Raw genomic sequence first — 56,430 nt, forward strand, 5'->3', positions numbered from 1 at the left:
GGAGCGTCCATAACGAAAGGCCTATTCCTGGTCCATCACCTCTTGCTGGAGGCCGCACATGGACCGCACTTCCCCTGACCTGTCCCGGCTGATGGACGCCCACCTGGCGCTCATCGCCACGGACGTCGAGCGCTGGCTGGCGCTCTTCTCGGACGACGCCGTCGTCGAGTTCCCCTACGCCCCCTCGCTCGGCAGGCCTTCGCGGCTGGAGGGCATCGCAGCCATCCGCGCCTACTTCGCGCCCATCACCACGCACTTCCAGGGGCTCACCTTCACGAACGTCCGGCGCTACCCGGGCGAGGACCCGACGACGGGCTGGCTGGAGGTCCACGGCACGGCGACGCTGCAGCCCGGGAACATCCCCTACGAGCAGGACTACGTGATGCGGGTGCAGGTGCGTGACGGCCGCATCGTGCACTACCGCGAGTACTGGAACCCGCTGGCCGCGCCCCGCGGCACCTTCGAGTCCTTCACCCGGGAGCAGGCATGACACGCGTCCTCGTCATTGGAGCCGCTGGCAACACGGGCCGTCCCATCGCGCAAGGGCTCACGGCGGAGGGCTTCACGGTGCGCACCGCCACGCGCGACACCCAGCCGCCCGCCGCCACCGCCGAGCACGTGCGCTTCGACTGGGCGGATCCATCCACGCACGGGGCCGCGTTCGAAGGCGTGGACCGGATGTATGCCCTGGCGCCCGCACTGGTGGAGGACCCTTCCGTCCTCATGACCTCCGTCCTGAAGCACGCGCTGGCCGGCGGCGTGCGGCGGGTCGTCCTGCTCTCCTCGTCCGTCGTACCGGAGGGGGGCCCGGGGCTGGGACAGGTGCACCACTTCCTGCGCACGCACGCGCCGGAGTGGGCCGTGCTCCAGCCGTCCTGGTTCATGCAGAACTTCATCAGCCCCGGCCACCACCACGCGGCCAGCCTCCAGCGCGACGGCACGCTGGTGACGGCCACCGGCCAGGGCCGGGTGGGCTTCGTGGACGCGGCGGACATCGCGGCGGTGGGCGTCCGGGCGCTGGCGGATGCGAAGTCGCATGACACCGCGCACGTCATCACCGGGCCCCAGGCGTTGGGCTACGACGACCTCGCGGCCATCCTGTCCCGGGTGTCGGGCCGTTCCATCCGGCATGTGCACGCGACGCCGGAGGAGGCACAGCGGCACCTCCAGGACTCCGGCATGCCAGAAGTCTACGCGCGCTTCCTCACACAGCTCGACATGCTCATCCGCGACGGCGCGGAGGACCGCGTGACGGACACCGTACAGCGGGTCACCGGCCGGCCGCCTCGGGACTTCGAATCCTTCGTCCGGGCCCACCCGAACGTCTGGCGTTGAGCCCATGCCCCCAAGGAGACGCGCCACCGCCCGGGCGACGGGCGGCGGCGCGGACGGCTCAGGTGCAGTACTTCGGATAGCTGGTGTTCGGCAGGCAGACCATCACCTGACCACCGTTGCAGCCGCACCAGTTGGACGTGCACTGCGAATCGCTGGTGCACGCCGTCCAGTTGCCACACTGCTTCGGATACGTCGAGTTCGGCAGACACACGCGGGTCGTGCCCCCGTTGCAACCACAGCGATTGGAGATGCAGTCCGAGTCTCCGCTGCACGACGCCCAGTTGGGCTGCAGCTCTGACTCCACACTGCCCACCTCCACGTCGGACGTCGTCTCCTCCGACGCCATGTCCATGCCGCCGCACGCCAGCAACGGCAACACCAACAAGGCCAGGAACAGGCTTTGACGCTTCATCACATCGCCTCCATGCAGGGGTGACGTCCCAGCCCGCTTGGGATTGCGATTGCCGGGACGCCTGATCCCTACCAAGGCCAGAAATACGCGTCAAAGCCGCTTAATTTGATTCAATTGCATTAACCGGAGAAAATTCCATCTCCCCGGGCCGGAAGTGTTGGCCAGGCCCCGAGCCCATCACCCTCCAGGCCCATTGCCTTCGGGATGCTTGCGCCCGAGGTGCTCGCCGCCTTGTCGCTCCATGCAGAGTGCGCCGGACGGCCTGGCCCGCCGTGATGCTGTCTGGAGGCAACCTGCTGACGGACGGCGCCGCGCTGACCGCCCGCTCGCGTCGAATCATTCGCCCGGCGCCACGCCGACGTCCGGCGTCGGGTCCGTGGCGGAGCGCAGCGTCTCCTCGCCCATGACCGCGACGAAAAAGAACGCCGCCAGCGCCAGCACGGAGCCGACGATCATCATCGGCAACTTCATCCAGAAGGGCGTGCGGTCCCACGGGCGCCCCGTCAGGAGGCCCAGGAGCCCCGCGATGAAGTAGGCCGCCCCGGCGAAGAGCGTGGGCACCAGGAGGAACTGGGCCCACTCCGCATGGCCGCGGATGCCCAGCCACCCCAGCCCGCCGACGAGGAGTGCGCCCAGCAGGACCAGCCCCACCCCCTTCGCCAGCGAGCGCAGCGCGCGCAGGCGCACCTGGCCCGGCGTCAGGGCGCCCCCCGCGCTGCCGGTGTCGGCGGCCAGCCGCTTCACGCTGCCCACCAACGGGTGTTCTTCCGCCTCGGGGGCGGGCGGAGGGGAGTGCGTCGGGAGGGACATGGCCCCGGAACCTAATGGAAGGCGGAAGTCCGGCTCCAGCGCCTGCCTCGCGGATGACACGGCGCGTCCGCTCCGGGGGACACCTGGAGGAGTCCGCTGGACAGCCCCTTCACCCTTCCGTTGCCCCGGGCAGGGCAATGCGCCTATGGGAGGGGCATGGCTGACGTGCCTCTTACCGCAGCGGACTTCCCGCCCCCTTCCGTCGAGGAGTGGCGCCGGCTGGTGGACAAGGACCTCAAGGGCAAGCCCTTCACGGTGCTCCAGTCGCCCCTGGAGGGCGGCCTGTCCCTCCAGCCCCTCTACACGCCCCAGGACGCCCCGGCGCCCTCGGAGCCGCCCGGCGTCGCACCCTACGTGCGCGGCACCCAGCCCCTGGGCCACACCGAGGGCGGATGGCTCCTGTGCCAGGAGTACGCGGGCCCGGACGTGGCCGCGACCGCCGACGCGCTCCGCGATGACCTGGAGCGCGGCACGCAGGGCGTGTGGCTGCTCCTGGACGCGCCCCACGGCCTGGACGTGAAGGACGAGTCCACGCTCGCGCGGCTGCTCCGGCACGTGCCGCTGGAGCGCACGCCGGTGCACCTGGAGCCGACCGCGGACGTGCTGCGGCCTGCCTCCCTGCTGCTGGAGGTGCTGGCGAAGAAGGCCGGCGCCGCGAAGCAGTCCCTGCGCGGCAGCCTGGGCATCGACCCCATCGCGGCGCTCGCGCGGCATGGCGCTTCGAAGGTGGACGTGGCCCGCACGCTGACGGAGGCCGCGCCCCTCGTCACGTCGCTGCTCAAGGACGCGCCGGGCCTGCGCGCGCTGCTCGTGTCGTCACGCCCCTGGGCGGACGCGGGCGCCACGTCCGTGCATGAGCTGGCCTGGAGCATCGCCACCGGCGTGGAGTACCTGCGCGAATTGGAGCGCGCGGGCGTGTCGCCGGGTGACGCCGCTCGGTCCATGCAGTTCGCCCTCTCCGTGGGCGGGCAGTTCTTCCCGGAGATTGCAAAGCTGCGCGCGGCGCGGCTGCTCTGGTCCAAGGTCGTCGCCGCTTCGGGTGGCGCGCCGGAGTCCCAGGCCATGGCGCTGCACGCGCGCACGGCCAGCGCCACCAAGACGCGGCGGGACCCGTGGGTGAACATCCTGCGCGGCACCGCGGAGTCCTTCGCCGCCGTCGTCGCGGGCGCGGACAGCGTGAGCACCGCCCCCTTCGACGAGCCCCTGGGCACGCCCGACGAACAGAGCCGGCGGCTCGCGCGCAACACGCAGCTCATCCTGCGTGACGAGTCCAGCCTCAACCGCGTCGCGGACCCCGCGGGCGGCAGCTACTACCTGGAGCAGCTCACCGGCGAGTTCGCCCGCGCGGCCTGGACGGAGCTCCAGCGCATCGAAGCGCTGGGCGGCATCTCCCGCGCCATCGCGCAGGGCGACGTGGCCCGCGTGCTCACGGAGACGCGCACCGCGCGCGACAAGGCCGTGCGCACGCGCAAGCTCCCCATCGTGGGCGTCAGCGAGTTCCCCCACCTCCACGAGGCCCCCGTGCAGCGCGAGGCCCGCGCCGCGGCGCCCGCGCAGGGTGAAGGCATCACCCCGCCCCAGCCCGTCCGCGTGGCGGAGGCCTTCGAGTCCCTGCGCGACGCGAGCGACCGCTACCACGCGGCGCACGGCGTGCGTCCCCGCGCCTTCATGGCCAACCTGGGCACCGTGGCGGAGCACACCGCGCGCGCCACGTGGATCGCCAACGTGCTCGCCGTGGGCGGCATCGAGCCCAGCGAGCACCACGGCTTCGCGGACGCGAACGCCGCCGCGGAGCTGTTCGCGAAGGCGGGCACGACGCTCGCCGTCATCTCCGGCCCGGATGCCCTCTACCCGGAGGCCGTGCCCGCCTACGTCGCCGCCCTCAAGGCGAAGGGCGCCCGCACGGTCGCCGTCGCGGGCCGCCCCGGTGAACACGAGGCCGCCTTCCGCGCGGCCGGCGTGGACCTGTTCCTCTACGCGGGAGCGGACCTGTTCCAGCTCCTGAAGACGCTGCACACGCAGCTGGGAGTGGCCTGATGCGCCCCACCGTTCCGGACTTCTCCCGCGTCGCCTTCGACGCCCCTGAAACCCAGACGCCCGCGTCCGTGCTGGAGCAGCAGCGCGCGAAGGCGGGCCAGGCCACGGCCGCCGCCGAGCGCTGGGACACGCCCGAGGGCATCCCGGTGAAGCCGCTCTACACCCGCGAGGACCTGGAGGGCGTGGCGCACCTGGGCTCGCTGCCGGGCCTGCCTCCGTTCGTGCGCGGCCCGTACTCCACCATGTACGTGCAGCAGCCGTGGACGGTGCGCCAGTACGCGGGCTTCTCCACGGCGGAGGCGTCCAACGCCTTCTACCGCCGCAACCTCGCGGCCGGGCAGAAGGGCCTGTCCATCGCGTTCGACCTGGCCACGCACCGGGGCTACGACAGCGACCACCCGCGCGTCGCGGGTGACGTGGGCATGGCGGGCGTCGCCATCGACTCCATCAAGGACATGCGCATCCTGTTCGACCGCATCCCGCTCGACCAGATGAGCGTGTCGATGACGATGAACGGCGCCGTCCTCCCCGTGCTCGCGCTCTACGTGGTCGCGGCCGAGGAGCAGGGCGTGAAGCCCGAGCAGCTCAGCGGGACCATCCAGAACGACATCCTCAAGGAGTTCATGGTCCGCAACACGTACATCTATCCGCCCGGCCCCTCGATGCGGATCATCGGGGACATCTTCAAGTTCACGGCGGAGCGGATGCCGCGCTTCAACAGCATCAGCATCAGCGGCTACCACATGCAGGAGGCCGGCGCGACGCAGGACCTGGAGCTGGGCTACACGCTCGCGGACGGCGTGGAGTACGTGCGCGCGGGCCTCGCCGCCGGCCTGGGCGTGGATGCGTTCGCCCCGCGCCTGTCGTTCTTCTGGGCCATCGGGATGAACTTCTTCATGGAGGTGGCCAAGATGCGCGCGGCCCGCCTCCTCTGGGCCCGCCTCATCAAGGGCTTCAACCCCAAGAGCGACAAGAGCCTGGCGCTGCGCACCCACTGCCAGACGTCCGGCTGGAGCCTCACCGCGCAGGACGTCTACAACAACGTCGTGCGCACCTGCGTGGAGGCCATGGCCGCGACGCAGGGCCACACCCAGAGCCTGCACACCAACTCGCTGGACGAGGCCATCGCGCTGCCCACGGACTTCAGCGCGCGCATCGCCCGCAACACGCAGCTGTACCTCCAGCTGGAGAGCGGCACCACGCGCGTCATCGACCCGTGGGGCGGCAGCTACTACGTGGAGCGCCTCACCCACGAGCTGGCCCAGAAGGCGTGGGGCCACATCCAGGAAGTGGAGGCGCTGGGCGGCATGACCAAGGCCATTGAAGCGGGCCTGCCCAAGCTGCGCATCGAGGAGGCCGCCGCGCGCACGCAGGCGCGCATCGACTCCGGACGCCAGGCCATCATCGGAGTGAACAAGTACCCGCCGGAGCGCCCGGACAACATTGAAATCCTCAAGGTGGACAACTCCGCCGTGCGCGAGGCGCAGATTGCCCGCCTGCGGGAGCTGCGCGCGGAGCGCAACGCGGAGGAGGTCCGCCGCCGCCTGGACGCGCTCACCGAGGCGGGCCGCCGCAACGAGGGCAACCTGCTGGCGCTGGCCATCGACGCGGCGCGGGCGAAGGCCACCGTGGGTGAGATCAGCGATGCCCTGGAGAAGGTCTTCGGGCGCTACGAGGCCACCGTGCGCGGGGTGACGGGCGTGTACTCAGCGGAAGCAGGACAGGCGCAGGGCATCTCCGAAGCGCGGGCGAAGGCGGATGACTTCCTGGCGCGCTTCGGCCGCCGGCCGCGCATCCTCATCGCGAAGATGGGCCAGGACGGCCACGACCGCGGGCAGAAGGTCATCGCCACCGCGTTCGCGGACCTGGGCTTCGACGTGGACATCGGCCCGCTGTTCCAGACGCCCGAGGAGTCCGCGCGCCAGGCGGTGGAGAACGACGTGCACGTGGTGGGCGCGTCGTCGCTGGCCGCGGGCCACCTCACGCTGGTGCCGCAGCTCAAGCACGCCCTCAAGGCCCTGGGCCGCGAGGACATCATGGTCGTGGTGGGCGGCGTCATCCCGCCCCAGGACTACGACGCGCTCCGCGCCGCCGGCGCCGCCGCCATCTTCGGCCCGGGCACCGTCATCGCGAAGGCCGCCATCGAGCTGCTCGACAAGCTGGCCGCCGAGCAGGAGGCGGCGTGAAGCCGCTTTCCGCGGACACCTACGTGGACGGCGTGCGCGCGGGCGACAGGGCGGTGCTCGCGCGCGCCATCACCCTGGTGGAGAGCGAGCATCCGAAGCACGCCGCGCTCGCGCAGGAGGTCCTCACGCGGCTGTTGCCCCACACCGGCAAGAGCCGCCGCGTGGGCATCAGCGGCGTGCCCGGCGTGGGCAAGAGCACCTTCATCGACGCGCTGGGCATGCACCTGGTGGGCAGCGGCCAGAAGGTGGCGGTGCTCGCCATCGACCCGTCCAGCACCGTGACGGGCGGCAGCATCCTGGGCGACAAGACGCGCATGTACCGGCTGGCGCGCGAGATGGCCGCGTACATCCGCCCCAGCCCCTCCAGCGGCACGCTGGGCGGCGTCGCGCGCAAGACGCGGGAGACGCTGCTGCTCTGCGAGGCCGCGGGCTTCGACGTGGTGCTGGTGGAGACGGTGGGCGTGGGCCAGTCCGAGACCGTGGTCGCGGACCTGGTGGACTTCTACCTGGTGCTGATGCTCGCCGGCGCCGGTGACGAGTTGCAGGGCATCAAGCGCGGCATCCTGGAAGTCGCGGACATGGTGGCCATCAACAAGGCGGACGGCGACAACCTGCCGCGCGCCACGCGGGCCCGCGCGGAGTACCGCGCCGCCCTGCACCTGATGCGCCCCGGCGCGGAGCCGGTGGTCACCACGTGCAGCGCCATGGAGGGCACCGGCATCGACACGCTGTGGGCCTCCGTGGTGGACGTCATCGCGAAGCGCGAGGCTTCCGGGGAGCTTTCGCACCGGCGCACCCAGCAGCAGGTGGGCTGGATGTGGGCCATGGTGAACGACGGCCTGCGAGCAGCCCTGCGGGCGCACCCCGAGGTGGCCGCCCTGGTGCCGGTCCTGGAGCAGGCCGTACGCGAAGGACGCGCGACGCCCACCTCCGCCGCACTGCGTGTGTTGGGCGCATTCCTGCCGCAATCGCAGGCCTGACCAAGCGCGTCGTCCAACGGGCAACGCCTGTCTCAATCGCTTGCCGGGCCTGCACCGCACTCCTAGTGTACGCCCGTGCGACACCCCCAACCGAACACCGCTCCCCAGCCGTACCGGCCCCGCCACCACGTCCGCATCGTCACGGCCGCCAGCCTCTTCGACGGACACGACGCGGCCATCAACGTGATGCGCCGCCTGATGCAGTCCTCCGGCGCGGAGATCATCCACCTGGGCCACAACCGGTCCGTGGCGGAGATCGTCGACTGCGCCATCCAGGAGGATGCCCAGGGCATCGCCCTCACGTCCTACCAGGGCGGCCACGTCGAGTACTTCAAGTACATGATCGACCTGCTGCGCGAGCGCGGTGCGAACATCAAGGTGTTCGGCGGCGGCGGCGGCACCATCCTCCCCACCGAAATCGACGAGCTGCACAAGTACGGCGTCGCGCGCATCTATTCCCCGGACGACGGCCGCGCCATGGGCCTGCAGGGGATGATCGACGACCTCATCTCCCAATGTGACTTCGAGAAGCGCCCCTCCGACTTCAAGGGCCTGCTCAAGGCTCCCCTGCCCCGCGAGCCGGAGCGCATCGCGTCGCTCATCACCATCGCGGAGAACTTCGCGGACGCGGGCGAGGAGCTGCGCGCCGCGCTGAAGACCGCGGGCACGGACGCGCCCCGGGTGCCCGTGCTGGGCATCACCGGCACGGGCGGCGCCGGCAAGTCCAGCCTGGTGGACGAGCTGGTGCGCCGCTTCCTGGCGGACTTCCCGGACAAGACGCTGGCGGTGCTCTCCGTGGACCCGTCCAAGCGCAAGTCCGGCGGCGCGCTCCTGGGCGACCGCATCCGCATGAACGCCATCGACAACCCGCGCGTCTACATGCGCTCGATGGCCACCCGCCAGAGCAACCTGGCCCTGTCCCGGCACGTCGCCCACTCCATCGAGGTCTGCAAGGCGGCGGGCTTCGACCTGATCGTCGTGGAGACCTCCGGCATCGGGCAGTCGGACACCGAAATCACCGAGCACTCGGATGTGGCGCTCTACGTGATGACGGCCGAGTACGGCGCGGCGACGCAGCTCGAGAAGATCGACATGCTCGACTTCGCGGACGTCATCGCCATCAACAAGTTCGACAAGCGCGGGTCGCTGGACGCGCTGCGCGACGTGAAGAAGCAGTGGAAGCGCAACCACAACGCCTTCACCCTGGCCGATGACGCGGTGCCCGTGTACGGCACCATCGCGTCGCAGTTCAACGACCCGGGCATGAACACGCTGTACCGGGCCATCATCGACGCGCTGGTGAAGAAGACGGGCGCGAAGCTGGACAGCCGCTTCCAGCTCACGCCCGGCATGAGCGAGAAGAAGTGGATCATCCCCCCGGAGCGCACGCGCTACCTGGCCGAAATCGTGGAGGCCTGCGAGGGCTACGACGGCTTCGCGCGCGAGCAGGCCGCCATCGCCCGGCGCATGTACCAGTTGCACGGCACCATCCAGGCCCTGCGCCAGAACGTGGGGAAGAAGAAGCTGGAGATCGTCGAGCCGAAGAGCGCGGACGACGTGGTGCAGGTGACCGAGCGCGTGGAGGGCGAGCCCGCGTACCTGGGCGACCTGGTGGCGCTGTACCAGGACCTGGAGAGCCGCCTGCACGCGGACTGCCGGCGCCTCTTGGCCGAGTGGCCCGCGACGAAGAAGCGCTACGCCGCGTCCAAGTACCAGTTCCAGGTGCGCGACAAGGTCATCGAGCTGGACCTCATCAGCGAGACGCTGTCGCACCTGCGCGTGCCCAAGATTGCCCTGCCCAAGTATGAGGACTGGGGCGACATCCTGACGTGGCTGCTGCGGGAGAACGCGCCGGGCGCCTTCCCGTTCACCGCGGGCGTCTTCCCGCTCAAGCGCGAGGGCGAGGACCCCGCGCGCATGTTCGCGGGCGAGGGCGGCCCGGAGCGCACCAACAAGCGCTTCCACTACGTGTCGCGCGGCCTGCCGGCGAAGCGCCTGTCCACGGCGTTCGACTCGGTGACGCTGTACGGCGAGGACCCGGACCACCGGCCGGATATCTACGGCAAGGTGGGCAACTCGGGCGTGTCCATCGCGAACGTGGACGACGCGAAGAAGCTCTACTCCGGCTTCGACCTGGCGGACCCGTCCACGTCCGTGTCCATGACCATCAACGGCCCGGCGCCCATGCTGCTGGGCTTCTTCCTCAACGCCGCGGTGGATCAGCAGTGCGAGAAGTGGATCCGCGCCAACGGCAAGGTGGAGGAGGTCGAGAAGAAGATTGAAGCGCTCTACCAGGAGCGGGGCCTGCCGCGTCCGCGCTACCAGGGCGAACTGCCCCAGGGCAACGACGGGCTGGGCCTGCTGCTGCTGGGCGTGTCCGGTGACGAGGTGCTGCCGGCGGACGTCTACGCGAAGATCCGCGCGTCCACGCTCCAGGCGGTGCGCGGCACGGTGCAGGCGGACATCCTCAAGGAGGACCAGGCGCAGAACACCTGCATCTTCTCCACGGAGTTCGCCCTGCGCGTGATGGGCGACATCCAGCAGTACTTCATCGACCAGAAGGTGCGGAACTTCTACTCGGTGTCGATTTCCGGGTACCACATCGCGGAGGCCGGGGCGAACCCCATCTCCCAGCTGGCCTTCACGCTGGCCAACGGCTTCACCTTCGTCGAGTACTACCTGTCGCGCGGGATGCACATCGACGACTTCGCGCCCAACCTGTCGTTCTTCTTCTCCAACGGCATGGACCCCGAGTACGCGGTGCTGGGGCGCGTGGCCCGCCGCATCTGGGCCAAGGCCATCCGGGACAAGTACGGCGGCAACGACCGGTCGCAGAAGCTGAAGTATCACATCCAGACGTCCGGCCGTTCCCTGCACGCGCAGGAGATTGCCTTCAACGACATCCGCACCACGCTGCAGGCGTTGCTGGCGCTCAACGACAACTGCAATTCGTTGCACACGAACGCCTACGACGAGGCCATCACCACGCCCACGGAGGAGAGCGTGCGGCGCGCGCTGGCCATCCAACTGGTCATCAACAAGGAGTTCGGCCTGTCGAAGAACGAGAACCCCAACCAGGGCTCGTTCATCATCGAGGAGCTGACGGACCTGGTGGAGGCCGCGGTGCTCAACGAGTTCCGCGCCATCTCCGAGCGCGGCGGCGTGCTGGGCGCAATGGAGCGCATGTACCAGCGCTCCAAGATTCAAGAGGAGTCGCTCTACTACGAGACGCTCAAGCACGACGGGACGCTGCCCATCATCGGGGTGAATACCTTCCTGGACCCGAAGGGTTCCCCCACGGTGACGCCGCCGGAGGTCATCCGCGCGACGAAGGAGGAGAAGGACTACGCCATCACCGCGCGTGACGCCTTCTGGAAGCGCAACGCGAAGACGGCGCCCGCGGCCCTGGAGGCGGTGCGCCGCGCGGCCCTGGACAACGGCAACGTGTTCGGCGCGCTGATGGACGCCTGCAAGGTCTGCACGCTGGGCCAGCTGTCCCGCGCGCTGTACGAGGTGGGCGGACAGTACCGGCGCAACATGTGATGCGTGCGCCACGGTCCCGGGCGGATGTCCCGGGACCGCGGCGTGGGTTCATCAAGGGACGTTCACGCCCAGGTCTTCAATCTGGAGGGTGTAGTTCCCCTCCACCCAACGCGCGGGCACGCCGGGATTGCTGGACACGCTCACGAAGTGCGTGGCCTGTGACGCCGTGAAGGTGGTCTTCGTGCGGTCACCCGGCTCGCTGGTGAACGCGCCGCCCGGGACGGCATGGCGCACCTCGCAGGGCTTGCCCCCATCGATGGTGCACGACGCCCGGTAGGAGTGACCGGCCACGACGCCCAGGGCGAAGACATCCGTGTCCCCAAGCATCTCAATCTTCGCCTGCACGGACGTGGTGCCCGCCGCGAGCACGGTGGCGGTCTGCATGGTGTCGCCGTGGTCCTCCGCGCCCTTGTCGTTCAAGACGCAGGTGTACGGCTGGGGGTGGGTGCTGTCCTGCTGGTCCTTGATGGACGCGTAGAACATGCCTCCCTGCGACTTGAAGGCCGTGGCGGCCTGGGTCTCCGTGAAGGTGGAGTTGTCGGTGACGCCGTAGCGCTGCCCGCGCGAGTTGATGATGGAGAGGTCCCAGTAGGGCGTGGGGAAGGTGCAGTCGAGCGCGTAGACGTTGCCCGCCACGGACTGGAAGGAGAGCAGATCCCGTTCTCCCCAGTGCTCACCGCGCCCCACCAGGGCCTGCGCCGAAGGCGCATAGGGCGTCGCCGTGGCGAACAGGTCCCCGTGGTCATCCGGCCCCATGTCCACGAAGCGGAAGGAGAAGGGCGCCACGGGGGCCTCGGAGTACTCGGAGAACCATGAGACCTCCACCGTATGGACGGCGCCCGCCGTGAGCCCGGACCAATGCCACGCATAAGGGGTGGAGCTGACGCCCCGGTTCGGGATGCCGTAGTCGAGCGTCTTCCCTGCCCCGTCCCGCATCTCCATGACGTAGCCATCGGAGCCGGTCTCGACGATGAGGTCGTAGTGGCGCCCGGCCTGGGGCACGAAGGCGAACCGGAGCGGCGTCTCCACGCCTGCCCAGGTCATGGAGTGGACCTCCGTCGCGGACGGCGTCAGGAGCGTATGGCCCTCTGGAATGACAGGCGGCGGCTGCTCCGAGCCGCCGTCGGTCCCGGCGTCCGAACCGGCGTCGACGGTGGTGCCCGCGTCAGGGGTGGGCTCGTCGTTGGAATCACAGGCGCCCAGCGTGAACAGACAGGCGCCGAGCATGAAGGCAGACAGGGAACGTTTCAGGATGGGCATACCTCGGAAGGGACGCCCACCCTATGCGACGCCTGACGCCCCGCCAATCCACTCTCAGTAGGGGCTCGACGTGGGGCGGATGATGATCTCACTCACGTCCACGTCCGCCGGCTGGCTGATGGCGTAGCCGATGGCGCGCGCGATGGCGTCCGCCGGAATGGCATCCTTGCGGAACTCGCGCATGTACTCGCGCGACGCCGGGTCGCTGATGCTGTCCGCCAGCTCCGACTGGGTGACTCCGGGCGAAATCACCGTCACCCGGATGTCCGCGCCCACCTCCTGGCGCAGCCCCTCGGAGATGGCCATCACCGCGAACTTCGTGGCGCAGTACACCGCCGCCGTCGGGCTCACCGCGTGCCCGCCAATGGAGGACAGGTTGATGAACTGCCCCGACTTCTGGCGCTTCATCACCGGCAGCCCCGCCGCGATGCCGTGCAGCACGCCCCGGATGTTCACGTCGATCATCCGGTTCCACTCGTCCAGCTTCAGCTCCTCCAGCTTGGACAGCGGCATCACCCCCGCGTTGTTGATGAGCACGTCCAGCCGCCCGAACTCCTTCAGCGTGAAGTCCACGAAGCCCTCCACGTCCTCGCGCTTCGTCACGTCCAGCGGGCGGTAGCGCACCTCGCCGCCCTTGCCTCGCAGCTCGCCCGTCAGCGCCTCCAGCCGGTCCGCCCGGCGCGCGCCCAGCACCACCTTCGCCCCCTGGCTGGCGAGCAGGCGGGCTGTCGCCTCGCCAATGCCGCTGCTCGCGCCCGTGATGGCCACCACCTTGCCCTGGATGTCCGTCGTCATCGCTTGCGTCCTCGCTCTTGGGCCCGGCGCGAAGAGGGCGCCGGGGATGAGGGCACCCTCTCAAGAAGCGCGGCGATGGCGGTATCCGGATGCTCGCGGACTCTTGCCCATTCCTGCACGGACACCGCGGCCCCACAGGAGTTATGACTGACGCGCATGCCGACCGACCTGAGCCCGCACCTGTCCGAGCTGGCGACACTCCTGGAGCGCCACACGCCCATGGACGGCATCCACGCCACCGCCATCCCCCGCATGGTGCTCATCCGCGCCTCCCAGCCCTCCACGCCCCTGCACGCGCTGCAGGAGCCGGCGCTGTGCATCGTGGCGCGAGGCCGCAAGCAGGTGCTCCTGGGCGACGAGCTGTATGTCTATGGCCCGGACCAGTGCCTCGTCGCGTCCGTGGACCTGCCCGTCACGGGGCAGGTGGTGGAGGCCTCTCCGGACGCGCCCTACCTCTGCTTCCGGTTGGACCTGGAGCCCGGGCAATTGGGCAGCCTGATGATGGAGGCGGCGCTGGACGCGCCCGGCCCCACGGACATGGTCCGGGGCCTGGCCCTGGGGCCGGTGGGCGCGCCGCTGCTGGACGCGACGGCGCGGCTGGTGCGGCTCTTGGACACGCCGCGAGACATCCCCGTGCTCGCGCCGCTCGTCATCCGCGAAATCCTCTACCGCCTGCTGACCGGCGAGAACTCCGAACGGCTGCGGCGCATCGCCGTGGCGGACAGCCGCCGCGAGTCCGTCACCCGCGCCATCCACTGGCTCAAGGAACACTACGCCGCGCCGCTGCGCATCGAACGGCTGGCGCGCGCCGTCCACATGAGCCCGTCCGCGCTCCACCACCACTTCAAGTCCGTCACCGCGATGAGCCCGCTGCAGTACCAGAAGCAGCTGCGGCTCCAGGAGGCCCGCCGCCTGATGCTGGCCCAGGCCATGGACGCGGCCATGGCCGGCCACTCCGTGGGCTACGAGAGCCCGTCCCAGTTCAGCCGCGAGTACAGCAGGATGTTCGGTGCACCACCTTCGCGTGACATCGCGAGGCTGCGGGAGTCCCTCGCCTCCGCCCCAACGGCGATGCGCTAGTCCCTGGGGCCGATGGCCGACCCGGCGCATCGTTTCCACTTTGTGCCCCCCTTCCGGGGCCATCGCACCGGAAGGCATCCCTGGTGGGAGGGGCGCGATGTCATCTGGTGAAGGCGGAGACTGGGGACTGAAGCACACAGCGGCACAACTCACCGCCGAGGAGCTGGAGCAGGTGGCCCGCGAGGAGCCGCTCCGGGACTCCGCCCTGCCGCCCTCGGGCAGCGCCGTGCGGTTCCTGCGGGTGAACCTCATGCGCATCGCGGGACACCTGGGCGAGCTGCACCTGCCGGACTTCCAGGAGATGGTGGGCCCCGCGCTCCAGGCCGTGGAGGGCCCCACGCCCCTGCTCTTCGTCGCCCAGCTGCGGGAGCGGCTCGCCTTCGAGCGGACCAGCTCACGGCTCTACGCGGGCCTGCTGGTGAAGACGCATGCCCTGGGCAGCTACCCGGGAGGTCCCACGCCGGAGCGGCTGGTGGAGCTGCACAACCAGGAGCTGGACCACCTGAACCTCATCCGCGAGTGCATCTACCGGCTCGGCTTGGACGCGCCCCAGCTGATGGCGCACGGGGACAGCGCGGATCCGCGGCCCCATGGGCTGCTGCGGGCCGTGGACGACCCGTGCGCCACGCTTCCGGACGCGCTGCGCGCGGTCCTCATCTCCGAAATCCTCAACAACGCCGGCTGGGCGATGCTCGTGGACCTGGCCCAGGAGCTGGGACCGCCCGACCTGGTGGACGCCTTCCGCGAAGTGCTTCGCGAGGAGACGCTCCACCTGGAAGAGGTCACCACCTGGGTCGCCAACCTGCCGGAAGACGCCCGCATCGCCGACGCGCGGGCCTCCGCCAGCTGAGGCGCTTCAGCGAGCCACGGGCCGCCTGCGGGCGACGACCTCCCGCACGGTGGCGATGAAGGCTGGCTTGTCCGCGCTGCCCTTCACCCCGTCGAAGTCCAGGTCCAGGTTCTCGGAGATGGCCCGGAGGTACTCCAGACAGGGCTCGTCCTCGGGCGTCTTGCCTTCCGCGAACAGCGGATGGCAGACGGGGCAGTAATTGACCACCCAGACGCGCTCGCCCTCTGGAATCTCCAGCGAGACGGGGCTGCCGTCGCTCATGTCCTCTTCGTACGGCTCGATGCGCCAGACGCCCGTGGCGTCATCGGCGCCCATGAGCAGCTCCCGGTAGTTGAGGCTGGGGACGAACTCCCACTCGCCCCAGTCATAGCCGTAGGCCTGCGTCCGCGTGCGGCGGGCGCGGCCCCGGGCCTTCTCGAAGTCCTCCGCGTCCTCCGGCGCCTCGTCGGCGGCGAAGAAGAACAGGTCCAGGAGGGCCTCGTCGTTGCCAAAGCCCTCCTCCTCGCACTCCTCGCCGGTCTTCTCACCGCACACGAAGGACGAGGGGGGACCGCAGACACTGCATCGGTAGTCGTGGACGCCCATGGATGGAGGTTACCAGCCCCGGCGTCGAGGCTCAGTCGTCGTCATCGTCGTCACCGTCGCCGACCCCGTCCAGCCAATCGCCGTCGTCGGTGTAATACCGGTCGGTGATGTTGAAGGTGCACGTCAGCTCGCCGCCGTCCTCGTAGTGGTAGACGAAGCGGCCCTGGGCCTGGCCATCCCCGTGCACCAGCCGCTCCAGCGTCAGGGTTCCCTCCACCGGGACGCCGGTGACGGAGGGATAGCCCGGATGCCCCGGGCCGAGGAATGCGTACCACTCGAGGAGCCGCGATGGATCCTCGGGCACCAGGGCTTCCCCCTCCCGCCGGAGCTCCGCGGTCCAGGTCCCGGCGGTCACCGTGGGCTCCCCCGCGATCAGCACGTTCACCCCGAAGTGCGTCAGCTCCGGGGCGCCGTCCGGCGAGTACTCCAGGTGGAGCTGCGTGCCCTGGGCCCCGTCCTGGAGGGAGTACGCGGACATCACGGCGTTGACGTGGATGGGCCACACCACGCTCCGGTCGCCGTACGGGCCCCGGCATTCGCCCTCGGGTCTGGGAACGGAGTCACAGGCGGTGATGGACCATGCGCAGGCCAGCCATGGCAGCGCGGTGCGGAACAAGGGTCGGAGCATCCGCCCATCCTAACCAGGACCCCCACCCGTCCCGTCAGTCCCACCGCGTCATTCCCCGGAAGCCTCCAGGACGTCGAAGGTGCACGTCAGCTCGCCGCCATCCGCGTAGCGGTAGACGAAGCGCCCCTGCGCGGCCCACGGCGACACCTCGTCCAGCGTCACCGAGCCCTCCAACGGAACGCCGGGCACGGAGAGGTACCCGGTCTCCTCTCCGATGTTGCCCACCCACGCCGTCACCAGCGACGGCTCCGCGGGCACCAGCCGGCCCTGCCGGGAGAAGAGGTTCACGGTCCGGTCCGCTTCCACCCGGGCGTCCTCCACCAGGTGGATGTCCACGCCGAAGCCCTCCAGGACCGGCTCGTCCTCCGGCGTGTAGTCCAGGTCGATGAAGGTGTCCGGCAGCTCGCCCTGGACGGCGCGGTGCACCAGCGAGGACTGCTCCTCGATGGGCCAGCGCACGCGCCGCCCCTGATGCGTTCCCCGGCACTCTCCCGTGGCCCTGGGGAACTCGTCGTCCAGCCAGAGGCAGGAGGAGAGGCAGAGGGCGCAGGCCAACAGCGGCGGCACGACGCGCGGCGGAAGGGACATGGCCTGCATCCTATCCGGAGGACCGTGGACATGTCGGAGCCCGGGCTCCCTGCAATTCCTGTCATCCCCTACCGGCACGGAGGGTGGGATGACGCGCCACGGGTGAGCATGCTATGAGCCTGCCGCCGTCTGGCTTTGCCCTTCGCGGTCCGCTCCCGTCAGACGTTGTCTCCCCGGTCGTTCCACCATCCACATCCATCATTTCCCGCCCGGGGGGAGGCGTGGGGCCGTGGGCCCTTCGTGGGCTGCCTCCGGGTTCGTGCCTGGAGTCGTATGTCTTTCCTGTCGGGTTCCGTCCGCGCCTCGCGCCTGGCCGTGGCCGCGCTGACCTCCCTGTCCCTGACCCTGGGAGGGTGCGCCACGCTTCCTCCGCGAGGGCAGGTCGTCATGCGCGACGTGTCCTTCCCCCTGCGTGACTTCCGCATGCCGTCCGGCCTGCGCGTGGTGGTGGAGCGCGACGCGCGCGCGCCGGTGGTGGCGGTGGTCGCTGTGGTGGGCGCGGGAGGCTCCAGCGACCCGGGCGGCAAGGAGGGGCTGGCGCACCTGGTGGAGCACCTGGCCTTCCGCGCGCGTCCCGCCAACGGCCCCTCCGTGCAGGCGCGGCTCAATGCCTCCGGCGCGGGGCACTCCAACGCCAGCACCAGCCTGGACTACACCGCCTACGAGGAGCTCGCGCCCAAGGAGTCGCTGGGCACGCTGGTGAAGCTGGAGGGGGAGCGGCTGTCGTCGCCGCTCTCCAACGTCAGCCCGGAGGTCTTCGCGGTGGAGCGCGAGGTGGTGCGCAACGAGCTGCGCCAGCGCAACGAGACAGGCTACGTGGGCCAGGTGTTCAGCTGGGTGCACGCGGCGTCGTTCCCGGCGGGAGACCCGTACGCGCGGCCCGTGGTGGGTTCGCACGAGTCGCTGTCCGCCATCACCCTGGCGGACGCGCACCGCTTCGCGCGCGCCCACTACCGCCCGGACAACGTCACCCTGGTCATCTCCGGGGACGTGGACCTGGCGGAGGTGGAGGCCACGCTCCTGCAGAACCTGCCGCAAGCGTGGGTGGGCACGGGCGCCCCGCTGGCGCTGGACACGCGCATGCCCGCGAAGCGCCCGGAGCCCGCGGCCGCGCCGGTCAGCAAGACGATGCCGGTGTACGCGGCGGCGGTGCCGTCGCCGGAGCTGTACCTGTCCTGGGTGCTGCCGCGCGCCTTCGACGAGGCCAGTGCCCTGCATGACTTCGTGGGCGTCAGCCTGGACAACAACCTCTGGGAGGCGGTGCGCAGCGATGGCGACATCGCGGGCATCTCCACGGGGCTGGTGCCCGGCACGCGCGCGTCGCTGCTCATCGTGCGCGTGCACCTGTCGCGCGGGGACCACCCGGAGCGCTCGGCGGAGAAGGTGCTGGACCAGGTGCACAAGACCTGGAGCGGGGAGATCGAGGCCAGCGGCGTGCTGGGACAGGAGTTCAACTTCCAGGCCCTGCGCCGCCAGGTGGTGACGAACATGGTGCTGGAGTCGGAGCGGCTCCTGGCGCGGACCCGGAGCCGCGCGCTGCTCACCCACTTCACCACGGACGTGCGCTCGTACACGCGCTCGCAGATGGCGCTGATGGGGCTGGGCGGCAGCAAGGTCACGGACTTCGCGTACCAGTGGCTCCAGCGCGACCGGGCGCACGCCATCCTCGTGCGGCCGGGAGAGAGCGGCACGCCGACGGCGCTCCCCACGCTGGCGAAGCTGCCCGGCGGCGAGCCCGCGGTGGAGGGCGGCGAGCGCGTCACGCCGTCCATGCTGGCGGCCACCACGGCGCCGGTGCAGGTGCTGAAGCTGGACAACGGCATGGAGGTCCTGCTGGTGCCCCGGCCGGGCCTGCCGGTGGTGCGGGTGGGCGCGGCGATGGGCGGCGGCACGGCGCACGGGGTGAAGCCGGGCGTGGCGGACCTGGCGAAGTGGGGCTCCTTCCGCGAGTCGCACTTCGAGGGCCGCCCGAGCGACTGGGGTCTGCACGAGTCCACCCGCACGGCGCTGGACCACGTGCGCGTGGACATGGCCGGCACGGCGGGCAACGTGGGCAACATGCTGGCGATGCTCGCGGAGGACCTGTCCAGCACCCGCACGTCGGAGGACGTGGTGCGCTACTGGCGCGAGCAGGTGCAGCCGTGGCGCGAGGCGGTGGACACGCGGCCGGAGGTGCTGGCGCACCGCAACCTGATGCAGGCGCTCTACGGCACGCACCCCTATGCCAGCGAGGCCACGGGGGCGCAGATGGGGCAGGTGTCCTGGTCGGAGGCGCAGGCGTGGCTGGAGGACGTCTACCGCCCGGGCAACACGACGGTGGTGGTGGCGGGCGAGTTCGAGGTGAAGGACGTGGAGCCGCTGGTGCGCAAGTACCTGGGTGACTGGAGCCGGGGCAAGCCGCAGCCGGTGGCCGTGCCGCCCGCGCCGGTGCTGCCCGCCGCGTCCTCGAAGGTGAGCACGCTCTTCACCGCGCGGCCCGGGGCCACGCAGGGCCAGGTGCAGCTGGCCTGCCGGCTGCCCACGGCCACGCCGGAGCTGGAGGCGCGCTACGCGCTGATGGCGGAGCTGCTGGAGGTGGAGGCCTACGACCGGACGCGCTCCGGAACGGGAGCGTCCTACGGCTTCAGCGCCGAGCCCTGGATTGGCCGGGGCGGCGCGGCGCACCTCCTGCTGGGCGGCAGCCTGGATGCGCAGCGGATGAGAGAGGGCGTGGGGTCGCTGCGCGAGACGCTGGCGGCGTTCGCGAAGGAGGTGTCCGAGAAGGACCTGGCGCATGCCCGCGCGCGGCTGCTGGCGCGGCAGGGGGTGTCGTTCATCTCCACGGATGCATGGGTGGAGGCGCTGCTCGAGGCGCGCGTGCGGGGCTTCCCGGTGGAGTCGGTGGCCCAGCGCCCCGCGCACCTCCAGGCGGTGACGGCGGACGCGCTGAAGCAGGAGTTCGCGGGCTGCCTCCAGCGCCTCGTGGTGAGCGTCACGGGGGATGAGCAGCCCAGCCGCGCCGCGCTCCAGGCGGTGTCGGTGCCATAACGGAGGACGGCCCTCCGTGGGCGCGGGGTGCACGCGTCCACGGAGCCGATGGCGGGGCCCGCCGCCCACCGGTCCCGAACTTCGCATCCGGAGGGCAGGCCCCACCGGACCAAGGGCCTCCGCATACGGAGCTCGCGCTCCATCGGTGCGGAGGGACACGGGGTCCTTCGCGGAGGACACGACCCACCGGGCCACGGGCCTCCACCTTCGGAGCTTGAGTCCCACCAATCCGGAGGGACGCGAGGCCCTTCGCGTCCGGAAGGCGCAACCTGCCGGGCCAAGGGCCTCCACCTGCGGAGCTTGAGTCCCACCAATCCGGAGGGACACGAGGCCCTTCGCGTCCGGAAGGCGCAACCTGCCGGGCCAAGGGCCTCCACCTGCGGAGCTTGAGTCCCACCAATCCGGAGGGACACGAGGCCCTTCGCGTCCGGAAGGCGCAACCTGCCGGGCCAAGGGCCTCCACCTGCGGAGCTTGAGTCCCATCGGTCCGGAGGGTCACGGGGTCCTTCGCGTCCGGAAGGCGTGACCCGCCGGACCGCGTGCCTCCGTATGAGGAAGCATGCGAGTCATGGACCTCCGCCGGACGCGGTACCTGTTGGGCGCCCTGCTGTCGTGGGGCGCCGCCGCCTGCAGCGGGACGGATGGGCCTGGGTCTCCGTGCGAGGACGCGGACTGCGCGGTGCCCGGGCTTACCCGGGCGTTCGAGCAGGGTACACCGGCCTCCCAGACGCAGGCGCGCGCGGACTTCGGCGGCCTCAAGGTGCGGCGAGCCTCCGGGCGCACCTTCGTGCTGGAGACGTCGCGGGACGCGGAGGGACGGGATACCCGCCGGCTCACCGTGTCCGCTCCGGACGGCTCGCCGCTGTGGCGGTTCGACGCCGCGGCCGGTGACCACCTGAGCGACTTCACCGTGCATCCGTCCGGGGAGGTCACCCTGGGCGTCGAGCGCACCGGGACCACGACGGAGGCCTACGACCTGGTTCGCCTGTCCGCTGAAGGACAGGTGCTGTCGCGGCAGCCCCTGCCCACGCCCGCGACGGTGCCCGACGCCGACCTGGGAGACACCCTGCCCTCCCCCGCGTTCCGCATGAAGTCGCCCTGGGTCCACGCCCTCACCGACGGTTGGCTGCGCACGGAGGCGCGCGGCGAGGACGTGGCCGTGGCCTTCCTGTCGCTCGTGGCCATTCCGGAAGGCGGGCCCACCACCCAGGAGCTGGCGTCAGGGCTGATGACGCTCCAGTGGATGGACGGGCGCTACACCGAGCAGTGGACCCGCGTCGTCGACGGACGCCACTCCACGCAGCCGGCCGCCTGGGCCTACGACGAGTTCCGCTGGCGAGAGGCCGCGCTCCGGCCGCTGCTCGCGGTGGACTCGGACGGACGGCTGGTGGTGGGGCGCACCTGGAACAGCTCCCGCTGCATGGCTTCCAGTCACACGTTCAATGACTTCACCTCCGTGCACTGCCGCTCCGGCGACGACGTCACCACGCCCGCGGATACCGAACGGCAGCCCTTCGCCATGACGGCCTTCACGCCGGTGGGGACGCGCATCGGGACGCACGTCTTCGTCCCCGCCCGGGCGGCGGAGTTCGTCGTCTTCGACATGGCGGTGCGAGACGGGGAGGTGGCGCTCGCGGGCACCGTGGTGTCGGAGGGCTCGGATGGCGCCATTGCCTGGTACCCGTCCGCGCCGGGCGCGCAGGACCGGATGACGCCCTATGACGGCTACCTGGGCGTGCTGTCGCTCGACTCGGGCGCGCTGCGCTTCGAGCACCGCGTGGACACGGGCCGCGCGGACCACTTCTCCGCGCTGCGCTGGACGGACGCGGGCTGGGTCGCCGTGGGCGCGTCCGGCTGGGACCGGTGGTACGGCGGGATGAGCATCTCGCGCGGCGCCGGGGCCCTGCTCGCGCTCGCATCCGCTGACGGCCAGACGGTGCGCACGCGGAAGGCCGGCCCCGAGGGACAGGGCCGGCACTTCCACCTGCTCGGCGTGGACGCGGACGGGGACTCACTGGTGGCGGTGGGGCTCGCGGAGGCGCCGATGACGCACTCCGGAGACAATGGCCACCAGGAGGAAATGACCTTCGGCGGGCTCACGGTGGAGCTGCGCTGAAAGTCACCCGCACGGCCCCGCGGGGCTCAGTACGCCGGCGTCACGTAGCAATAGTCATACGGGAGGGGGCAGTCCTGCGGGCAGCTGGACGTCGTCTCTCCGTCACAGCACACGCTGTCGCCACAGACAGGCCCACCGCCGCAGTCCCTCGGGCAGTTGAAGGCGTTCTCCGTGCTGGGATCGCAGGTGTAATCACCGCAGTAGCCGCCGGGGCTGCCGCAATCCTGCGGGCAGTTGTAGCTGTTCTCCGTGTTGGGATTGCAGACGAAGTCCCCGCAGTAACCGGGGGTGCCACAGTCCTGCGGGCAGTTGTAGCTGTTCTCCGCGCTGGGGTCGCAATAGCTGTCACCGCAGACGGCACACAGGCCGGCGGCGGACGCGGACGCGAACCCCATGGGCGTCACGTAGCAATAGTCATACGGGAGGGGACAGTCCTGCGGGCAGCTGGACGTCGTCTCTCCGTCGCAACACACGGAGTCCCCGCAGACGGGCCCGAAGCCACAGTCCTGCGGGCAGTTGAAGGCGGTCTCCGTGCCGGGGTCGCAGATGGAGTCTCCACACGTACCGCACAGCGCCTTCTCCTGCCGCGCCAGCTCGGGCGCGCCAGACTCCGTCTCCACGCCCCCTCCGCACGCCAGCAGCAGTCCGGACACCAGGGCCAGCAGCCCCATCTTCATCGCGTTCATCGTCTGTCTCCGTGTATTCAGCGTTTCCGCCCTGAGCGGGCTTCCGCTTGTTAATACGGTTCGCGGATGGCGCTCAAAGCCCGGGAGGCGCGGCGTAGACTGCCGGGCATGACGACCTCCGCTTCCAACGCCTCGCGGCTCCTGGACCTGCTGTGGGAGCGCTACGCCTCCGAAGTCCCCTTCGCGCGCACCTTCGTGACGCTGTCCGGGGGGCACTTCCGCAACGACCACGTCGCGTTCCGCACCCTCGCGCGGCCGGAGGGAGGCATCGCCCTCTTCTCCCGCGTGTTCGAGCGGTTCGGGTGGAAGCCGGCCGGCGCGTACACGTTCCCGGACGCACACCTGTCCGCCATCTACCTGTCGCATCCGGACGGCCTGCCGCGCGTCTTCCTGTCCGAGCTGAAGCAGGAGGAGCTCTCACCGCGCGCCCGCGAGCTGCTCGCCGCGCTGCCGGTGGATCCGCCGCCGCCGGAGGACGTGGAGGCGCTCGCGGCGTGGTTCACGGCGCCGCCGCCTCCGGAGGAGGCCGCGCTGCTGGAGCTGGAGAAGGAGACGCAGTACGGCGCGTGGTTGCTGGCCTTCGGCCGCAAGGTGAATCACTTCACCGGCGCGGTGGACGACGTGGAGGCGTGGCAGCGGCGCATGCGCGAAGCGGGCGTGCCCATGAAGGCGGACATCGAGGGTGAGCCCGGCACGTCCCTCAGACAGACGGCCACGCACGCGGCCCCGCTGCCCCTGACGCTCCGGGGTGGAGGCACGCGCGCATGGCCGTATGCGTACTTCGAAATCGCCCAGCGCTCGGGAGGGTTCGACGGGTTCCTGGGGCCGCAGGCCCGCGCGCTGTTCGACATGACGAAGCGGGGCTGAGGCTCGCGGCCCGGGGGACGGTCGGGGGAGGGGGTTGGGGTATGCGCCCCCGGACCGCGACGCCTCGTGAGACTAGTGGCGGCCGCCGCCGCGCTCGCAGCGGTCGGGCAGGCTCAGCGCCGCGCCATCGAGCGTGCCGTCGCCGCACTCCGGACCGAAGGTGAGCACGTGGCTGGCGCCGTCCGCGGTGGTGCGCGTGAGCGTGCCGCTCGTGGGCCAGGGGCACACGTCGCGCGACGGGCGGACGATGCCCTCCAGCGTCACGGTGCCCTGCGAACCATCGAGCGAGGTCTCCGTGTACGCGCCGTCGATGGTGCGCACCGGCGGCGTGTCCGAGGAGAACGCGACGGACAGCGAGCCCTCCAGCCGCACGGACTGCACCACCGTGCCCGCGGCATCCGTGCGCGTGCGCGTCACGTCCGCCTGCGTGCTCTTGCGCTTCGGCGGAGCGCCGTCCACCAGCTCCGCCGTGGAGGCGGTGGTGCCCTTCACGGTGGAGACCTCGCCGTCGGAGTTGGTGCCGGAGACCTCGAAGGTGACCGTCTGGCTTTGCGTCACCGCGCCCGTGCAGTCTTCCGACGCTTCGTACGCGTTCACGATGTCCACCGTGCCGCTGGTGGGGCCGCCGGGGCCCTTGCCGCCAGGCCTTCCCCCGCCGCTTCCACCGTCGAAGGACTGGCCGCGCACCTGCGAACCTTCACCGTCCCGAGGGGGAGGCTGATCACCACCGCCCGGAGCCTGGCCACCGCCACGGCCGGGGCCTTCGGGGCGCGTGGGGGGCGCGCAGTCCGTCCACTCCAGGTGCACGGTGGCGGGCAGCGTCTTGCCGCACACCTCCACGGTGGTGATGTCGGGGCTCGCGTCGCAGTGAAAGCCTTCAATGGCCTGGGGGCGCAGCTTGTCCAGACCATGCAGCAGGCTGGACACCTCCACCGCGTCGCTCGAGTCCGACGCGGCCTCCACCGCCTGGGACACATCCGACGTGGCATCCGTGGTCGAGCCCTGCGATCCGCCGCAACCGACCGTCATGGTGCCCACCACCAGCGCGACTGCTCCCAGCCACTGACTGCCCCTGTTCCAGTGCCTCATGAGTGCGTGCTCCCTTGTCATCCGGTGCCCGGCCGCTGTCCGTTCGCCCCCATGAGACGAAATGAATTTCCGCCGTGTTCCCGGCGGGGATTTTCCCGAGGCTTTTTGAGCGTGCACCGGGGCCGGATAGAGTGCCGCCGACCGTGAACGACGAGCTGCGCGCACTCATCCTCGAAGCCCAGGACGGCAGCGTGCGTGCCTTTGAGTTGCTCGTGTCCTCGCACCTGCCGCGGGTGCGCCGCTTCGCGCGGGCCTTCGCCGCGTCGGACTCGGATGTGGATGACCTGGCGCAGGAAGCGCTGGTGAAGGTCTACAAGAACCTGCGCTCGTTCCGCTTCCAGTCCGCGTTCCAGACGTGGCTCTATTCGGTGGTGCGCAACGCGTTCTATGACGCCACCCGCAGCCGCGCTGGCCGCGAGCGCTCGCGTGAGGAGCCGCTGGAGCAGGAGCACACGAAGGCGGCGTCGGACGTCGAGTCCGCGGATGAAGGAATGATGCGCGCGCAGGAGCGGGACCGGCTGTGGCGGGCGCTCCGGATGCTGCCGCCGGAGTTCCGCACGGCGGTGGTGCTCTTCGACGTGGAGGGGCACAGCTATGAAGAGGTGGCGGACATCGAAGGGGTGCCCGTGGGCACCGTGAAGTCGCGCCTGTCGCGGGGCCGGGCGCACCTGAAGGCCCTGCTGGCGGGGGGGCAGGGCCCCGGCGGCCCGGAAGATGACGCCCCGGTGGGAACATCCGGGCAGGACATTTCGTCGCATGCTGCGAGGAGCAGGAAATGAGTGAGCCCGAGGATAGGGAGGACCGCGTGCTGCGCGAGCGTCTGGCGGCGCTGCGGGACGACGCGCCCGGGCCCGACTTCCAGGCCCTGCTCCACCGGCGGCTCGTGGAGGCCGGTCCGCCCACACCGGCGTCGGGGTGGGATGCGGTGCGGGACTTCTGGCGCCGCCGGGCACCGGTGCTGTGGCCGGCGGTGGGCGTCGCCATGGGCGTGGCCACCTTCCTGGTGCTGGGCGCGGTGCGAGGCACGCCGGGCGTCCCGGAGACGACTGCTCCAGGGATGGCGGAGCTCGAGCGCCCCGGCACGCAGGTGCCGGTGAGCAAGGTGGCGGTCATCAAGTTGGACTTCACGGCGGACGTGGCCGTGGAGCAGGCGGACTTCCAGGTGAGCCTGCCGGAGGGGCTGTCCTTCTGGGCGGACGGGGAGGAATTGCCGCTGCGCTCCTATCAATGGACGCAGCCCTTGAGCGCGGGCAGTAACGTGATTCCCATCGCGGTGCGCGGACAGCGGCCGGGGCGCTATCTGGTGACGGCGCTGGCGCGCGCGGGCGACCAGCGCATCGAGCACGATGTGGTGCTGGAGGTCACGGGCGGATGAAGACGGGCTTTTCGACACCGGCGCTCGCCGTCCTCCTATGGCTGGGAGGAGGGGCCGCGTTCGCCCAGCAGACACCGGCCCCGCCGCCAACGGAGGCCGTGAGGCCGCCCGAAGCCCCCGTGCCGCCCCCACCGTCCGGAGCCCAGCAGGCGCACGTGCGCAGCTCGCACACGGTGGACGTCATCGCGCCGGGGGAGCAGGTGGACACCATCCTGGGGCGCCGGAACGCGGAGCGCCCTGCCCCGCCGCCCCGAAGCGAAACGGCCCGTCCGCCGCCAGGTCCGGACGCGCGTGGCCCCGCGGGAGGACCCGGGAAGGACGGCCGGCACAACGGGGCCCGCCCGCCAGGGGATGAGGGCCGCATGCGCTCGCCGTCCCCCAGGACCGACGGAGCGCCACCGCCGCCCAATCAGCAGCCGCCCACGCAGCCCCAGCAACCACCCAGGCGCTGAACGACGGCGCGGACCGAAAGTCCCACGAGCCACGCTGGCGACAAAGCCTGGGGTTCCACGCACCGGACCTGAGCGTCGTCCCCCGCCCGCGTGAGCCGGTTCTCCAAAACCTGTCCGACTGTCCGACAGGTTCGCGTGGTGGGCCGCCAGGGGGCGGCATGCTCACTGGATCCTCGACTCACGGGGGCGCGCCTTGGCCCTCCAAAACCTGTTCGACTGTCCGACAGGTTTGCGCGGTGCGCCGCCGGGGGGCTCGCTCCCTTGAGGTTCTCGCTTCGACTCCAGGTGGACGGGGGACATGTCCGCAGGCCTTGCGACACCGTGAGCATGGGCTGGGTCGGTGCGTACCGGTCCCTCTCCTTACCGGACGGCGCGGTCCGCTGCCCTCGCGCCCCTGCGGGGAATGCGCTACGTCGCGGTGCGTGTGGACGGGCCTGCTTCTCCTGGTGGCGCTCGCGGCCGGGGAGCCGCTGGAGGACGCGCGCGAGTCCTTCTCGGCGGGCCGATACGCGGAGGCGGAACAGCAGGCGCTCCAGGCCCCACCTTCCGGCACCGCGCTGTACCTCGTGGGCCTGGCCCGCTTCCGCTTGGGCCGCCCCGCGGAAGCGCTGGAGGCCCTGGATGCCGCAGGGCGTACTCCGGATGCTCCGGAGCCCGATGCCTGGAACTTCAACCGGGGCGCATGCCTCTATGCCCTGGGCCGCTTCGCGGAGGCGGAGGAGACCTTCGCCCGCGTCCGTGAAGATGCCCCGCTCGCCCGCGTGGCGTGGATCAACGCGGGCTTCGCCGCGTTCGACGCGGGCGCTCCGGACCGTGCAGCGCAATGGGCGGAGCGCGCCTCACAGGGTGCCTCCAAGGAGGAGGCGTTGCAGTTGGAGGAACTGCGCGCCCTGCTCTCCCCCGCGGTGAACGAAGGCGATGAGGCCTACCGCCAGGGACTCGCGTCCTTCGACGCCGGCCGCTTCGACGAGGCCCGTGCGCACTTCCTGCGCGCGGCGGAGCGGCAGCCCGACTCCGGCAGGGCCCGGCTCATGGCCGGCGCGTCGGCCTGGCGCCTGGGCTCACGCGCGGAGGCCCACGAGGACCTCACTGCGGCGCTCGCGCTGACGTTGACTCCGCTGGACCGCGCGACGGCGCATCAGTACCTGGACCTGCTCTCCCACGGACTGCGCGCCAGCGGCACGGGCCTCTGGGTCTCCGCGAATGTGGGGCCGGGCTTCGACAGCAACGTGCTCCAGGTCGGTGTCGCGGCCCGCGACGTGTCCGGCGCGAACGCGGACGTGGTGACCGCGAGCCCCTTCGCGGAGGCCGGCGTGGGCCTCACCGCGCGCTTCCGCCTGTCCGACCGGCTCTTCGCGGCCCTGGCCTACGGCGGCAGCCAGCGCGCCTACTCTGAATCCTCCGTGCGGGACTACTCGCTCCAACTTCACCGCGCGACAGCGGCCGTGGAGTGGGAGGCCGCGCGCCGGGTGCGCATGGGGCTCCTCGCGGGCGGAGACATCTTCTTCACCGGCCTGGCGGACTTCCGAGGGCTCCAGGCCTCCGTGAACGTCAACGCGTGGCTCGCCTGGGACGAAACCGAACACACCACCACGAGGTTGGACCTGGGCGCCGCCGGCAAGGACGGAATCGGAGAGGAGTTCGCCTACCTCACCGGTCCACGCCTGGACGCGACGCTGTCCCAGGAATGGCGCCTGGGCCCCGCGATCATCACGGCGTGGTACCGCTACCGGCAGGACCGCATCGGCACGCTGGAGCAATCCTTCACCAGCGAGGATGCCTCCCTGGTGTCGCGGACGTATGTCATTCCATTCGGCTTCACGGGCCACGCCGTGGGCGTGTCCAGCCGGTGGCAACCCCTGCCATGGCTCACCACCAGCCTGGACGCGGACGTCGAGTGGCGCCGCTACCTGGAGGACAACGCCCTGCGCGTCGTGACGGCCGGAGGAGACACCGAGACGTGGAACGTCCGCCGCCGCTACGACACACGCTTCGTGCTCATCCCCGCCGTGAGCGCCCGGCTGTCGAGCCACCTGCGGCTCACGGCTCGCTACGAGCTGCTGGTGAACCGCTCCAACATCGACATGCGCCTGACGGACGACGACCCCGCCGCGTGCGAAGGCGCGGAGCACCTCTGCCACGCGTATGACGCCACGAACGGCAACTACGAGAAGCACGGGGTGATGCTCCAGCTCGAAGCCGTGTGGTGAGCCGGGCCTCGCGCGTGTCCGCTCCGCGATGAAGCCGTCCATCCCCGGGGTGGGGCCTTCAGGCAGGGCGACCTGGAGGACGTGTTGCGAGGGCTGGGGCACCTCGCCACCTTGCCGCACGACAAACCCACGACAGAGGAGGCCCACCATGCCCATGTCCCGACTTCCGCTGATGCTCGCCGCGACCGCGGCGCTTTGTTTCTCCGCCGGTTGCTCCAAGAAGGGGATGCACAAGGAGGAGTCCAAGGAGCCGATGTCCGCCACCGCGATGTCGTCCACGGGCGACCAGCGCTGCCCCATGTCCGTGCCGGGCGCGCAGGTCCAGACGCAGGACACGTCCGACGGCGTGGCGCTCATGTTCACCACGTCCGACCCGTCTCAGGTGTCCGACCTCCAGACGCGCGCCCGGCGGCTGCTGGACGAGCAGTCCAAGCGCACCAACAACGCGCAGACGCCCCTGGACCTGGCGCAGGAAGAGGACCTGGGCGACAGCCCCACGGAGATCCAGTCTGGCCGCGACGAGAGCGGGACCGGCGGAGGTGGCAACCAGGGCATGGCCGGGGCGCCCTCCGTCCTCTCCAAGGTCGTGGCCACGGACACGCCGCAGGGCATCACCATCACCTACTCCGCGGAGGACCACATGCAGAAGCGCCAGCTCGTCGACGAGGTCCACGAGACCGCGCGTCAGATGCAGGGCGGCCACTGCCCCGGCATGTAGCCCACGCGCCGGGACGGCGTGACGAACGCCGTCCCGGTGGAGGCCCTACCGGCGGAACACCACCGTGAGGTTGTTGCTCGGCATCTCCACCACGCGCTCGCGCTGGAGCCCGTGGCGCGCCGCCTCGGCCGTGACGGCGCCCAGCTCGCGCACGCCCCAGGACGGGTCGCGCGAGCGGAGCGACTCGTCGAAGGCGAGGTTGCTCGGCGCGGTCTCCTTCCCCTCCACGAAGTAGGGGCCGTACAGCACCAGCCGTCCGCCCGGGCGCAGCACCCGCGCCGCGCCCCGCATCAACCCCTGGCAGGCCGTCCACGGCGCGATGTGGATCATGTTCACGCAGAGCATGGCGTCCGCGTGCTCCACCGGCCATGCGTCCGAGCTCGCGTCCAGCACGCGCGCGGGCAGGACGTTGGCCAGCCCCTCCTCCACGCGCCACGCGTCGATGCTCTCCAGCGACGTCGGGTCACCGTCCGTCGGCTGCCAGGTCAGCCCCGGGAAGGCCTGCGCGAAGAACGCCGCGTGCTGGCCGGTGCCGCTCGCCACCTCCAGCAACGTGCCCTCCGCGGGCAGCACCTCCCGGAGGACGGCGAGGAGCGGTTCGCGGTTGCGTTCGGTGGCCGGGGCGTGACGCTTCATGCCCTCCCCTCTTCCACACCCGAGCACGCGAGGAAAGGCCGCTCGCGGAAGATTGCAATCACAGCCAACACGACGGCCGGCACGCACGGAATCCGCAACACTTTCCGGGTCCTTTCGAAAACCTCCTGCTTCAACTCGCCTCATCCCCCAGGCAGGAGTGACCTTGACGTTCTTCAACCGGAATGTTTCACGCATGCTGTGCTCCATGTCCCTGCTCGCGCTCGCGGGCTGCGGGCCGATGGAAGCGGACGCTCCCTCGCTCCCCGAGCAGGAGGTCGCGACCGCGCGGCAGGCGGTGTCCACCATCGCGTACCGGAGCAGCGCCACGGCGGGCGGCAGCACGCGCACGTCGCTGAGCATCGCGAAGCCCACGGGCACGGCGGCGGGTGACGTGCTGCTGGCGCGCATCATCAACCGCAACAACGTGGCCGCGGTGGCGACGCCGCCCGCGGGCTGGGAGTTCGTGCGCTCGGACCAGAGCGCGTCACAGATCAAGGCGTGGATCTTCTACAAGGTCGCCACCGCGTCCGAGCCGTCCTCGTACGCGTTCACCATCGACATCGCCAGCTACATGGCCGGCAGCATCTCCGCGTTCTCCGGCGCAGACACGGCCAACCCCATCGACGCGCAGACGGGTCAGAAGAACGGCCTCACCGCCAGCTTCAACACGCCCGCCCTCTCCACCAGCACCTCCAACGGCGTCGCGGTGTGGTTCGGCTCGCAGCTGTGGACCGGCTCCGCGTGCCCGGCGAGCCCCATCGTCCCGCCCGCGGGCTTCACCGAGCCCGTGGACACCTGCCTCGTGTCCTCGTCCACCGGGCTCATCTACAACGTGGCCCACAAGGACCTGGGCGCCGCGGGCGCGCAGGGGCCGTTCAACGGTTCGTCCCCCAACCCGGAGACGAACATCGCGCAGGTGGTGACGCTGCGCGAGGCCAACGCGACCATCCCCTGCTCCGTGGGGGACACCTTCTCCACCGCGTACACCACCCAGGGCACCGTGACGGCCACCGCGCTGGTGGAGCCGTCGGGCCTGGCCGCCAGCCGCCTCACGTCGGGCATCCTCTACGCGCACAACGAGGACACCACCGCCATTGTCGCCATCAGCACCGCGGACGCGAGCACGAAGGGCACCTTCACCGTGTCCAACGTGACGCCCGCGGACTGGGAGGACGTCGCCACCGGCCCCTGCCCCGCGGGCCAGTGCATCTACATGGGCGACATCGGCCGCTCGAGCGCCAACTTCCCCACGCCGCCGTCCACCTTCGCCGTCTACCGCATCCGGGAGCCCAACATCGGCGCGGACCAGACGAGCGGCAACCTCACCGCCGAGGCCTTCCCCTTCCAGTACCCGGACGCCCCCAAGGACGCGGAGACCCTCATGGTCCACCCCGTCACGGGCGACATCTACGTCGTCACCAAGTCCTATTCGGGCGCGAGCAAGGTCTACAAGTTCCCCCAGCCGCTCCCCGCGCCGGGCACCCTGAGCACGCTCGTCTTCGTGGCCAACCTCCCGTTGCCCACCACCACGGACACCAACTACGGGGCCGCCACGTCCGGCGCCATCCACGCCTGCGCCAACCGCTTCATCCTGCGCACGTACCGCAAGGTGTATGAGTTCCGCGCCGCCACCGGCGCCGCCTTCGAGACCGCGTTCGCCGCGGCGCCCGTCTCCCTGACGGACACCGTGGAGGGACAGGGCGAGGCCATCGAGTACGACGCGACCGGCACGGCCTATTACACGATGAGCGAGTCGCCCTCGCCCTTCCGGCTCAAGCGCGTCGTGCGCCAGTAGCCCGCAATCGCAGTCATGCCCGGGCCGCGTCCGGCTTCCAGGCCGGACGCGGCCTTTCGTGTGCCATAAGCCATTCACACCGCGACAGCATGCCCTGGGGAGGATTTTAAGTTATTTCTCGTTTTCCATGTATAATCCCAGCCATGCGATGCTTCCGTCCCCGTCTCGCGCGCGCCGCCGCGCTGCTCTCGGTGTTCACTCCGCTGCTGGCCTGCGGGCCGGACGGAGACGCGCGGCCCTCCCCTGAGGCGCTGGCCGGGCAGTCGCGGATGTTGGCGGCGACAGGCCACAAGGCGTTCCGGGTGATGACGTACAACGTGCGCGGTCCGCTGGACACGGGCGTGCGCGCGTGGCCCAACCGCAAGGCGGCGGTCCTCCAGCGCATCCTCGCGAACAACGCGGACATCGTCGGCGTGCAGGAGGCGCAGGCGCCCTCGGGTGGGCCCAGCATCCCCGCGGACCTCATCGCGGGGCTCACGGGCGCGGACAAGCCCTACGGCGTCTACAACCCGGGCGGTGGGAGCCCGAAGCTCATCTTCTTCAAGAAGAGCCGCTTCGAGATGGCCCCGGAAGTGGGCCAGGGCAACGAGGCGCTCGTGAACCCGTATGCCTCCAGCGCCACGTGCTTCAGCCACGCGGAGGGGAAGAAGATTGCGTGGGTGGGCCTGCGCGACCTGACGTCCGGCCAGGTGTACTTCGTGGCCAACACGCACTTCGCCTACGCGGCGGAGTGTTCACTGGGGCGGCTCCGGGAAGCGGAGCAGATGGCGTCGTTCCTGGCCACGAAGCCCGGGGGCCTGCCGGTCATCGCCATGGGGGACTTCAACTCCGACGCGCAGGGCCAGCACACGCCGGGGGAGACGACCATCGCGGACCTGGAGGGCGGGGCCCGGCTGTTCCGCACCGCGCGCTTCGACGGCGTGACGGGCGTGGACGACGCCACGTTCAACAACGCGTGGAACGGCTCCACGTCCACGAAGTACCAGCGGCTGGACTACATCTTCCACAACGGGGGCGCGCTCACCTCGTCCGCGCCCGCCATCGACCGGACGGAGAGCGGCGGCCTCACGCCGTCGGACCACTACCCGGTGCTCGCCACCATCCGCCCGGCCCTCTTCACCGCGGGCTCCACCCTTTCGCCCACGCCCAACGGCACGTCCACCAGCACGCAGCTGTTCTTCGCGGACGTGGACGGCGACGGCTGCGCGGACCGCATCAGCTGGAACTACGCGGCGGGCGAGGGCGAGACGTGGGTGGCGAAGTCGAAGTGCGACGGCGGCTTCGCCACGGCGGTGAAGAACACGGGCGCGACGAGCGGTGTGGCCACCACGCGCTTCTTCTTCTCGGACGTCACCGGCGACGGGTGCGCGGACAAGGTCCTCTGGCGGCCCAACCTGGGGGACGGCGAGGTGCGCATCTACCCCGCGAAGTGCGACGGCACCTTCGGCGACCGCGTGGCCATCACCCAGGCGGCGAGCACCAGCGACGCCACGCGCTTCTTCTTCGCGGACATCACCGGCGACGGGTGCGCGGACCTGGTGCGATGGAACCCCACGCAGAAGTCCGGCGCCTTCGACACCTTCGTGTCGAAGTGCAACGGCACGGTGTCCTTCGGCGCCGCGGTGACGAGCACGACGGGAGCGAACACGAGCGCTGGCACCCGCGTGTCCTTCGCGGACGTGGACGGCGACGGCAAGGCGGACCGCATCCTCTGGAACCCGGACCAGGAGGGGGGCCGCACGCGCGTGTACCGCTCCACCGGCGCGGGGGCGTTCGCGCTGTTCTTCCTGCACGAGTCCGGCACCAGCGGCGTGGACACGTCCCGCTTCTACTTCGCGGACGTGGACGGCGACGGCAAGGCGGACAAGGTCTTCTGGCGGCCGGGCTTCCGCGAGGGCCGGATGCAGGTCTACCCGAGCACCGGCACCAACTTCGCGGGCAGCCCGGTGATGGACAACACGGGCTTCAGCAACTCGGAGAACACGGACTTCTTCTTCGCGGACATCGACGGCCGGGACGGCGCGGACAAGGTGTACTGGAACCCCGGCAACTACGACGGCGACACCAAGGTGTTCCGCGCGCTGGCACCGTAGCGCCACTCAGTCCTGGAGGACGGAGTAGCCGTATGCGTTCGAGCTCCACGAGTCCGGTTCGAACGCCGGGGGGACCGCCTGGTAGAGGTCCTGGTAGCCATGGCCCATCCCCAGGGAGCGGGAGGACCACTGCACGAAGTAGCGGCCCGCGCCCGGCTCCCGCAGCGGCGACACCTCCGCGGGAAGGATGAAGGGGGTGAAGCTGCTCACGGTCGCGGGCGCGGTGACGTACCAGTCGAGCTCCGGCACGCCCTCCTGGGGAAGCATGCGAATCGTCACGCTGTGCGCGGAGGGGTCCGCGCTCCAGCGCAGCGTCAGCCCGGAGCGCGGCCCGGAACCGGGCGCCGCCTCCGTGCCCACCGAAGGCGCGGTGAGCGTCACGGGCGCGGGCAGGGCCAGCGACGTGACGCCCCCAGTGGACAGCGGCGCGTGCACGACCATCCGCCCGGAGGAGATCCGCTCATCGCTGCCCGCCGTCGCGGACAGGCGGACGTCCACGGTGTCGAACGGCGGCGTCCGGGCCATGGCCGGGACTTCGATGGGCGAGGTGCCGGTGGTGCTCGTGGTGAAGAGGTACTCCGACCCGAGCGTGAAGGTGGCGGTGACGCCCGAAAGCGCTCCATAGGGCTGGAGGTTCGTCACCTCCACGGGCAGCCGCTGGTCCAGCGGGTGGTCCAGGGGGATGACCAGGTCGCTGACGGTCCGCCCCTCTCCGACGGCGATGTCCCGCAGCAATCCCACGGCCGAGAACCGCCCGGTGTTGTCGGTGTTGTCACCGACGAACAGCGCCACCTGACCGGCGGTCTCCCCCCAGACATCGACGCTGAAGGTGCCATCCGCCTGCGTGTTGTCGATACCTGAGAAGCCCTCCCCCACCACGCGCACCTGCGCCGGTCTCCCCGAGAGGTTCGTCACGCGGCCGGCGAGGGTGGCCTGCCGGCTGCCCCGGAAGCCGCCTGACAGCAAGCCGAAGCCGGAGCGGACCCACACCTCCGTGCCCTCCACGTTCAGCGTGGTGCTGGCCCACACCTTGCCGTCGCCCACCATGACGACGGTGATGTCCTGCGGGCCGGTGATGGCCGGGTCATGGAACCGCGCGATGCCGTCGCGGCCCAGCGGCTGACGGAAGCGGCTGCCATCTCCTAGCAGCACGGTGATGCCCTGCATGTCGCCAAGGCCGGTGACGAAGTCCCACCAGTCCGAATGGACGATGAGGGTGGCCGGGCCGTCCGGACCCGCGTCCGGGGTGTGGGTGGGCGGGTCGGTCTTGTCGCCACAGGCGACGCACAGCAGCACGGCAAGCACGATCAAGCGATGCAATGAAGGTCCCCCAGCGGAATAACGGTGCGGCATTCGAAAGCCGCCCCCCTGACGGACAAGCCCGCGCAAGCTGACGTCGTGCACGAAGAAAGCGCAGACTGCGCCCCCACATGCGCGCCCTGCTCTTCGCCACCGTCCTGTCCGGGGTCCTCGCCGCCGCGTCCGCGCGGGCCCAGGCCCCTGCCCGTTCCTACGTGCTGCGCCCGGCGCGCGTCTTCGACGGCACCACGCCCAAGCCCCACACGGGCTGGGTGGTGGTCGTCACCGGCGAGCGCATCGTCGCCGCGGGGCCCGCGCAGGGCGTGAAGGCGCCGGAGGGCGCGGAGGTCCTCGACCTGCCCGGCGCGACGCTGCTGCCCGGCCTCATCGAGGGCCACTCGCACCTGTTCCTGCACCCGTACAACGAGGCGAACTGGAACGACCAGGTGCTCAAGGAGTCCCTGGCGCTGCGCGTGGCGCGGGCCACGAACCACGCGAAGGCGGCGCTGCTGGCGGGCTTCACCACCACGCGCGACCTGGGCACGGAGGGCGCGGCGGACGCGGACGTGGGCCTCAAGCAGGCCATCGACCAGGGCATCATCCCGGGCCCGCGCATGGTCGTCACCACGCGCGCGCTGGTGGCCACCGGCAGCTACGGCCCCAAGGGCTTCGCCTCCGAATGGACGGTGCCCCAGGGCGCCGAGGAGGCGGACGGCGTGGACGGCCTCACGCGCGCGGTGCGCGGGCAGATGGGGCGCGGCGCGGATTGGATCAAGGTCTACGGCGACTACCGCTGGGGCCCGCGCGGCGAGGCGCTCCCCACCTTCTCCCAGGACGAGATGCGCCTCATCGTGGAGACGGCGAGGAGCGGCGGGCGTCCGGTGGCCGTGCACGCCAGCACGCCGGAGGGCATGAAGCGCGCGGTGCTGGCCGGAGCGGAGAGCATCGAGCACGGCGACGCCGGCACGCCGGAGGTCTGGAGGCTGATGGCCCAGCGGGGCGTGTTCCTGTGCCCCACGCTGGCGGCGGGCGACGCCATGCTCCAGTACCGGGGCTGGAAGCGCGGCGTGGACCCGGAGCCGGAGTCCGCGAAGAAGAAGCGCGAGGGCCTCAAGGCCGCGCTGGCGGCGGGCGTGCCCCTGTGCGTGGGTGGGGACTCGGGCGTCTTCGCGCACGGGGAGAACGCGCGCGAGCTGGAGCTGCTGGTGGAGAGCGGCGTGACGCCCGCGCAGGCGCTCCAGGCGGCCACCTCCGGCAACGCGCGGATGCTGCACTGGGAGGACCGCATCGGGCAGGTGAAGGCGGGGCTCCTCGCGGACCTCGTCGCCGTGGAGGGCGACCCCACGCAGGACATCCGCGCCGTGCGCAAGGTGCGCCTGGTGATGAAGGGCGGCACGCTGTATTCGCGCTGAACGCCAGGCTCAGAGCGGCGTGCTCACGATGCGCACGGAGCGCTCCTCCACGAAGTAGCGGCGGACGAAGTCCTTGAGCACCGCGGACGTGAGCGGAGGCGGGGGCTGGAGGAAGCCCAGGTCCGTGCCCCCCTCCCGGCGCGGCTCCGCGGCCTCCGCCGCCAGGGCATCCGCCAGCGCCGGGCCCGCGTTCGACAGCCCGTCCACCTCACGCCGTCCCCGCTGGGCCAGCAGCTTCTGCTCGGCGGCGGCGGGCGGACGCTTCGCCAACGACTCGAAGGTCTCCTGCATCCGCGACGGCAGGAGGGAGCCGTCCAGGGAGCGCGTGTACGCGAACGCCAGGAGCAGGTCGTTGCCGCGCAGCGTGAGGCACCGCACGTCCACGCCGGAGACGATGGGCTCCTTCACGTGCACCGCGAGCAGCAGCCGCAGCTCGAGCAGCGCCGCCACCGTCCGGCACGTCGCCCGCGCCTCCCGGGGGAGCGCGTAGCCCAGCGTCACGAAGGTGGTGTCCGCCCGCGTCTCCTGCTCCACCGGGAAGACGGCCTCCTCCAGCGCGGGCGCCACCCGCTCCTCCGCCAGGGCCGGCGCCAGCCGATAGCCCTCGTCCACCAGGCGGCGCGCCTCCTCCCCGCCCACGGCGCCCGTGAAGACGAGCGAGACGTTGGAGGTGAGGTACTCCGACGCGTAGAACTTCAGCACGTCCTCGCGCGTGATGCGGCCGCGCGAGTTGCGCGAACCAATGAGCGCGTAGGCGGCGGACACGCTGGAGAAGAGGGCCCCTTCAATCTGGCTGCCCAGCAGCGAGTCCTTGAAGTGGTACGTGCTCTCCGTCTGGATGATGCCCAGCTCGCGGTCCAGCCGCTTGCCGCCGGGGAGCATGGGGCTGGTCACCATGCGCAACACGTCCCGGGCCAATGGCCCGAACGCGCTCGCGGGAGCATCCAGCATGTACACGGTGGCGTTCGACATCGTGTGGGCATTCAACACGCCGCCGGCCGCCTCCACGCGCGCGCGCAGCTCCGGGCCCGCCAGGTCGTGGCTGCCGTGGAACACCAGGTGCTCCACCAGGTGCGCCAGGCCCTCCTTGCCCGGCGGATCATGCGAGGCGCCGGAGCGCACCACCACGCGTAGCGACGCGGTGTCCGACGTGGGCTGGGGCACCAGCAGCAGCTCCGTCCCATCCACCAACCTCTCGGAGGTGACGGCCGGCGCCGCGGCGGCGGGCGGGGACGCCGTCTGCTTTCGTGACGCCGCGCCAGCCGGGGACGCGGCGAGGAGCACCCACCCGAGCAGGACGGGCTTCCACAAGAAGGGACGATGCATGGGTTATCTCCGCCGCATCCGGACGCCCGCCGTGGAGCGGAGCGGAACGACGCTGGGGGTGAACAGCAGGTGGATGCGGCGGTCCTCTCCCAACCAGCCCCGCACGGACTGCGTGAGGGACTCCGGCGTGAGCGACGTCAACGCGGCCTCCAGCTCCGGCGCGTACCAGGTCGGCGAGTGCACGCTCGCCGCGAGCGCGAGCCCGACCTCCGTGGGGCTCCGGTCGTCCGTCCTCAGCCGCGCGAGCACCTGGGCCCGGGCCTGCGCGAACTCCTCCGCGCCCACGCGCCCCTCGCGCACCGCCCCCACCTCCTCCAGCATGAAGGGCCCCAGGTCCAGCGCGGACGGGTCCCTCGCGGGCAGCGTCAGCACCAGGTGATCCATCCACGGCGTCAGCACCACGGACGCGTCCTGCGCGTAGCCCACGCCCAGGCGGCGGAAGCGCTGCTCCAGCCGCTGCCCCAGGAGCACGCCCACCACCCGCGCCGCCGCGGCCTGCCGCGCGTCCCCCAACTCGATGGGGTAGGCCAGCACGTTGATGTCGCTCACCGCCGGGAGCTTGAGCGTCACCGGCAGTTGGGGCGAAAGCCGCGTCACCGCCGACGGTGTCCCGCCCTTGTAGCGGGCCACGGTGCGCTTCAGCGCCTCCGCGTCGAAGTCCCCGGTGGCGATGACCACCGCGTTGCGAGGGCTCAACGGGCCGGAGAGGTAGGCCGCGATGTCACGGTCGGAGAAGGACAGCACCGACTGCGCGCTCGGCGGCACGGGGGCCCTGAAGCGCGGCTCCGTGGAGAGCACCACCGCCAGCACCGACTCCAGGAAGTCATCCGCGAAGGTGAGTGACGGGTCCTGCCCGGTGCGCTCCAGCGCGGCCTCCAGGCGCGCGTCATCCACCTGGGGCGAGAGCACCGACGTCAGCACGCGCTCCGCGAGGGCATCGAAGTCCTGCCGGGGCGCGCTCAGCGTGAAGCCGCTCTGGCGCAGCCCTGTCGACATCGTCAGGGACGCGTTCGCGCCGAACAATTCGCGCACCAGGTCCTCGTAGCGCCCGCGCCGGTTGGCCTCCAGCATGACGTGCTGGGACGCCCGGGTGAGCCCCACCAGGCCGCCCTCGTCGAAGCGCCCCACGGTGAAGACCACGTGCAGCGTGGCGCGCTCCGTCCCGGGGCGTGGCGCGAGCACCAGGCGCGCGTGCTCCGGCGACTCCCGCGAGCGTTGAACCTCGAAGGGCGCGGCCGACGCCGCGCTCCAGGCCCAGAGCAGCAGCCCTCCCCAGACCCACGCCTTCATGGCGCCTCCTGACTGACGACCTGCGCACCGGTGCCCGTCGCGGGGACCGCCGCGTCCGTCCCCACCTTCACGCTGGGGCCCGCCACCGACTCCTCCACCCGCAGGCCGTTGAGCCCCGCCCGCCGCACGGTGAGCGCGTAGCGCGCGGCGCCGTCCGCCGTGTCGCGCCGGGGCCAGGCGAGCCGCAGCCGCTGGCCCCACCACTCCAGCGGATGTCCGCCGTACAGCGCCTCCTCCTCCGCGGGCGCGGAAGCTCCCTGGGCCGCCAGCGCCCGCTTCACCCTCACCATGTCCGACGCGGACTCCCACCGCGCCTCGCGCTCCTCCTCTTCTTCTGGCCGCGAGTCCTTCTGGGCCAGGGGACGCGCGCCGCCGTGCACCCGCAGAGGCCGCCCCTCCTGCCACCAGGACAGCTCCTGCCGGTTGCCCCGGATGTCGTAGGTGCTCCACTCCCCGTCGCGCAGGCCGCGCGCGTAGTAGCCCTCCACGTGCGTGATGCCGCTCACGAAGAAGTGGGTGTAGGGGCCCTGGAGCTTGCCGGCCGCGTACGTCCTGCTCTCCAGCACGCGCCCATCCAGGGCCAGGTCCTCCACCACACCCTCCAGCCGCCCCCTGCTGAAGCGGGCGCGGAACACCACCGCCTCCGGCATGGACGCGTCGCGGATGCGCCACTCGCCCACTTCCAGCCCGTTCGCGTACTCACCGTCCGCGAGCAGCCGTCCCTCCCGGTCCCAGCGGGACCAGCGCCCGTCACGCCGCCCCTTCGCGTACGCCTCGCGGAAGAGCAACTGTCCCCGCGCGGTCCTCAGCCACGAGGGCCCCTCCGGCGATTCCAGCGCCGTCAGGCAGCGGGACAGCACATGCCCCGCGGGCGAGGACTCGCGCCGCAAGGTGGTCCCGGTGGGACAGGCGTCCAGCTTCCAGCGCTGGGCCACGAATGCGCCCGCGGCGAGCCCCAGCAGCGCCAGCGCCCCCGCCCCGGCCCAGGAGGACGGCAGCGTCGCCGGGGGGCCCTCCGGCGCGGCCCGGGAGGCCCGGGGCAGGCCATGCTGTCCCCGGCTCAACTGGTGGAGGATGCCCTCGCGCATCCACAGCGTCCCGCAGGAGGCGCACGGCACCACCGCGACGCCCTGGAACACCACCGTCGAGCACGCGCCACCGCAGGAGGCGCACCTCGCCGGCCTGCCCCCGGGCTCGTCCAGCATCCGGCGCAGCGCATCCGCGCGCAGGCCACGCTCGGTGAGGACCTGCTCCTGCTCCCGGGCGGTCAGCAGGTCGCCGGAGCAGGTGTCGCAGTGGGCCCCCAGCCGCCCCTCGCTCCGCCACAGCGGGGCCGCCGCCGGACAGTCCGGGCAGTCGTAGCCCGCCTCCTGCCGCGCGGCCTCCGGGGCCGGAGCGGCCACGACAGGCGCCGCCTCCACGCCAGCTGTTTCCACGTCGCGCCACGTCCACCACACGGCCCGCAGGAAACCCAGTTGCAGGCCCAGGAGCACCGCGTCCACGCAGAGCACGGCCAGGCCCCACCGGGGCGAGCGCGTGACGAACTCCGAGGTGAGCAGCAACGCCACCCCACCCTGAAGCAGCACGATGCCGGACGCGCAGGCCTTCAGCATCCGCGCGCGGGCGTGTGGCAGCGCGGCCAGGACGCTCGCCAGCCGGGGCAACCCCGCCAGCAGCAGGCCCGCCACCAGCCCCGCAGCCACCGACGCGGGCCGGGACGCGGGAAGCGCGCCGCGCCCCCGGAGGCCGTGCACCGCCACCGCCAGGAACAGGGCCCACGCCATCCAGGGCACCAGCGACACCACGAGCCCCCAGGGCCGGGGCGGCACGCTCCACAGCCACGGCCCCAGCACCCAGGCCTCCAGGAACCGGGGCATCGCCTCCGGCGAAGCCAGTTGCCCGAGCCGCGCCATCCCGAACGCGCCCATGAACAGCAGGGCCAGCCTCGCGGCGCGGCGCGCGGTCCCTCCGCCGTTCGCCTCGACGGCGGCCCCCTCATTGACTTGTGAAGACATTTCCCCTCGGGATGAGACGGCGCGCAGTCTAATCACATCCCGTTGTCATCCGGAAAACCCTCCCCGTGAAACGCCGCATCAGGGCAGGGATTGACCCGGCCAACCCGCCTTGCCTATACGTCCGCGCTCCGAGGGGGACGGGCCCTGGGAGCCCGAGCCCTGATGTCTTTCAGGCCTGTCTTTGATTTCAGGGAAACAATCCATGTCATCGCGCAACAGCATCTGTACGTGGGTCCTGGGTGGCATTTGCCTCATGGCTGCGACAGGGGCCCATGCCCAGGGACGAAATGGTTCACGTGCGTCCCATTGGAAGGCTTTGCCCGGTTCCAGCGTGAAGATGGGGGACGCCACCCGTGAGGGTTCCGGGAGCGTGCTGCCGGACAAGCAGGCCTTCTGCCAGGACGTGAAGGCGGTGATGCGCACGGTGGGCAAGGGCTTCAAGCCGCTGCGGGGGCAGGCCCAGCGGGGCAACACGGAGGAGCTCTCCATCTGGGAGTCCACGAAGAACGTCCAGGACCTGCGCTGCTCCGTCTACCAGACGCGGGTCCTGGGGGATTACGTGTACTGCGTCCAGACGAACCAGGAGTGCTCGCCCGCGCAGGACCGCTTCCACCTGCTCTCCAGCTACCTGATGAGCACGTGCTACCCGGGCTGGAACTGGCAGGACTCCCGGCTGGACTCGTGGGACACCTATTCCCAGCGCCGGATGGTGATGGCCACCAACGACGAGGGGCTGCGCATCTCGCTGGAGATGGGCCGGGCGAAGGACTCCTACTCCCGCTGCGACGTGACGCTCACCTTCGAGCTGCTCTGAAGCGCGGCGTCCGCGAGCCCCGCCAGCAGCAGCACCGGCGCGACCAGCACCGCGCCGAACCAGGCCAGCGCGTAGAGGACTCCGAAGCCCATGCTCCAGGGGCCGCCCACGACGGTCCCGGACAGCACGCCCACGGACTCACGGCCTCCGCCCAGGTGCAGCGCCAGGTAGAGCGCGCCGATGCCCAGCGCGGCCATGACGAAGGGGTGTCGCATCATCGGTGCGCCTCCAGGTGCGGCGTCCGCGCGAGACGCCAGAGGGGTCCTTCGACGAGCGCGTACAGCAGCACCGCGTCCGCGAGCGGATTGCCCGCCGCGAAGCGCACACCGGTGTCGTCGTGCACCGGGAAGGCCGCGAAGTGGAGGCTCGTGAGCAGCCCGTCCAGCGCCTCTTCGTCGTCGAACGCCGCCGCCCCCACGAGCGCGAGCCCGCTGGAGCCCGCGTTCGCGTTCACCCACGGAATCGTGGGCCCGGAGTCGATGTCCTGCATCGCCTCCACCTCCGCTGGCCACTCCGCCGCCCACGCGAAGCCCAGCGCCTGTCCCAGGAGCGCGGCGCGGGCCCGCTGGTACTGGTCGCTCGCGAAGTCCGCGTCCACCACCTGGAGCATGTGCGCCGCGAGCCACAGCGTGGAGCCCTCTGGCCCGTCCTTCGCCAAGCCGTCATAGGTGAAGCTGGACACGAGCAGACCGGTCCGACGGTCGGACAGGTGCTCCCGCGCGGAGGCCACCCACCGGCGCAGGAGCGCGCCGTGGTCCCGCCCGTCCACCCGGTCCGACAGGCGCAGCGCCGCGAGCGCCACCGTGTTGCAGAAGGTCCAACCCTCGTCCGGGTAGCTCTCCGCCGCGAGCACCGGCGCGCGCTCCAACTGTCCGGCGATGAGGTCCACGCGCTCGCGCAGGAGCGGCGAGTAGTCCGCGCGCTTCTCCACCCTCTGGCGCGCGGCGAGCATCAACGCCAGCTCACCATCCACGAAGAGGCTGCGCCCGGCCGGGTCCTTGAAGGGGCCCACGTGCACGTAGGGCAGGAAGAAGGCCTCGTGCGCGCGCCGTTCGTCTCGCAGCGTCCGGGCGATGAGCGCGTCCACGACCGCCAGGTGCTCCGCCTTCCGCGCGGGCTCCGACAGCGCGAGGTTCGCGAACGACAGCACGGAGAAGGTCCGCACCATCAGGTCCCACTCCGGGTTCGATCGGTGGAGCACGTCGCGCTCCGCGCTCGACTCCTGGAGCGAGAACGCGCGTTGGCGCAAGGCCAGCGCAGCCGTCAGCGCTCCCCGGTCGCGGGGCCGGAACAGCAGGTGGAGCGCTGGCAGCCACACCGCCACGGCCAGCACCAGCAGCACGAGTTTGCGTCGCATGCCCGGCAGTCTTGGCCGCGGGCAGGGCCGCAGCGTGGCCCCTCGGGCCGGACGGTCGGCTCCGCGTGCTGAACGGTCGCGGAAACGCCGTTGTCCCAACCCGCCGGGCCCGCGTGTCTCAAGGGCCATGAAGACACCTGGATGGACGGCGCTGACGATGGGAGTGTTCCTGGGAGGCTTTGGCCTGATGAAGCCCCCTTCGGCGGAGGCGTGCGGACGTCCCCTGTGCACCGTGCAGGGCAGCCGCATCCCCATGCCCTCGGGAGGGGACGTCCCGGCGAACGTGCCCGCCCTGGTGGTGGTGCCCCCTGCCTATGAGTGGGTGGAGGAGCAGACCCTGCGCTTGCGAACGGAGGAAGGTGTGGACGTAGAAGCACGCGTCCTCAGGGGCCCCGGGAACAGCGGCGTGCTCGCCCCAGCCGCCCCGCTCGTCCCCGGAACGCGCTATCGCCTGGAGGGGAGCGTCCCCTGCTCCGAAGGCCGCACGGGAGTCCCCTTCGTCACGATGGCGAGCTTCCTCGCGGGTCCGGAGTCCGCGCTGCCCACCGCGACCGGCGTGCTCCAGCCGGCAGCCGCGCAGCACGGACAGCTCCGGGTCTGGGACGGTGGCGCGTCGTGCGCGTCGGGCTACATCGCAGGCTGGGTGACACTGGCGTTCACCCCCGCCCCCGAGCTGGTGCCCTTCCTGCCGTGGGTGCACTGGACGCTGGAGGTGGATGGACAGCCGTGGGCCACGGCTCCGCATGGCGCGGTGGACTCCAGCGGCGGTGCCATCCCCGCGGATGGATTCAGGACGATGCGGGACCTGCTGACCGTCTATTCACTCTGTGGCTACGAGTCCCCCGGGATGCCGCCCTCGGCCACGGGCCTCGCCCCCGGGGTGCATACGGCCACGCTGCGCCCTGTGCTCGAACAGTCGGGGACCCCGCTGCCCCCGGTGAGCACTTCCTTCGAGCTGACGTGTCCCGCCATGGGCTCCGACGGCGGCATCGAGCCGGCCCCGACGCCGGCACTGACACGGGCCCGGATGACGAGCTCCCGGTGAAGGCCAAGGGGTGCTCGCAGGCCGGAGGTGGACTCTCGGTGCTGGGAGCCCTCTCGGCCCTGCGCCTGTGGCGCCGCAGGAGGGCGTGACGTTGTCCCAGCCTGGCGGGTTCGCGTGTCTCAAGGGCATGACGACACGCGCATGGAAGGCCCTGGGAGTGGGAACGTTCTTGCTCGGCGGAGGGCTCGTGCTGCCTCCCTCCGCGGAGGCGTGCAGCGGAGCTCCCTGCTACCTCCGATGGAACGATTTCCCGATGCCGGCGGACGCGGTCGTGCCCGCGAACGTGCCGGCGCTGGTGATGGCGTCGCTCGGATGGCCTCCTGTCGAAAGCGGCAGCCTGCGCCTGCGCACGGAGGACGGCGCCGACGTGGAGGCACGGCTGCTGTCAGGCCCTCGCGGAAGCGGGGTCCTCGTCCCGGTGGCGCCGCTCGTGCCGGGGACCGGCTACCGGCTGGAGGGCCACAGCCCCTGCCCGGGAGCGTCGGAGGAGGAGAACACCGCGACGGCGACGTTCACCGCGGGCCCGGCCGTCGCGCTTCCCGAGACGTCGGGGACCCTGCAAGCCGGCCCGGAGCAGCACGGGTCCTTCCCCGTCTATGGCGGCGCATCCTGTTCGACGGAGGTGCAGGGCAGCGAGGTGACGCTGAGCTTCACGCCCTCGCCGGAGCTGGTGCCCTACCTGCCGTGGGTGCACTGGACGCTGGAGGTGGATGGGCAGCCGTGGGCCACCGCACCGCACGGCGCGGTGGAACCGGCGGGCACCCTCCGCTTCATGGACCGGCTCCAGTACGCGCATGTCCCGCTCACCGTGTACTCGGTCTGTGACTTCCCGCAGCAGCAGCCGCCCCCCACGGACCAGGGGCTTGCTCCCGGAAGGCATGTGGCCACGCTGCGTCCGGTGCTCGAACAGTCCCCCACGCCGCTCCCCGCCCTGGAGGTCTCCTTCGAGCTGACGTGCCCCGAGAAGGAGCCCGAACCCGAGCCAGGCCCCGACGTCAACCCCAAGCCCGAGCCCGAGGCGTCGAAGGACGAGGGATGCTCCCAGGCGGGCGGAGGGCTCGCGGCGTTCGGGCTCCTGGCCACGCTCCGGCTCTGGCGGCGCAAGAACCGTCCCTGAGGCATGTCCCAACGTCCCGCGCTCCCGTGTCTGATGGAGCAAATGCACGGACACGCTTGGACATGGGGCGCGGTGGGGATGTTCCTCCTGGGGCTGGGGGCGCTCGCGCCTCCTTCCGCGGAGGCATGCGTCGCGCCCAACTGCCTCGTAGACGTCCGCTTCCCGCTCCCGGAGGACGGCGGCACGGTTCCCTCGAACGTCCCCGGGCTGGTGGTGGTGCCACCGCTCCTGGAGAACACGGACGTCTCCACCCTCAAGCTGCTCCAGTCGGATGGCACGCCGGTGCCCTTCACGCTGGCGGATGGCGACCGGAGGACGCACGTCCTGGTCCCGAAGGCGCCGCTCGTGCCGGGCACGCAGTACCGCATCGAGGCGAAGGGCCTCTGCCAGTACCGGGACACACAGACGCAGTCCGCGACCTTCACCGCGGACCCGGAGCTGCCCCTGCCCACGACCCTGGGCACGCTGAGCGTGGACACGCCCAGCCAGGGGGTGTTCCCCGTGTTCGGAGACTCGAACTGCGGAAGCCCGCAGGAGGGCGAGGCCACCACGCTGCGCTTCACCCCATCACCGGAGCTGGTGCCCTTCCTGCCCTGGGTGCACTGGGCGGTGGAGGTGGACGGGCAGCCCTGGTCGTTCGCCAATCACCACGGGCTGACCTCCACGGGCGAGGACAACCCAGACAGCCACAAGTACGAGTACCGGCGGCAGCTGCTGTCCCTCTACACGGTCTGCAAGGAGTACAACCCGCCGCCGCCCAACATGGGCCTCACACCCGGACGCCATCAGGCCACGCTCAAGGGAACGCTGGAGCACGCGGACGTCACACTGCCGCCGCTCAGCGTGGACTTCGAGCTCCGCTGCCCCACGGCGTGCATGGGTGGAGGATGCGCCGACGGGGGCACCGACGTTGTCGGAGACCCCGTGGACGAGGATCCCCTCCACGGCCCGTCCAAGAACGGCTGCGCCCAGGCGGGAGGAGGCCTGACGGTGCTGGGCCTCCTCGCCACGCTGCGGCTCTGGCGCGGCCGTAAAGTCAGGGATTGAGCCCCGTGCTCAGTAGACCCAGACGCTCCTGGGCGCGAAGGGCAGCGGGCTGACCCACTCGCCGGGGCCAATGGGATGGGGACCGCCAACGCAGTCCTCATTGAGGAACAGCGACGCGGTATAGGGGCCGTTGTTGATGGCGGAAACGGCCCGGTCCTCCCAGCCATGCTCGGGAAGGTTCACGCAGGTCCCCGCGCCTCCAGGCGGCCAGGCCATGACGTTCCAGACCTCACCGGTGAAGTCAGGACCGTCGAACAGGCAGAGGACACCGGAGAAGGGACACGGATTGTCTTCCTCGGCCGCCGCGTCCAAGGGCGTCAACACGGCCGCCGCGGAGAGCGCGAGTGTCACCGCGGCCCCCAGGCCCAGGAGGGTGGACCGCTTGAAGCTGTCATGCTGCCGCCGGAATGCCTGCCAATTCATTTCAATGGCTCCCTTGCCCGGATGAACGTGTACTGCCACGCGATGGTAGGGCATGACACGGAACCGACAAGCAAGGAAAACCAGAAAACGAACGCATTCATTGTCTGGTGAACGGACAAAGGAAGAAGCGCTCCAGGGGCAGGGCTCGAACCTGCGTCCAGCCGGATGAGAGCCTACTGCGCTCCTGCTGAGCTCCCCTGGAGCCGCGCCAGCATGGAGGGCCCGGGCCCCGAGCATCAATCGCAGGGCTTGCCGGAGAACCACCCCGCCTTGCGCAGCATCGCCGCGAGCTCCAGGTGCCAGACGATGACGCCGTGCACCAGTGAAAGCCAACCCTGGCGGGACGCGTTCCAGGCGCCCGCGAGCGCGTTCCAGGTGTTGGAGTCATCCCCTCGCGAGACGATCATCGTGACGCGGTTGAACTCGCTGCGCACCCAGGTCTCGCGGCACCGCCGTCCACGTGCCGAAGAGCACCCGCCGGTCCACGCCGGCCAGGTGATGCACGATGTCCAGGTCCGGCATGGCGTGGGCGATGGCGAGCCAGCCCTTGCGGCGGGGCTTGCGGCGGAAGCGCGCGAGCAGCATGCGGGCCACGTCGTCGAACGGCGCGTCCTGCGACTGCGAGGTGAAGACGCTGCGGCGATTGCAGCGGGCGGAGAAGTAGGACACGAAGCACGCGGCCTCCGGTGAAGCGGCGAAGTCCGTCCAGCGGATGCGCGTGGCCAGGCTCGCCTTCGCGATGCGCATCGCCTCGTACTTGCGCTGATCCAGGGCAAGCTGCTCCACCTTGCGCTCAAAGCGGCAGACGAAGCGGAACAGCTTGTTGTAGCGCCGCCGGGACAGCTCCAGGCCGGACGCCTTGCGAGCTTGGCGCGCCAGCCGGTCCGCCTTGAAGTCACTCTGGCCGGGCGTCTTGTGGATCTCCGCCGCGAGCTGCCGCACCAGCGCGCGGACCTTCTCCACGTCCGCGCACTCAGCGGGGCTCAGCTCGCGGGCGGTCCGGAAGAGTTCCATCGCCTTGCGCGCCTGACGCTCGGGGGCCACTGGCGGAGGAAGCCCTCCGACATGGAGGTGAGCTGTTGAAGCCCCCGCCGCGAGGCACCGCGCGCCGCCTGCTCCAGCACCGCCCGCTCCTCGCGGGACAGGTCCTTCGCCAGCTGAGACACCAGGTCGGCCACGTCTTCCGGCCGTGGCCGAGCCTGGAGTGAATCAAACAGCGCCTGGAGCAGGGGCGTCGGGTCCAGGAGGCTCAGGGAGCCGTGAAGCTCACGACATTGCCACCCTCGCCCGCCGCCACGACACGCGTGGGCGAGGGACCATCCAGCGAGTACAGCGGGGGTGTGCCTGTGTACACGGAGGTCCACGCGGAGCCGTTGTAGAAAAGAATCTTCCCATTGGCGGCGGCGACGTAGATGCCCTTCTCACTGAAGGCGAGGATGTCCCGAATCTGGACCTTCGTTGTTCCGTCCGACTCGACGACGGGCCCCAGAGAAGTCCAGCTGCCCCCACTCCTCTTGAAGACCAGTCCATTATCGCCTGCTGCATAAGCAAAGCGGCTGTCCGTCACATGGATGCCTTTGAGGAATCCGTCGAAACTCCCGCCCAAGGGGTCTGAAACCCACTGAGAGTTTCCCGTATCATAGCGGTAGGCAACCGCCTTGTCGCTGCCATTCCCACCCACGGCAAACAACGTGCCCTCGGACCCGGCGCTCCCGATCGCACGAAGGTTGTCACCTGCGTTGCCGAAACTAGAAAGAGCACCTGCCTGACCGTAGGGAGGCGTCCACTTGAAAGTCTTGCCATTACTAGAGACCGCATAGACAGTGGCATCGCCGCCGGACTGCCCAATACCCGTGATGCCATACAACGCCGGCGAGCCAGGCGCGGTGACCTCAAAACAATTTGGGTCACTGTTGAAGAGCCGGGTCATCAGCTTCCCTGACTCCGCGACAGTAAAGACCCGTCCGTCCGCGGACGCCCATGCCGCCGTCCAGGTATCCTGGCAGGAACCATGCGTATACGACGTCGGAGTGCCGGTCGTGAAATCGTAATGGACGAGATTGTTTGTACCGACCAACCAGCCCTTCCGCCCTTCGTCGTAAAGAGCGATGGCCTTCAGATTATCGGTTCCACCCACTGACGTGCTCGCCGCCCAGGTGAGGGGCCCACACCCCTCGTCCACCGTGTTGGAGCAGTTGTTGTCCAGCCGGTCACAGACCTCCGGCAGCCCATTCCGGACGTAGACAGAGCTCTCATCGCAATCCTGGGAGGGGGAGACACCGCCCGCCACGGGCGACTCACAGGCCTGCCCCGCCACCGCCTGGCCCCCAAAGCCGTCGCCGTCGCTGTCCACGTACCAGGTCACCGGCTCCTCGACCCGCGTACAGACCGTCGGCTGGCTCGGGATGCTGGCACACCTGACCTTGCCAGCGCACTTGAGCTCAGCCTCGCAATCACTTTCGAGGTTGAAGTTCTCGTCCTCGTCTCCATCGCAGTTGTCATCCGCGCCATCGCAGAAGAGCTCTGCCCGACCCGGCCGGATCTGCGCATTGCCGTCGTTGCAGTCCTTGCCCAGAGCCACGGCCCCAGCAGGTTGGGAACAGGCCTGCACCGCGACGTCTCCGTAGCCGTCCCCATCCCCGTCCATGTACCAGGTCGGCTTGTCGTCCGCGTCCGACTCCCCGGAGACGCAGTTGTCATCCTTGCCGTTGCATACCTCCTTGGCGGCGGGGTTCACGGTGCGGTCCCCGTCCTTGCAGTCGGAGCCGCTGACGACCCCTTCAGCGTCCTCGCTGCTGAAGTAGCCGTCGTCATCCACGTCGAGGGCCTTCACGTTGAAGGCCACGTCCACCGTGCCCTCCTCGGGGACCGTCGCCTCCTTCTGCTGCGGGGCGCCCACCGCGGTGTCCGCCGAGCACTTGACCTCGTGCAGCTGCGTCGTCACGTTCAGCACGCGGCCCCAGTCCTTCTTCCGGAACACCGCCACCGATACGGTGCCCTCTGTCTTGCCGGGGATCGTCACGTTGAGGCTGCTCGTGTTCGCCGCGTTGGCCGCGTCCGTGGCGGTCACCGTGACGCAGCCCTTCGTGAAGCCGCTGTACTCGAGGGTGACGTTCAGCGCTCCGGCCTTCGAGTCGTCCTTCTTGCACCCCGCCAACACGGAGGCACACAGCACCGTCATCAGGATTAAACGCATGGCCGGGCATTTTCGGGCGCGCCCCTGACGCGGGCAAGGCGCATCGGAGAGAAACCACACCTACACGCTCCCCAATGTGCGGAAGGCGTGTTTCAGGCCCGGTGCCAGCATGCCCCTTCACTCCCGGCGGGCTCCATCTTCCCGTCACACAAGAAGTCGAGGCCCGCGACGAGGCCGTCCAGGCAGGCAGCGGCTCGCGCGTGAGCACGAGACCGCGGGTGCGCAGCCCCCCCGCGATGGAACACTTCCATGTCCGGGGACGTGACGCGCGTCACGCCGCCCGCTATGCCCCTGCCGCGTGAGCACGCCCCTCCTCACCCTGCTTGCCCTCCTGGGCTTCGCCGCGAACTCGCTGCTGTGCCGCGCGGCCCTCTCGGGTGGCGCGGCGCGCGGCATCGACGCGGGCTCGTTCACGCTGGTGCGGCTTGCGTCAGGAGCGCTGGTGCTCGCGCTGCTGCTGCGGCTGCGGCTGGGCAGTCACAGGGCGACGGGGCACGGGAGCTGGGCCTCGGCGCTCGCGCTCTTCGTGTACGCGGCCGGCTTCAGCTTCGCGTACGTACGCATCGGGGCGGGCGTGGGCGCCCTGCTGCTCTTCGGCTGCGTGCAGCTCACCATGCTCGCGGCGGGGCTCGCGCGCGGTGAGCGGCCGCGCGCGCTCGAGTGGGCGGGACTCGCGGTGGCGCTCCTGGGGCTCGCGGGGCTCACGCTTCCTGGAGCGAGCGCCCCGGATGCGCTCGGCGCCGGGCTCATGGCCACGGCGGGCGCGGCGTGGGGCATCTACAGCCTGAGGGGACGTGGGAGCACGGACCCGCTCGCGGCAACGGCCGGCAACTTCGTGCGCAGCGTGCCGCTGGCCCTGGCACTCGTGATGCTCACCCTCGCGCTGGACGCGGCCCCTCACCCGTCGCCGAAGGGGCTCTTGCTCGCGGTCACCTCAGGCGCGCTCGCCTCGGGCGTGGGCTACAGCCTCTGGTACGCAGCACTGCCACACCTGAGCAGCGCGCGCGCAGCGGTGGTGCAACTGTCCGTCCCCGTCATCGCGGCGGTGGGCGCGGTGCTGCTGCTCGGAGAGCCCCTCACCCAGCGGCTGCTATTGGGAGGCACCGCGCTGCTCGCGGGCGTTCTGCTGAGCCTGCTGACGAACCGCCATCTCAAACGCTGAGACCGCTCCATCCGTAGCTTTTCAATGACATCGCGGCTTTCCATGTAAACCTTGACCAACTCTTTCGTCTGCAGTTGCATCGGCCTCTCACCATCGAAAGGGAGTGCCAGATGTTGCTTCGTGGGTTCGCGATGTTCGCCGTCGTCTCCATCTTCGGAGTGGGCTGTGGTGGCGCGGAAGTGACCGACGGTGCCGAGAGCGGCGCGCAGTCCGGCCAGGTCTCCGCCGAGGCCCTCAGCAGCTGTGAGACGCTCCAGACCCGCCGCTGTACTCCGGGGGCGGAGACGGGCTGCCAGTGGGCCAATGGCACCTTTGGCGAGTGCTTCTGTCAGGAGATCCCCGCCAACAAGTGGGTCTGCCTGAGCAACTGAAGCGCCTCTTCAGCGAAAGGGAGTGGCACCATGCTTCTTCGTGGGCTCGCGATGGCCGCGGTCGTCTCTGTCTTTGGAATGGGCTGTGGTGGCACCGAAGTGACGGAGGACGCCGAGAGCGGAGCGTCGCTCGGTCAGGACTCCGCGGCGCTCGCCAACAGCTGTGAGACGCTCCAGACCCGCCCCTGTGTCTACGACACGTCGAACAGCTGTTATTGGGCCAATGGCGCTCTGGGGGAGTGCTACTGCCAGGATGTCCCTTTCAACAAGTGGTTCTGCTGGGTCAGCGACTGATGTCCGTGTCGTGACCGCCTCCCGCCAGCGCCGTGCTGGCGGGGGGCGAGTCCGCGGGACCCGCGCGCGTCACAGCGCGCTGCAGGCCCAGACGCCCAGGGGCGTACAGTAGCAATTGGGATTGGGGTGGCCCGGCAGACAGCAACTCCGCGTCCCGCCCACGGGCGAACACGGGGTCCCCGCGAGCTTGCTACAGCGATTGTTCAGCCCACAGAGGGGAGTGGATGGAAGGCAGATGTTGTAGAAGCCATCGCACTCGACGGAGTCCGCCTGCACCGAACAGGTGTTCCCCTCACAAGACACCGTCGAACCATCCGGACAGGTTTGTGAGCACGTGACGAGGGCACTCGACTGCTGCCCCAGCTCCGGCGCCTCGACAGGCTCCAATCCACCACAAGCCACCAGCACCGGGACGACAAGCACCGTCAGCACACCCAGGAAGCTCTTCATGGCATGTCTCTCCTTGAGGGATTGAGCGGCATTGAATCACAACGCAACGAAAAGCGGCAGGAGACGAGAGTTCACATGATGACCACGCATCGAATTCGGGGCCTCGCGACCCTGGGCATCCTGGTCGGCCTTTCGGCCTGCCAGGGAATGGAAGATCACGAGCAGCGCACCGGCGCCGACCCGGACGCATGGGGCGTCACGATTTCCGGACTCCAGGTGGTGGGCGCCGACGAGGGCCATGTGCCCACGTTCGCGAATGGGAACTTCGGCCAGCTGCGGCTCGGCGGGAAGGAGCGGACCGAGGAGGCGGAGGTCAGCGCGCTGCGCCCTTCCCTCCTGGCGGTGAGCAAGGTGTTCCACGCGGATCCCGCGGAGCTCGCCTTCCAGCGGGCCGTCACGGATGGCATGGGTGACCGGCACTTCGTCTATGCGCAGCGCAAGCATGGCCGCGAGGTCCTGGGCGCCGCGCTCGTCCTCCACTCGAGGAATGACGCCGTCTACGCGGTTCACGGCAACGCTCGCGCCGATCTCGACGCGCCGCGAGACGCGCGGCTCAGTCCCGAGGAGGCCATCGCGGTGGCCCGGCAGGACTCCTCGCGGCTCGACCGGGTCGAGGTGGAGACGCATCCGCGGATGGCCTACTGGCCGGCGGGCGAGAAGCTGGACCTCGTGTACCGCGTGAACGTGACGGGGCGGAGCCAGGGCGGCATGGCGGTGGATGAGGACGTCATCATCAACGCCGTGAGCGGGTCGGTCGTGCAGCGGCTGCCGAACATCTACACGCTCAAGAACCGGGCGGTGTACGACGTCAACCACGGCGGCTCCGCGAACCTCCCGGGAACCCTCGTCCGGGCGGAGGGCGGCGCGGCGGTCGCGGACCCCACGGTCAATACCAACTACGACCTGCTCGGGACGACCTACGACTGCTACAAGAACCTCTTCAACCGCGACTCCTATGACGGCGCGGGCTCCAGGCTCGTCAGCTCGGTGCACTACGGCTACGGCTACGCCAACGCGGCGTGGAGCGGCTCGAAGAATCAGATGCTGTACGGGGATGGCGACGGCGTGACGTTCGGCAGCATGGTCAACGCGCTGGACGTGACGGCGCATGAGGTGACCCATGGGCTCACCATCTCCACCTCCAACCTGTTGTACTTCGCCGAGCCCGGTGCCCTGAACGAGTCGATGTCCGACATCATGGGCAGTGTCTGTGAGTGGTACCGCAACGGCCAGGTGGTGAATGCCAATACCTGGAAGTGCGCGGAGGAAATCTATACGCCCTCCACGTCTGGCGATGCCCTCCGCTACATGAACGACCCGCGGCTGGATGGGCAGTCGTTGGACTACTTCGACCAGACCTTCAGCCCGTTCACCGACGTCCACTACAGCTCGGGCATCCCCAACCTGGCGTTCTATCTGCTGTCCCAGGGCGGCCAGCACCCACGAGGCCGCTCCTCCATCGCCGTGCGCGGAATCGGCATCGCCAAGGCGGCCCAGATCTTCCACCGGGCCAACACGGTGCTGCTGCTTGGCAAGACGATGGCCACGTTCGCCGACGCGAAGCTGGCCACGGAGCAGGCCGCCGCGCAGCTCGGGTACAGCGCGGCGGACATCGCCTCCGTGACCGCCGCCTGGCAGGCCGTGGGCGTGGGCCCGAGCCTCCTCGTCGCCGGCCAGGGCCTCTCGCTGGGACAGTCCATGGTGTCGAACGACCGCCGGTTCTCGCTCGTCCTTCAGAACGATGGGAACCTCGTCCTCTGGTTCGGGCAGAGCGCCCTGTGGACGTCGAACACCGCGGGCCAGGGGGCCGTGTCGGCCCACATGCAGGACGACGGCAACTTCGTGCTCTACCGCACGAACACCCCGACCGTCGGCCAGGCGGTCTGGTCCAGCATGTCCTGGGTACATCCGGGCGCCTCCCTGGTCCTCCAGAACGACGGCAACCTCGTCGTCTACGACAAGGACGGCGTCACCCCGCTCTGGAACTCGGGGACCTGGGGACACTGAAGCAAGTGCCTGGCGGCGCACGCCATCCTCGTGCGCCGCCGGTTCCGGCTGTTGCGCCTACCAGGTGACAGGCAGCTCATGCACGCCGAGCAGGTTCTCATCCTTCTTGAAGCGGATCTCCTCCGCTGGCACGGCCAGCCGCAGCGTGGGGATGCGCTGGAAGAGCGTCTTGAAGACCACCTCGAACTCGATGAGCGACAGCGCCCGCCCCGTGCACAGGTGGATGCCATGGCCGAAGGCGAAGTGACGGTGCACTTCGCGTTGGAGGTCCAGCCGGTCCGGATTTTCGAAGACCGTCTCGTCGCGGTTGGCGGAGTCCGGCTGGGCGAGGATGCCTTCACCGGCGCGGATGAGCTGGCCGCCAAGGGTGACGTCCACCGTGGCCACGCGTTGCCGGCCCAGGTGCGAGACGTTGACGAAGCGCAGGAGCTCCTGGACGGCCGCGGTGATGGCCGCCGGGTCCTCCATCGCGCGGAACTTCGCCAGCTGCTCCGGGTCCAGCAGCAGCGCCAGCGTGCCCAGGCCGAACATGTACGCGGGCGGCCCGTGGCCCGCGTAGAACAGCGCATGGAACATGGCGGTGGCATCCGGGGCGCTCAGCTTGCCCGTCGCCACCTGCTCGGACACGACCCGGCCGATGAGCGTGTCCGTCGGCTCACGCAGGTTCGCCTCCACCAGCGCCAGGAAGACGTCATCCAGTCCGGCCAGGGCCGCCATCGCCTCCTCGCGCGACGAGGCCCGGGAGCCGATGGTCCGGCTGAGGACGTGCAGGCGCTCCGCGCCGTCGTGGGGCACCCCGAGCAGGTCGCAGATGACGCGGATGGCGACAGGCAGCGCGAACGTGGCCATCAGGTCCACGGGCCGCGGGCCCGCCAGCATCGCGTCGAGCGCCTCATCCACGGTGCGCTGGATTCGCGGCCGCAGGGCCTCCATCCGCCGGGGCAGGAACTCCTGCACGAGCATGGCCCGCTGCACCCGGTACTCCGCGTCCGGGCGGAAGAAGAAAGGCAGGGTCCGCTCCTGCCGGGCCGCCGAGGAGGCGGAGATGTGCGGGAACCCCGGCAGCGTGGAGTCCAGGACCATCCGCGTATCGCTCAGGACCGCGAGCACGTCCTGATAGCGACTGACCAACCATGCCGTGTTGCCGTTGAACAGCCGGACCGGACACACCGGCGCCTCTTGCCTCAATCGCTTGTATTCGGCGGGAGGCTCCAACGGATGCTGCCAGTCCTTGGGAAACGGATAGGAATTGCTCATTGGGAGGCTCCTGTTCGTGTCAGCAGGGCGGCGGCGCCCGCCACGGTGGGATGCTGATACAGCTCACGCACTCCCAGGTCCCGGCCCAGCTCGGTCCGGACCCGGGCCGCGATTTCAATCAACTGGAGGGAGTGGCCGCCGAGCCGGAAGAAGTCGTCGTACGGGTCGACCGAAGCGACCTTCAGCACGTCGGCGAAGATGCGGGTCAGGTGTGCCTCCGTCGCGGTCGGGGGCGGACGCAGGCGCGTCACGCGTGCGCCGGGGCTCAAGGTCCGCAGGACCTCTTCGTAGGCCGCCAGCAGGCCCTCGATGAACGCCAGGTCGAAAAGACTCTCATCGAACTCGGCCCACAGCGTGAACAGGCCGTCGGCGCGCTCCTCGACCCGCAGGGTGAG

Annotated in this window: 50 protein-coding genes and 1 tRNA gene (1 of these 51 only partly in view); 27 read left to right on the top strand and 24 right to left on the bottom strand. The window is 70.5% G+C overall.

What is annotated here, in order from left to right:
- The first annotated feature begins 58 nt into the window (after positions 1 to 58).
- Together ACX114_RS33395 and ACX114_RS33400 are read left to right on the top strand one after the other, a co-directional pair.
- Positions 59 to 490, top strand: a complete 432-nt coding sequence (locus ACX114_RS33395; protein ID WP_459291373.1) for a nuclear transport factor 2 family protein — start codon at positions 59 to 61, stop codon at positions 488 to 490.
- Entirely contained in the window at positions 487 to 1,335 is an 849-nt protein-coding gene (locus ACX114_RS33400; RefSeq protein ID WP_459291375.1) for an NAD(P)H-binding protein, read from the top strand. Before ACX114_RS33395 ends, ACX114_RS33400 begins: the two co-directional genes overlap by 4 nt.
- Positions 1,336 to 1,393: 58 nt before the next feature.
- On the opposite strand, the gene ACX114_RS33405 is transcribed toward ACX114_RS33400, so the two are convergent.
- On the bottom strand, positions 1,394 to 1,747 hold the full coding sequence (locus ACX114_RS33405; RefSeq protein WP_459291377.1) for a hypothetical protein: 354 nt from the start codon (positions 1,745 to 1,747) through the stop codon (positions 1,394 to 1,396).
- 336 nt (positions 1,748 to 2,083) lie between these two features.
- Positions 2,084 to 2,557: a hypothetical protein gene (locus tag ACX114_RS33410; RefSeq protein ID WP_459291379.1), complete on the bottom strand. Its 474-nt coding sequence runs from the start codon at positions 2,555 to 2,557 to the stop codon at positions 2,084 to 2,086.
- Between the two features lie 156 nt (positions 2,558 to 2,713).
- Here ACX114_RS33410 and ACX114_RS33415 point away from each other — a divergent pair, with 156 nt between their 5' ends.
- From ACX114_RS33415 to ACX114_RS33430, 4 genes are all read left to right on the top strand, one after another.
- Positions 2,714 to 4,594: a methylmalonyl-CoA mutase family protein gene (locus ACX114_RS33415; RefSeq protein ID WP_459291381.1), complete on the top strand. Its 1,881-nt coding sequence runs from the start codon at positions 2,714 to 2,716 to the stop codon at positions 4,592 to 4,594.
- The gene (scpA, locus tag ACX114_RS33420) at positions 4,594 to 6,780 is read left to right on the top strand and encodes a methylmalonyl-CoA mutase (protein ID WP_459291382.1); all 2,187 of its coding nucleotides are present in this window, start codon (positions 4,594 to 4,596) and stop codon (positions 6,778 to 6,780) included. The genes ACX114_RS33415 and scpA overlap by 1 nt, the downstream gene beginning before the upstream one ends.
- Positions 6,777 to 7,760: a methylmalonyl Co-A mutase-associated GTPase MeaB gene (gene meaB / locus ACX114_RS33425; protein WP_459291383.1), complete on the top strand. Its 984-nt coding sequence runs from the start codon at positions 6,777 to 6,779 to the stop codon at positions 7,758 to 7,760. The genes scpA and meaB overlap by 4 nt, the downstream gene beginning before the upstream one ends.
- A 75-nt stretch (positions 7,761 to 7,835) precedes the next feature.
- Positions 7,836 to 11,303, top strand: a complete 3,468-nt coding sequence (locus ACX114_RS33430) for a methylmalonyl-CoA mutase family protein (protein ID WP_459291384.1) — start codon at positions 7,836 to 7,838, stop codon at positions 11,301 to 11,303.
- 51 nt (positions 11,304 to 11,354) lie between these two features.
- Here the strand turns inward: ACX114_RS33430 and ACX114_RS33435 are convergent, their stop codons facing one another.
- Positions 11,355 to 12,530, bottom strand: a complete 1,176-nt coding sequence (locus ACX114_RS33435) for a hypothetical protein (RefSeq protein ID WP_459291385.1) — start codon at positions 12,528 to 12,530, stop codon at positions 11,355 to 11,357.
- Positions 12,531 to 12,617: 87 nt separating this feature from the next.
- Positions 12,618 to 13,358, bottom strand: a complete 741-nt coding sequence (locus ACX114_RS33440; RefSeq protein ID WP_459291386.1) for an SDR family oxidoreductase — start codon at positions 13,356 to 13,358, stop codon at positions 12,618 to 12,620.
- A 156-nt stretch (positions 13,359 to 13,514) separates the two neighbouring features.
- On the opposite strand from ACX114_RS33440, the gene ACX114_RS33445 reads away from it, so the two are divergent.
- Both ACX114_RS33445 and ACX114_RS33450 read left to right on the top strand, forming a co-directional pair.
- On the top strand, positions 13,515 to 14,438 hold the full coding sequence (locus ACX114_RS33445; RefSeq protein WP_459291387.1) for an AraC family transcriptional regulator: 924 nt from the start codon (positions 13,515 to 13,517) through the stop codon (positions 14,436 to 14,438).
- A gap of 97 nt (positions 14,439 to 14,535) precedes the next feature.
- Positions 14,536 to 15,288, top strand: coding sequence for a ferritin-like domain-containing protein (locus tag ACX114_RS33450; protein ID WP_459291388.1), 753 nt, complete (start codon positions 14,536 to 14,538; stop codon positions 15,286 to 15,288).
- Positions 15,289 to 15,294: 6 nt separating this feature from the next.
- Here the strand turns inward: ACX114_RS33450 and ACX114_RS33455 are convergent, their stop codons facing one another.
- From ACX114_RS33455 to ACX114_RS33465, 3 genes are read right to left on the bottom strand one after another with little or no spacing between them, the layout of a single operon-like run.
- Entirely contained in the window at positions 15,295 to 15,873 is a 579-nt protein-coding gene (locus ACX114_RS33455; RefSeq protein ID WP_459291389.1) for a hypothetical protein, read from the bottom strand.
- A gap of 31 nt (positions 15,874 to 15,904) precedes the next feature.
- Positions 15,905 to 16,501 carry a hypothetical protein gene (locus ACX114_RS33460; RefSeq protein ID WP_459291390.1) on the bottom strand — a complete coding sequence of 199 codons (597 nt, stop codon included), beginning with the start codon at positions 16,499 to 16,501 and terminating at the stop codon, positions 15,905 to 15,907.
- Positions 16,502 to 16,549: 48 nt separating this feature from the next.
- Complete coding sequence (locus ACX114_RS33465) at positions 16,550 to 17,089, bottom strand: hypothetical protein (protein WP_459291391.1); 540 nt, start codon at positions 17,087 to 17,089, stop codon at positions 16,550 to 16,552.
- A gap of 273 nt (positions 17,090 to 17,362) precedes the next feature.
- Here ACX114_RS33465 and ACX114_RS33470 point away from each other — a divergent pair, with 273 nt between their 5' ends.
- Complete coding sequence (locus ACX114_RS33470) at positions 17,363 to 20,116, top strand: M16 family metallopeptidase (RefSeq protein ID WP_459291392.1); 2,754 nt, start codon at positions 17,363 to 17,365, stop codon at positions 20,114 to 20,116.
- Between the two features lie 568 nt (positions 20,117 to 20,684).
- Positions 20,685 to 22,232 (top strand): hypothetical protein, encoded by a 1,548-nt coding sequence (locus ACX114_RS33475; RefSeq protein WP_459291393.1) that lies wholly within the window; start codon positions 20,685 to 20,687, stop codon positions 22,230 to 22,232.
- A gap of 26 nt (positions 22,233 to 22,258) precedes the next feature.
- On the opposite strand, the gene ACX114_RS33480 is transcribed toward ACX114_RS33475, so the two are convergent.
- Positions 22,259 to 22,918, bottom strand: a complete 660-nt coding sequence (locus ACX114_RS33480) for a hypothetical protein (RefSeq protein ID WP_459291394.1) — start codon at positions 22,916 to 22,918, stop codon at positions 22,259 to 22,261.
- A gap of 108 nt (positions 22,919 to 23,026) precedes the next feature.
- On the opposite strand from ACX114_RS33480, the gene ACX114_RS33485 reads away from it, so the two are divergent.
- Positions 23,027 to 23,785 carry a 2-oxoadipate dioxygenase/decarboxylase family protein gene (locus tag ACX114_RS33485; RefSeq protein WP_459291395.1) on the top strand — a complete coding sequence of 253 codons (759 nt, stop codon included), beginning with the start codon at positions 23,027 to 23,029 and terminating at the stop codon, positions 23,783 to 23,785.
- Between the two features lie 72 nt (positions 23,786 to 23,857).
- Here ACX114_RS33485 and ACX114_RS33490 read toward each other — a convergent pair whose 3' ends face one another.
- The gene (locus ACX114_RS33490) at positions 23,858 to 24,874 is read right to left on the bottom strand and encodes a hypothetical protein (RefSeq protein WP_459291396.1); all 1,017 of its coding nucleotides are present in this window, start codon (positions 24,872 to 24,874) and stop codon (positions 23,858 to 23,860) included.
- 143 nt (positions 24,875 to 25,017) lie between these two features.
- On the opposite strand from ACX114_RS33490, the gene ACX114_RS33495 reads away from it, so the two are divergent.
- The 5 genes from ACX114_RS33495 (at position 25,018) to ACX114_RS33515 (ending at position 29,629) form a co-directional block, all read left to right on the top strand.
- The gene (locus ACX114_RS33495) at positions 25,018 to 25,653 is read left to right on the top strand and encodes an RNA polymerase sigma factor (RefSeq protein ID WP_459291397.1); all 636 of its coding nucleotides are present in this window, start codon (positions 25,018 to 25,020) and stop codon (positions 25,651 to 25,653) included.
- The gene (locus ACX114_RS33500; protein WP_459291398.1) at positions 25,650 to 26,249 is read left to right on the top strand and encodes a hypothetical protein; all 600 of its coding nucleotides are present in this window, start codon (positions 25,650 to 25,652) and stop codon (positions 26,247 to 26,249) included. Before ACX114_RS33495 ends, ACX114_RS33500 begins: the two co-directional genes overlap by 4 nt.
- Positions 26,246 to 26,701 (top strand): hypothetical protein, encoded by a 456-nt coding sequence (locus ACX114_RS33505; protein WP_459291399.1) that lies wholly within the window; start codon positions 26,246 to 26,248, stop codon positions 26,699 to 26,701. The genes ACX114_RS33500 and ACX114_RS33505 overlap by 4 nt, the downstream gene beginning before the upstream one ends.
- Before the next feature lie 422 nt (positions 26,702 to 27,123).
- On the top strand, positions 27,124 to 28,911 hold the full coding sequence (locus ACX114_RS33510; RefSeq protein ID WP_459291400.1) for a tetratricopeptide repeat protein: 1,788 nt from the start codon (positions 27,124 to 27,126) through the stop codon (positions 28,909 to 28,911).
- Positions 28,912 to 29,059: 148 nt separating this feature from the next.
- The gene (locus tag ACX114_RS33515; RefSeq protein ID WP_459291401.1) at positions 29,060 to 29,629 is read left to right on the top strand and encodes a hypothetical protein; all 570 of its coding nucleotides are present in this window, start codon (positions 29,060 to 29,062) and stop codon (positions 29,627 to 29,629) included.
- Positions 29,630 to 29,674: 45 nt separating this feature from the next.
- Here the strand turns inward: ACX114_RS33515 and ACX114_RS33520 are convergent, their stop codons facing one another.
- Positions 29,675 to 30,265, bottom strand: coding sequence for a DUF938 domain-containing protein (locus ACX114_RS33520; RefSeq protein WP_459291402.1), 591 nt, complete (start codon positions 30,263 to 30,265; stop codon positions 29,675 to 29,677).
- A 157-nt stretch (positions 30,266 to 30,422) separates the two neighbouring features.
- Here ACX114_RS33520 and ACX114_RS33525 point away from each other — a divergent pair, with 157 nt between their 5' ends.
- The gene (locus ACX114_RS33525; RefSeq protein WP_459291403.1) at positions 30,423 to 32,060 is read left to right on the top strand and encodes a cell wall anchor protein; all 1,638 of its coding nucleotides are present in this window, start codon (positions 30,423 to 30,425) and stop codon (positions 32,058 to 32,060) included.
- A 143-nt stretch (positions 32,061 to 32,203) separates the two neighbouring features.
- Complete coding sequence (locus ACX114_RS33530) at positions 32,204 to 34,153, top strand: FG-GAP-like repeat-containing protein (RefSeq protein WP_459291404.1); 1,950 nt, start codon at positions 32,204 to 32,206, stop codon at positions 34,151 to 34,153.
- A gap of 6 nt (positions 34,154 to 34,159) precedes the next feature.
- Here the strand turns inward: ACX114_RS33530 and ACX114_RS33535 are convergent, their stop codons facing one another.
- Positions 34,160 to 35,473, bottom strand: a complete 1,314-nt coding sequence (locus ACX114_RS33535) for a hypothetical protein (protein WP_459291405.1) — start codon at positions 35,471 to 35,473, stop codon at positions 34,160 to 34,162.
- A gap of 110 nt (positions 35,474 to 35,583) precedes the next feature.
- Between ACX114_RS33535 and ACX114_RS33540 the strand changes: the two genes are divergently transcribed.
- Positions 35,584 to 36,864: a metal-dependent hydrolase family protein gene (locus tag ACX114_RS33540; RefSeq protein WP_459291406.1), complete on the top strand. Its 1,281-nt coding sequence runs from the start codon at positions 35,584 to 35,586 to the stop codon at positions 36,862 to 36,864.
- Between the two features lie 9 nt (positions 36,865 to 36,873).
- Here the strand turns inward: ACX114_RS33540 and ACX114_RS33545 are convergent, their stop codons facing one another.
- The 3 genes from ACX114_RS33545 to ACX114_RS33555 are packed head-to-tail and all read right to left on the bottom strand — an operon-like array spanning position 36,874 to position 41,495.
- On the bottom strand, positions 36,874 to 38,190 hold the full coding sequence (locus ACX114_RS33545; RefSeq protein WP_459291407.1) for a M16 family metallopeptidase: 1,317 nt from the start codon (positions 38,188 to 38,190) through the stop codon (positions 36,874 to 36,876).
- Between the two features lie 3 nt (positions 38,191 to 38,193).
- On the bottom strand, positions 38,194 to 39,480 hold the full coding sequence (locus tag ACX114_RS33550; protein WP_459291408.1) for an insulinase family protein: 1,287 nt from the start codon (positions 39,478 to 39,480) through the stop codon (positions 38,194 to 38,196).
- The gene (locus tag ACX114_RS33555) at positions 39,477 to 41,495 is read right to left on the bottom strand and encodes a toxin-antitoxin system YwqK family antitoxin (protein ID WP_459291409.1); all 2,019 of its coding nucleotides are present in this window, start codon (positions 41,493 to 41,495) and stop codon (positions 39,477 to 39,479) included. Before ACX114_RS33555 ends, ACX114_RS33550 begins: the two co-directional genes overlap by 4 nt.
- 331 nt (positions 41,496 to 41,826) lie before the next feature.
- Here ACX114_RS33555 and ACX114_RS33560 point away from each other — a divergent pair, with 331 nt between their 5' ends.
- A complete protein-coding gene (locus ACX114_RS33560; RefSeq protein ID WP_459291410.1) occupies positions 41,827 to 42,309 on the top strand; it encodes a hypothetical protein in 483 nt (160 codons plus the stop codon).
- Here the strand turns inward: ACX114_RS33560 and ACX114_RS33565 are convergent.
- Both ACX114_RS33565 and ACX114_RS33570 read right to left on the bottom strand, forming a co-directional pair.
- Positions 42,267 to 42,527 (bottom strand): hypothetical protein, encoded by a 261-nt coding sequence (locus ACX114_RS33565; RefSeq protein WP_459291411.1) that lies wholly within the window; start codon positions 42,525 to 42,527, stop codon positions 42,267 to 42,269. The two genes, ACX114_RS33560 and ACX114_RS33565, sit on opposite strands and share 43 nt — an antisense overlap.
- Positions 42,524 to 43,666: a linalool dehydratase/isomerase domain-containing protein gene (locus ACX114_RS33570; protein ID WP_459291412.1), complete on the bottom strand. Its 1,143-nt coding sequence runs from the start codon at positions 43,664 to 43,666 to the stop codon at positions 42,524 to 42,526. Before ACX114_RS33570 ends, ACX114_RS33565 begins: the two co-directional genes overlap by 4 nt.
- Before the next feature lie 127 nt (positions 43,667 to 43,793).
- Between ACX114_RS33570 and ACX114_RS33575 the strand changes: the two genes are divergently transcribed.
- The 3 genes from ACX114_RS33575 to ACX114_RS33585 all read left to right on the top strand — a co-directional run bounded on the left by ACX114_RS33575 (position 43,794) and on the right by ACX114_RS33585 (position 46,875).
- Positions 43,794 to 44,711: a hypothetical protein gene (locus tag ACX114_RS33575; protein ID WP_459291413.1), complete on the top strand. Its 918-nt coding sequence runs from the start codon at positions 43,794 to 43,796 to the stop codon at positions 44,709 to 44,711.
- Positions 44,712 to 44,964: 253 nt separating this feature from the next.
- On the top strand, positions 44,965 to 45,828 hold the full coding sequence (locus tag ACX114_RS33580; RefSeq protein ID WP_459291414.1) for a hypothetical protein: 864 nt from the start codon (positions 44,965 to 44,967) through the stop codon (positions 45,826 to 45,828).
- Between the two features lie 42 nt (positions 45,829 to 45,870).
- Positions 45,871 to 46,875, top strand: coding sequence for a hypothetical protein (locus ACX114_RS33585; RefSeq protein WP_459291415.1), 1,005 nt, complete (start codon positions 45,871 to 45,873; stop codon positions 46,873 to 46,875).
- Positions 46,876 to 46,884: 9 nt separating this feature from the next.
- On the opposite strand, the gene ACX114_RS33590 is transcribed toward ACX114_RS33585, so the two are convergent.
- The 5 genes from ACX114_RS33590 to ACX114_RS33610 form a co-directional block, all read right to left on the bottom strand.
- The gene (locus tag ACX114_RS33590) at positions 46,885 to 47,298 is read right to left on the bottom strand and encodes a peptidase inhibitor family I36 protein (RefSeq protein ID WP_459291416.1); all 414 of its coding nucleotides are present in this window, start codon (positions 47,296 to 47,298) and stop codon (positions 46,885 to 46,887) included.
- 130 nt (positions 47,299 to 47,428) lie between these two features.
- A tRNA-Glu gene (locus ACX114_RS33595) sits at positions 47,429 to 47,500 on the bottom strand.
- Positions 47,501 to 47,534: 34 nt separating this feature from the next.
- Entirely contained in the window at positions 47,535 to 47,705 is a 171-nt protein-coding gene (locus ACX114_RS33600; protein ID WP_459291417.1) for a hypothetical protein, read from the bottom strand.
- A complete protein-coding gene (locus tag ACX114_RS33605; RefSeq protein WP_459291418.1) occupies positions 47,683 to 48,312 on the bottom strand; it encodes a hypothetical protein in 630 nt (209 codons plus the stop codon). Before ACX114_RS33605 ends, ACX114_RS33600 begins: the two co-directional genes overlap by 23 nt.
- Before the next feature lie 235 nt (positions 48,313 to 48,547).
- Positions 48,548 to 50,494, bottom strand: coding sequence for a MopE-related protein (locus ACX114_RS33610; protein WP_459291419.1), 1,947 nt, complete (start codon positions 50,492 to 50,494; stop codon positions 48,548 to 48,550).
- A gap of 298 nt (positions 50,495 to 50,792) precedes the next feature.
- On the opposite strand from ACX114_RS33610, the gene ACX114_RS33615 reads away from it, so the two are divergent.
- The 3 genes from ACX114_RS33615 (at position 50,793) to ACX114_RS33625 (ending at position 52,321) form a co-directional block, all read left to right on the top strand.
- Positions 50,793 to 51,656, top strand: coding sequence for a DMT family transporter (locus ACX114_RS33615; protein ID WP_459291420.1), 864 nt, complete (start codon positions 50,793 to 50,795; stop codon positions 51,654 to 51,656).
- A 110-nt stretch (positions 51,657 to 51,766) separates the two neighbouring features.
- Entirely contained in the window at positions 51,767 to 52,027 is a 261-nt protein-coding gene (locus ACX114_RS33620) for a hypothetical protein (protein WP_459291421.1), read from the top strand.
- Between the two features lie 30 nt (positions 52,028 to 52,057).
- Entirely contained in the window at positions 52,058 to 52,321 is a 264-nt protein-coding gene (locus ACX114_RS33625; protein ID WP_459291422.1) for a hypothetical protein, read from the top strand.
- A 69-nt stretch (positions 52,322 to 52,390) separates the two neighbouring features.
- Here ACX114_RS33625 and ACX114_RS33630 read toward each other — a convergent pair whose 3' ends face one another.
- A complete protein-coding gene (locus ACX114_RS33630; protein WP_459291423.1) occupies positions 52,391 to 52,771 on the bottom strand; it encodes a hypothetical protein in 381 nt (126 codons plus the stop codon).
- A gap of 75 nt (positions 52,772 to 52,846) precedes the next feature.
- Here ACX114_RS33630 and ACX114_RS33635 point away from each other — a divergent pair, with 75 nt between their 5' ends.
- A complete protein-coding gene (locus ACX114_RS33635) occupies positions 52,847 to 54,778 on the top strand; it encodes a M4 family metallopeptidase (protein ID WP_459291424.1) in 1,932 nt (643 codons plus the stop codon).
- Between the two features lie 57 nt (positions 54,779 to 54,835).
- Here ACX114_RS33635 and ACX114_RS33640 read toward each other — a convergent pair whose 3' ends face one another.
- Positions 54,836 to 56,035 carry a cytochrome P450 gene (locus ACX114_RS33640; RefSeq protein WP_459291425.1) on the bottom strand — a complete coding sequence of 400 codons (1,200 nt, stop codon included), beginning with the start codon at positions 56,033 to 56,035 and terminating at the stop codon, positions 54,836 to 54,838.
- Positions 56,032 to 56,430 carry the end of a condensation domain-containing protein gene (locus ACX114_RS33645; RefSeq protein WP_459291426.1) on the bottom strand. Its footprint extends 1,116 nt past the window's final position, so only the last 399 of its 1,515 coding nucleotides appear in the window; the start codon falls outside the window, past its right edge; its stop codon occupies positions 56,032 to 56,034. The genes ACX114_RS33640 and ACX114_RS33645 overlap by 4 nt, the downstream gene beginning before the upstream one ends.

This window comes from Corallococcus sp. M7, assembly GCF_054512695.1.

Coding starts and splice junctions, on each gene's coding strand:
- ACX114_RS33395 (WP_459291373.1), top strand. CDS start 59: ATGGACCGCACTTCCCCTGACCTGTCCCGGCTGATGGACGCCCACCTG.
- ACX114_RS33400 (WP_459291375.1), top strand. CDS start 487: ATGACACGCGTCCTCGTCATTGGAGCCGCTGGCAACACGGGCCGTCCC.
- ACX114_RS33405 (WP_459291377.1), bottom strand. CDS start 1,747: ATGAAGCGTCAAAGCCTGTTCCTGGCCTTGTTGGTGTTGCCGTTGCTG.
- ACX114_RS33410 (WP_459291379.1), bottom strand. CDS start 2,557: ATGTCCCTCCCGACGCACTCCCCTCCGCCCGCCCCCGAGGCGGAAGAA.
- ACX114_RS33415 (WP_459291381.1), top strand. CDS start 2,714: ATGGCTGACGTGCCTCTTACCGCAGCGGACTTCCCGCCCCCTTCCGTC.
- scpA (WP_459291382.1), top strand. CDS start 4,594: ATGCGCCCCACCGTTCCGGACTTCTCCCGCGTCGCCTTCGACGCCCCT.
- ACX114_RS33435 (WP_459291385.1), bottom strand. CDS start 12,530: ATGCTCGGCGCCTGTCTGTTCACGCTGGGCGCCTGTGATTCCAACGAC.
- ACX114_RS33440 (WP_459291386.1), bottom strand. CDS start 13,358: ATGACGACGGACATCCAGGGCAAGGTGGTGGCCATCACGGGCGCGAGC.
- ACX114_RS33445 (WP_459291387.1), top strand. CDS start 13,515: ATGCCGACCGACCTGAGCCCGCACCTGTCCGAGCTGGCGACACTCCTG.
- ACX114_RS33450 (WP_459291388.1), top strand. CDS start 14,536: ATGTCATCTGGTGAAGGCGGAGACTGGGGACTGAAGCACACAGCGGCA.
- ACX114_RS33455 (WP_459291389.1), bottom strand. CDS start 15,873: ATGGGCGTCCACGACTACCGATGCAGTGTCTGCGGTCCCCCCTCGTCC.
- ACX114_RS33460 (WP_459291390.1), bottom strand. CDS start 16,501: ATGCTCCGACCCTTGTTCCGCACCGCGCTGCCATGGCTGGCCTGCGCA.
- ACX114_RS33465 (WP_459291391.1), bottom strand. CDS start 17,089: ATGTCCCTTCCGCCGCGCGTCGTGCCGCCGCTGTTGGCCTGCGCCCTC.
- ACX114_RS33470 (WP_459291392.1), top strand. CDS start 17,363: ATGTCTTTCCTGTCGGGTTCCGTCCGCGCCTCGCGCCTGGCCGTGGCC.
- ACX114_RS33475 (WP_459291393.1), top strand. CDS start 20,685: ATGGACCTCCGCCGGACGCGGTACCTGTTGGGCGCCCTGCTGTCGTGG.
- ACX114_RS33480 (WP_459291394.1), bottom strand. CDS start 22,918: ATGAACGCGATGAAGATGGGGCTGCTGGCCCTGGTGTCCGGACTGCTG.
- ACX114_RS33485 (WP_459291395.1), top strand. CDS start 23,027: ATGACGACCTCCGCTTCCAACGCCTCGCGGCTCCTGGACCTGCTGTGG.
- ACX114_RS33490 (WP_459291396.1), bottom strand. CDS start 24,874: ATGAGGCACTGGAACAGGGGCAGTCAGTGGCTGGGAGCAGTCGCGCTG.
- ACX114_RS33500 (WP_459291398.1), top strand. CDS start 25,650: ATGAGTGAGCCCGAGGATAGGGAGGACCGCGTGCTGCGCGAGCGTCTG.
- ACX114_RS33505 (WP_459291399.1), top strand. CDS start 26,246: ATGAAGACGGGCTTTTCGACACCGGCGCTCGCCGTCCTCCTATGGCTG.
- ACX114_RS33515 (WP_459291401.1), top strand. CDS start 29,060: ATGCCCATGTCCCGACTTCCGCTGATGCTCGCCGCGACCGCGGCGCTT.
- ACX114_RS33520 (WP_459291402.1), bottom strand. CDS start 30,265: ATGAAGCGTCACGCCCCGGCCACCGAACGCAACCGCGAACCGCTCCTC.
- ACX114_RS33530 (WP_459291404.1), top strand. CDS start 32,204: ATGCGATGCTTCCGTCCCCGTCTCGCGCGCGCCGCCGCGCTGCTCTCG.
- ACX114_RS33540 (WP_459291406.1), top strand. CDS start 35,584: ATGCGCGCCCTGCTCTTCGCCACCGTCCTGTCCGGGGTCCTCGCCGCC.
- ACX114_RS33545 (WP_459291407.1), bottom strand. CDS start 38,190: ATGCATCGTCCCTTCTTGTGGAAGCCCGTCCTGCTCGGGTGGGTGCTC.
- ACX114_RS33550 (WP_459291408.1), bottom strand. CDS start 39,480: ATGAAGGCGTGGGTCTGGGGAGGGCTGCTGCTCTGGGCCTGGAGCGCG.
- ACX114_RS33555 (WP_459291409.1), bottom strand. CDS start 41,495: ATGTCTTCACAAGTCAATGAGGGGGCCGCCGTCGAGGCGAACGGCGGA.
- ACX114_RS33565 (WP_459291411.1), bottom strand. CDS start 42,527: ATGATGCGACACCCCTTCGTCATGGCCGCGCTGGGCATCGGCGCGCTC.
- ACX114_RS33570 (WP_459291412.1), bottom strand. CDS start 43,666: ATGCGACGCAAACTCGTGCTGCTGGTGCTGGCCGTGGCGGTGTGGCTG.
- ACX114_RS33575 (WP_459291413.1), top strand. CDS start 43,794: ATGAAGACACCTGGATGGACGGCGCTGACGATGGGAGTGTTCCTGGGA.
- ACX114_RS33580 (WP_459291414.1), top strand. CDS start 44,965: ATGCCGGCGGACGCGGTCGTGCCCGCGAACGTGCCGGCGCTGGTGATG.
- ACX114_RS33585 (WP_459291415.1), top strand. CDS start 45,871: ATGCACGGACACGCTTGGACATGGGGCGCGGTGGGGATGTTCCTCCTG.
- ACX114_RS33590 (WP_459291416.1), bottom strand. CDS start 47,298: ATGAATTGGCAGGCATTCCGGCGGCAGCATGACAGCTTCAAGCGGTCC.
- ACX114_RS33600 (WP_459291417.1), bottom strand. CDS start 47,705: ATGATCGTCTCGCGAGGGGATGACTCCAACACCTGGAACGCGCTCGCG.
- ACX114_RS33605 (WP_459291418.1), bottom strand. CDS start 48,312: ATGGAACTCTTCCGGACCGCCCGCGAGCTGAGCCCCGCTGAGTGCGCG.
- ACX114_RS33610 (WP_459291419.1), bottom strand. CDS start 50,494: ATGCGTTTAATCCTGATGACGGTGCTGTGTGCCTCCGTGTTGGCGGGG.
- ACX114_RS33620 (WP_459291421.1), top strand. CDS start 51,767: ATGTTGCTTCGTGGGTTCGCGATGTTCGCCGTCGTCTCCATCTTCGGA.
- ACX114_RS33625 (WP_459291422.1), top strand. CDS start 52,058: ATGCTTCTTCGTGGGCTCGCGATGGCCGCGGTCGTCTCTGTCTTTGGA.
- ACX114_RS33630 (WP_459291423.1), bottom strand. CDS start 52,771: ATGAAGAGCTTCCTGGGTGTGCTGACGGTGCTTGTCGTCCCGGTGCTG.
- ACX114_RS33635 (WP_459291424.1), top strand. CDS start 52,847: ATGATGACCACGCATCGAATTCGGGGCCTCGCGACCCTGGGCATCCTG.
- ACX114_RS33640 (WP_459291425.1), bottom strand. CDS start 56,035: ATGAGCAATTCCTATCCGTTTCCCAAGGACTGGCAGCATCCGTTGGAG.